Origin of the sequence: Mucilaginibacter sp. (genome assembly GCF_036568825.1) — a bacterium.
Taxonomy (GTDB): domain Bacteria; phylum Bacteroidota; class Bacteroidia; order Sphingobacteriales; family Sphingobacteriaceae; genus Mucilaginibacter.
The window spans coordinates 1-42,412 of record NZ_DATCRU010000075.1; the positions used below are offsets into that span (position 1 = coordinate 1).

A 42,412-nucleotide genomic window follows, 5' to 3' on the forward strand; every position below is an offset into this window, starting at 1 on the left:
ACTTCCGACTTCCGACTTCCGACTTCCGACTTCCGACTTCCGACTTCCGACTTCCGACTTCCGACTTCCGACTTCCTCATGCTATCGCTACTTCTTTTATCTCACCTACAATTACCTTCTTCGGTTCATCGATATCACGGCTCACTGATAAAATGATACCGAACGCAATACTGGTAAACAGTATCGACGTTCCACCCATACTGATCAGTGGTAATGGCACACCCGTTACCGGGCCTAGCCCTACGGCTACTGCCATATTTGCAAATGCCTGTATTGTCAAGCTAAAACTCAATCCCGCTGCCAATAAGGCTCCAAAGGCTTTAGGCGCTTTGGTTACGATTTTGATGCATCGATATAAAAGGAACAGGTAAATACCGATAATGGCTAATCCACCTAGCAAACCGCATTCTTCAATAATTACTGCATATATCTCATCCGAAAATGCTTCGGGTAAGTAATTCTTCTCCTGGCTATGGCCTAATCCTTTACCAAAAAGGCCACCTGTAGCAATAGCTATCTTAGCATGGTCAGACTGGAATGATTTATCGGCATTTGCTTTATCCGGATGCATGAACGTATGCATACGTGAGATGTAAGTATGCCTTCTTGGCCCCAGGAAGATCACTCCTGCCAGTAAAACCGCACCTGCCAAGCAAGTTATCGCTATTTGTTTTATACTGATACGACCGATGATGAGCAGCAATATACTTACACCAAAAAGCATCAGCGCGGTAGAAAGGTTTGCTAACGCGATTAATATAAATACCACGCAAACCGCACCCATTATCGGAATGAACGATTGCTTTACATCTTTTATATTTTCCTGTTTGCGCGATAACGTTCGCGCCAGGTAAGTGATTAGTGCCAGTTTAGCCAAATCGGAAGTTTGGAAACTCAAGCCCGTGCCCGGTATAGAGATCCAACGACTCGCGTTATTGATATGCGCACCAAATACCAGCGTATATAACAATAATGGAATCGTGATGATCATTAACAACTTGGATATGCCAGCATAGTAACGATAATCCAGTTTGTGCGAGATGTACATCAATATAATACCGCCTACCACCATCATAAAGTGTTTGAATAAGATTGATTCAACACCCACTCCCTTTTTATAAGCCAGCGTACCTGTAGAACTATAAACCGCGAGCAATGAAATAGCCGAAAGCAATATGACGATCAACCATATCCATCTGTCTCCTTTTGTATTGCTTAATATCCGATTCATTTCTTGTTCTGTTTATGTGCAGATTTGCGGATGTGCAGATGTGCAAATAATTATTTAATGTGTTGATGAAATTATTTTACCTAACACTTTTATTATCGATTGTATATCATCATACATACCTTGATCAAACGGATAGTTCTTGGCGTGTTTGCATAATGACAACCAGTACTCAGTTTCTTCCGCTTCCTTATAAGCTATTTTACATTTGTGCCTAAAATCATCTTTGCTTTCCGCACCCTGCGCTTCCCTTACATTTGCTCCGATTGAAGTCCCACACCTGAACAATTGATTAGCCATATTGTATTTTCTTTTCGGATTCAAGGTCTTCAGTAAAATCGATGATCTTTATCGAAAAATTAAAAGTTAAATCAACTATCAGGTTAGGTTTATTACTCATATCATTTAATAATTAAATCATTTCCTAAAATCATCTGCACATCTACTCATCTGCATATCCGCACATCTATTTTATCATCTGCACATCTACTCATCTGCACATTTGCACATCAAAGTTCCTTCACCGCTTGTTTGAACTGACGACCCCGATCTTCATAATTTTTGAACAAATCAAAACTTGCACAAGCCGGGGACAACAACACCGTATCTCCTTTTTTAGCCAGGTGATAAGCTACCTGGGCAGCTTCCTGAGCTGAGAACGTATTCACGATGATTGGGACTAGGTCATCAAACGCTTCATGGATCCTGCGGTTATCTTTGCCTAAACACACAATGGCTTTAACTTTTGCCTTTACCAGGTCCTTCAGCATATTGTAGTCGTTGCCCTTGTCAACACCACCAAGGATCAACACCACATCAGTGGTCATACTTTCCAAAGCATACCAGGTTGAGTTAACGTTGGTTGCCTTTGAATCGTTGATAAAGCTGATGCCTGATATTTTGGCAACAAATTCTAACCGGTGCTCAATGTTCTTGAAATTACCCATACTCTCCCGTATGGTCTCGTTTCGCAGTTCGAGTACTTTTGCTACAATACCCGACGCCATTGAGTTGTAGATGTTGTGTTTGCCTTGCAGGGCCAGTTCGTTGATCGACATTGTGAAATGTTCTTTAAGTGTGTTTATAATGATATTGTCCTCTTCGAGATATGCTCCCGGTGTAGTTTTTTTTTTAATGCTGAATGGTAGTTGCTGCGACTCGAATTTCCTGGTCTCCATTCCTGTTACTGTTTCCGGATCATCGTCGCAGTAGATGAAATAGTCACCGGCCGTTTGGTTCTGCGTGATGCGGAACTTTGATGCCACGTAGCTTTCCATCTTGTATTCATACCGATCCAGGTGATCCGGTGTGATGTTTAGCAACACGCCGATGTCTACCTTGAACTTGTACATATCATCGAGCATAAAGCTGCTCAGTTCCAGCACGTAGATGTCGAACTTTTCAGTCGCCACCTGGTAGGCAAAGCTTTTACCGATGTTACCTGCCAGACCTACGTTCAACCCTGCATTTTTAAGGATATGATAGGTTAAGCTCGTAGTAGTAGTTTTGCCATTCGAGCCTGTAATGCCTACGATCTTTGCATCCGTATATCTTCCCGCAAATTCTATCTCAGATATCACCGGAATATTCTTTTCTCTCAGCTTCTTTATTATCGGAGCCTTCTCTGGTATACCGGGACTCTTTACAACTTCAACTGCTTTTAAAATCTCTTCTTCAGTATGCTGATTCTCCTCGAAGCGGATATTCCAGTCCTGCAGTTGTTTTTTATATTGATCGGCAATCGGTCTAAAATCAGAAACAAAAACTTCATAGCCTTGCTGCTGAGCAAGGTATGCAGCGCCCGCACCGCTTTCGCCTGCGCCGAGTACTACCAGTCTATGTTGTTTCTTTGATTCCACCGATTTTGTTTTTGATTACACCGATTATTTTAACATTCCAATTTTTCAACCTTACAACTTTCCAACTTCTACCGAAGTTTCAGCGTTATCACCGTCAGTATCGCCAGCATGATGCAGATGATCCAGAAACGGGTCACGATCTTTGCTTCGTGAAAACCTTTCTTTTGATAATGGTGATGCAACGGCGCCATTAAAAATATACGCCTGCCTTCGCCGTACTTTTTCTTGGTGAACTTGAACCAGGATACCTGCATCACTACCGACAAGTTCTCGATCACAAAAATTCCACATAGTAATGGCAGCATCAGTTCCTTACGGATCATGATAGCGAACACCGCGATAATGCCACCGATTGCCAAACTGCCTGTATCGCCCATAAACACCTGCGCCGGGTAAGAGTTGTACCATAAGAAACCAACGCATGCTCCCACAAACGCACCTGCAAAAATTACCAGCTCACCAGAGTCAGGGATGTACATGATGTTCAGGTAATCCGCTATCACAGTATTACCTGATACATAGGCCAGTATTGCCAGTGTGATCCCGATAATAGCCGAAGTACCCGTCGCCAGACCATCAATACCGTCGGTTATATTTGCTCCATTTGAGATAGCCGTGATGATGACAATCACGAAGAACATGAACACTACCAGGTCATATTTCTCATAACCTTTACCTAAAAATTTCAGCACTTTTCCATAATCGAACTCATTATTTTTATAGAAAGGCATGGTTGTTTTGGTCGAATGGATATCCTGCGTGTAAACAGGCTTATTACCTTTCATGTGAAACTCTACCGGGCGATCATACTTGATCGGCGGCTTTACCTCCTGGCGGATCACGATATCCGGGTTGCTGTACATCGTAAACCCGATGATCAGCGCCAAACCTACCTGGCCGGTAATTTTGAATCTGCCTGCTAAACCCTCCTTATTCTTTTTAAATACCTTGATATAGTCGTCCATGAAACCGATAGCGCCCAGCCAAAGCGTGGTACCCAGCATCATCAGCACATATACATTTTCCAGCTTTGCAAACAACAATGTTGGTATCACAATGCCCAGGATGATGATGATACCACCCATTGTAGGCGTACCTGCCTTTTGCATCTGACCTTCCAGTCCAAGGTTTCTTACAGTTTCACCCACTTGCTTATAGCGCAGGTAATCGATCAGCCTGCGACCGTAAACGGTAGTAATGATCAGCGAAGTGATAACCGCCATAGCCATCCTGAACGTGATGTATTGAAACACCCCCGCGCCAGGTATGCTATAGTTTTTTTCCAGGAAACTGAATAAGTAATACAGCATGGTTTTCTTAATGTGCAGATGTGCGAATGTGCACATGTGCGGATGTTTTTATGTTTTGATTAATTCCTTTTGTCAACTATCTAAAAATGTGTGATTGCTTATTTTTCATTTGCACATTTACTCATCTGCACATTTGCATATCAACTCATCTGTTTAAAAATCTCTGTTAATTCTTCTTTGTCATCGAAATGGGTTCTCACTCCCTTTATCTCCTGGTACTTTTCGTGACCTTTTCCGGCTACTACCACTATATCGCCCGGCTGCGCCAGGTTGCAGGCCACCTTGATCGCTTCTCTTCTGTCCACAATACTCATCGTATGCCTTTTAAAGGCCGGATCAACACCTTCTTCCATATCCCTTATGATTTGCGCCGGGTCTTCCGAGCGTGGATTATCTGAAGTGAATATTACCTTGTCGCTCCACTCACAAGCTACACGGGCCATAATCGGGCGCTTGGTTTTATCCCGGTCGCCACCGCAACCTAATACAGTGATCACTTTCTCATTACCCTTACGCACATCATGTACAGTGCTTAATATATTCTGGACTGCATCAGGTGAATGCGCATAGTCCACAATGCCAACAACACCATTTGGCGCGATCACATAGTCAAATCTTCCACGGGCACCTGTAAGCTTGCTCAGACTGGTTAATACTTTGGCTTTGTCCTGTTCCAGCAGCATAGCGGCAGCATAAACCGCCATCAGATTATAAGCGTTGAATGTTCCCACCAGTTTAAACCACACTTCTTCATTATCGATATTGAGCAGTAAGCCGCTGAACTGGTTCTCTACTATTTTGGCTTTATAATCAGCCATGTTTTTTAAACCGTAGGTCTTTTTATGCGCTGCTGTATTTTGCAGCATCACCATACCATTTTTGTCATCGACATTGGTCAATGCAAATGCATTTTTGGGCAGACCATCAAAGAATGCCTTTTTGGCCTTCAGGTAGCTGTCAAATGTTTTATGATAATCCAGGTGATCATGAGTCAGATTAGAGAATATGCCGCCCTGGAATTTCAGATCAGCAATACGGTGCTGTACAATAGCATGCGAGCTTACTTCCATAAAGCAGTAATCGCAGCCTTTGTCTACCATGTCATTCAGCAGCATATTCAAATCAACCGGATCAGGTGTTGTATGCGTTGCTGCTACCACTTCGCCATTGATCTGATTTTCTACAGTTGAGAGTAATCCGCATTTATAACCCATGTCGCGGAACAGCTTATAAAGCAGTGTTGCGATGGTTGTCTTACCATTGGTTCCGGTTACGCCAACCAGTTTCAGTTTGTGTGATGGATTATCGTAAAAGTTTGCAGCAACGGTACCCAAAGCAATCGAACTGTCGGCCACCATAAAGAAATCTACCTCACCGGTAACGTGGGCAGGTAATTCTTCACATATCACAGCAACAGCACCTTTTTCAATTGCCTGGTCGATATACTCGTGACCGTCAACCTGTGTCCCTTTTACTGCTACAAACATGCATCCCGGCACCACCTTGCGCGAATCAAAAACGATTGCACTGATCTCCATGTCAGCACTACCATGAAGTTCGGTGAATGCAAGTCCTTCTAAAATGTCGCTCAAATACCTCATTGTAGTTCTATTATTATTTTTGATCCTTTTGGTATAACACTTCCGGCCGTAACCGATTGTTTTACTACTGTTCCGCTGCCATGCGCCGATACTTTGTACCCCGCATTACCCAATACGTATAAAGCATCGCTCAATCCCATGCCAATTACTTCAGGCACAGACCCTTTCTGATATTTAGTTTCGTCATAAGGAACTCCGTTGCTGGTGTCTACTGCATTGTTTGCCGAAGCATACATCGGTTTGATGTTCAGTTTACTGTAAACCTCCTGAGTCGCTTTGCGATTTCCGGTTTTTACCTTTGGCATCGGACTGTTGCTTACGTATTGCAGAGGCGTAGCCTGGTTCATTTGCAAGTCGCTTGAATAAACACGGTCGGCAATTTGCCTGAACACCGGACCGGACACCCAGGCGGCTAAGTGCGAGCCAATAGTCGGATCGTGAATCACTACGATCATCGAATATTTTGGCTTATCAGCAGGGAAATATCCGCAGAAACTTGTCTGGTGCCTGTTCTTTTCTCCATATCCGCTTTTTCCGTTGGCTATCTGGGCTGTACCCGTTTTACCGGCTACAGTATATAATTTATTTTTGATCACAAGCTTACCTGTTCCTTCCTGTACCACACCTTCCAGCATTCCGCGTATTCTTCCTAATGTTCTGTCAGAGCATACTTTTTCATTGATCACCCTGGCCTGGAAACGCTCAATCGTGTTCCCGTAACGGCGTATCTCGCTCACGAAAATCGGCGCAATCATAGTGCCGTTATTAGCCACCGCGTTATAAAAGGTCAGCATCTGCAATGGCGTCAATTTCGACTCATAACCATAGGCCATTTGCGACAATGACTGTAGTTTATTCCAGTCGCGCGATGATGGATTTTTTATCCTCGGCGTACCTTCACCCGGAATTTGCAGACCATTTTTTTCGTTTAAATGATAACTGTACAGCTTATCAGTAAATTCCTGCGGATTGTTATGATAATGCTGCCAAATGAGTTTAGCCGCACACACATTGGATGACTCCTCAAAAGCTCTTTTTGCTGTAATAATCGTTCCCGGATCTTCCGCATCCCTGATTGTCAATACTTTTTTACCGTTACGCGGATTATACAATTCATATTCACCATGCTGTGCATCAACCAAAGTATTTGTGTCGATCTTGCCCTGGTCGATAGCCGCCATGTAGGAAGCCAGCTTAAAGGTAGAGCCTGGTTCAGCAGATTCGCTGATGGCATAGTTCATACGTTCTTCGTAATCGCCGCTTTTGGTACGGGTATAATTGGCAATGGCTTTAACTTCTCCGGTTGCCACTTCCATCAGCACTACGCAGCCATGATCGGCTCCGGTTTTTTCCAATTGCTTTTTCAAAGCAGCCTGCGCTACGTCCTGGAAGTTTACATCGATGGTTGAGATAATATCAGCACCCTCTACCGGGTCAACTTCGTTACCGTCATTATTTACCGGCATCCAAACATTACCAGCCATGCGCTGCATCAGGCGCTTACCATTCTCACCGTTGATATAATCGGCATACGCACCTTCCAAACCAACAGTAACCGGTTTGCCGGCTGCATTTTTTGCATTATCGTTTTTATAGCCAATAGTACGTGAGGCTAGTGAGCGGAACGGCAACACCCGTTTATTTTGCTGTATTACAATCAGGCCGCCCTTATATTTACCCATATTGAAGATCGGGAACTTGCGGATCTCCTTTAGTTCCTGGAAACCAACCTTTCTTCTTATTAATAAATAACGGTCGCCGTCTTTACGTCCATCGCGCAGCATCCGGGCATATTCACTTCTTGATTTATCACCAAAGAATTTGGACATGCACAAAGCCAGCGAATCCACTTTTTCCTGGAACACATTGTCGTCTGCGATACCGCCGGCCAGCATATCCATGTGCAGCTCGTATTCAGGAACCGAGGTTGCCAGTAAGCTGCCATCCGATGCAAAAATATTTCCACGCTCAGCCTCGATATTAATGTACTGGGCCGACATGTTTTTTGCCATCGCTTTCCACTTAGGGCCCTGCAGGTATTGAACCCGGACCAACTGAAAAACGACAGCGCCCGCAAACAGGAGAATCAACCCGAATGCGAGGTACACCCTTAAAAGTATGTTTGTCCTAATTCCCATCTTTGCCCTCCTTATCCTTTAATCGCTGCGGCGGTTCAATGGATTCTTTAATTCCCAATGTATCCACACGCTTGGCTACTTCGCTCAGCGTGCTTTTGAAGGCCAGATCAGCCTTGGTAGTTTTATAATCCCAGGTAAGCTCTTTTACCTCTTTGGTCATCTTGTCGATGTCGCGCATGTTCCTTTCAGCAAGGTGCATGTTACCAAGGTAGATCATCCCCAAAAGCACGAGAAACAATAGGAACGGCAAAGCGCTTGTAGCTTTCTCCGCATTCACATTTTTCTTAAAAAGCTGCCATAGCGCACCCTCGGAAATTTCCTTTGCAGGTTGCTTTTCCTCAACAATCAGCTCTTTTTCAGCTTCTTCTTCCTGAATTTCTGTACGCAAACGATTTGTCATTTCTTTACAGCTATTCTTAGTTTAGCGCTCCGTGCCCTGTTATTACTTTTTATTTCTTCTTCTGATGCCGTTATCGCACCGCGGCTTACTGCATCAAAAGGCTTTTGATCATTTCCATAAAAATCCTTCTCCACCTCGCCGCTGAATTTTCCTTTGGCGATGAAGTTTTTTACCAGCCTGTCTTCCAGTGAGTGATAAGACATTACCACCAATCTGCCACCTGAAACCAGCACCTCTGCTGATTGTATCAAGAAATCCTTTAAAGCTTCCAACTCCTGGTTCACCTCGATGCGTAATGCCTGGAACACTTGTGCCAGGTATTTATTTTCCTTTCCTTTCGGAATCAGACTATTAATGGCATTTTTCAGATCGGCAACTGTATTTAGCGAACCATTCAGCCTTGCAGTGACGATAGTTTTTGCAAGCGATTTGGCATTCTTGATCTCGCCATAAATTCCAAAGATCCTATGCAGGTCAGCCTCGCTGTAAGTATTTACAACTTCCTTAGCCGTCAGGGTCGATGCCTGGTTCATACGCATATCCAACTCCGCATCAAAGCGGATGGAGAACCCACGCTCAGCCTGGTCAAACTGGTAAGATGAAACGCCCAAATCAGCAAGAATACCATCTACCGGAATTGCATTATGCAGGCGGGTGAAATTTTTCAGGTAGCGGAAATTCTGATCGATAAATTCAAAGCGATCATCGGCAATGATATTTTGCTGTGCATCCGCATCCTGGTCAAACGCCAGCAGGCGGCCTTCTTTACTCAAATGCTTCATGATCTCGCGCGAGTGCCCACCACCGCCAAAAGTCACATCCACATAAGTGCCATCGGGACGTATGTTCAGCGCCTCGATGCATTCCTGCAACATCACCGGAACATGGTAATTACTCATCTGTCTTCCTCCTTCCATTGCCCATTACCTCTTCAGCCAGGTTTGAGAAATTCTCAGGCTCGTTATCCATCTGCGCATCGTAAGCACTTTGCGCCCACACCTCTATTCGATTCAACTGGCAAGCCAGCACCACATCAGATTCGATACCCGCATATTCCAATAAGGCTTTTGGCAAAAGCACGCGCCCGGCAGCATCCAGCGTCAATTCGGACGCACCGCGGGTGAAGTAGCGGATAAATTCGCGTGTTTTTTTCTCGTATGAATTGAGTTTGCTCAGATCCTCTACAATCTTATCCCATTCGCGGCGGGTGTAAATAACCAGATGCTTCTCAAAGCCACGATTGATCACAAGGCCCTCTTTGTCAGCTTCGGGAAGCTGCTTTTTGAGGCCAACAGGGACCATCATCCTGCCTTTGGCATCCAGTTTACATTCAAATTCACCTAAAAAATGGGACATGAGTACACTATGGTATTATTCCAAAGTAAAAGTAAATTACTTTTTTCATTTTTTACCACAAATTCCCATTTTTTTCCACCAAAAAGTTTTCAACAACTTCAAGGGCTATTTTTCTACCACTTTATCTCATATAAGATTTCTAAACAGGGTCATACTCTTTAAGTTATCAAAAGACAATTTGAACCTGCAAATGAACAGATTTCGGCTCCATTCTACTAATAATTAAGTTTTTATCTTTCCACAATGGGTAAATCAATCTAAAACAAAAGCGCCGTATACCATTGGTATACAGCGCCATGATTGAAGGGGGTAGTAAAGACGTATTAAATATAACGCCGGCTCAGCTTAAGATGCTGACCTGGTGCGAGCCGGTTTATTCATTACCAAATAGGTAAAACCAAATACCGATATCAGGTTGCTGATCATAGAAGCCATGCGGTTCATATCCTGCGACTTAGCAGCGTCAGCCGATTTGGAACCATAAGATGTTGCCACAACAACAGGCACTCCCTGCAGTATTTGTCCTTCATGGATATCACTACAGATCAGGAGGTAACTGCCGCTTACCATTTTACAGTCCTGCAGAATGAGTTTCGGCGTGGCAGAAGCTGTGATGGCAGCTTCATTTGCTTTAAGATTAGCAACGTCATCACAAAACAGGATCTCATCTATCACAGAAGACATTCCGCTATTGCTATGAATGACCATGAGTCTTTTATCTTCGGTATAAGATGGCATACTTGATGATTTTTGGTAGTATAAAATTGCAGCGAATGATTGTGTAAACGAAGCATGTATCGGTTAACTCTCAATTTGTGTCGACGAATCAAAGTTTAGCTCAAAACCCCTATAAAATTTCACCTGCAATTACCTATAATTGTGAATTTAATATCAATATGGTTATCGTAATACAGTGTACCGACCAGGTGGGGCTGGTGGCCAAAATTTCCGGACTGCTTGCCAATGAGAGCTACAATATTTTGTCGATGCATGAGCATGTAGACAAAACGGAGAACTTGTTTTTCATGCGGCTGGAAGTCAACAAGCAATCAGAAGGCTCAGCATTGGAAGAAAAGTTACGCGAATTATTACCCCATGGGGCGCTTATCAAAGTAAACCCCGATCCGGTGAAAAAGGTAATCGTAATGGTGACCAAGGAGTACCATTGCCTGGCTGATATATTGATCCGGAACTACTTTAAAACACTGGGTGCCAGCGTTCAATGCGTGATCGGAAACTATACTAATCTGGAGGATATTTGCCATCGATTTGATGTCCCGTTTCATCATGTTCCTTATGAAGGTCCACACCCTGAATCGGAGCAGCGTGTAATAAATATTATCGATCAGTACGACTACGATTACATCGTTCTGGCCAAGTTTATGCGCATTCTGTCACCTGATTTTGTAAAGCATTTCCCAAAAAAGATCATCAATATTCATCACTCCTTTTTGCCTGCATTCGTGGGAGCCAATCCTTATAAACAAGCCTATGAGCGCGGCGTAAAATTGGTAGGCGCTACAGCACATTTTGTAACCGACGAGTTGGACGAAGGACCGATCATTGCCCAACAGATCATATCAGCAGATCATTCCTTAACAGCTGCTGATATGATGAAGGCGGGCAAAGAAATAGAAACCGCCGTATTAGCCAAAGCCTTAAAAGTAGTATTTGACGACCGGGTGTTTATCTACAAAAACAAGACCGTGGTATTGGAATAAGGCAGTGTTCATGGGCGTTCACAGCGTTGTGAACGAACACCCTAATTGAATTTAAGTGTATCGGGCCCGGACAGTAAGGCTACATGACAATTACAGCCACCTGAAATTTTGAGGTCAATTGCTTTGGTCTGATTAGTTGCAGGATCGGTAGCCGATACTTTAATATCATCGCCATCGGTCGAATAATCCATTTTATTATTGTCGGTTGCTACGATATAATACCCTAATGCGAGGAGTGCGTTGGGATAGCCGGGGTGGAGCAGCTTATTTGAACTTACATCGAATACGGTGAAATTGTTAACCGCAATAGGCTTGCCGGTATTATCAGTGCAAAGTATACCGATGCTGGCAAAATTTAAGGTACAGGGTTGCGTCTGCGTTCCGCAGGGTGTTTTTGGCTTTGGTTTGACTTTATCACAAGATGCGAGAGATAAGGCTGCAGCGAAAAGGATAATAAGATTCTTGTACATGGGGTTGTGTTTATTCTATATTACGCTCAACCCAAACGGTTTGCTACAACCCAGGTCAAATTAATTATAGAACGATAAAGCCGTCTTGAGAACAACATTAATCGTATCCATTGGCAAGTCATTATTGGGGTCGATCAACAGTATTTTCATTCTTGCGCGGTCTTCTAAAATCAGATCAGGATGATCGATTCTTTTACCTTCCACTATACCTATATAAGGTAGGCCATTCTTTTTATGTACCCACAGGTAGTAAAACATTTTGCCCTTATAGCAGAAGAAAGGCATGCGATATTTCCAGGCTTCGGTTATGCCTTTATCAAAATCCAATATATGCTGACGGAGAAACAGCAGGCAGCCTTTAACGAGTTCTTCTTTCTCTAAATAATACAGGTCGATGTCTCTCATTACTGATTCTCGTAATTAATAATGATCACCAGGTCATCCTTACCTGTCTGCTTTAATCCATGCGAGCTGCCGGGCCTGGTCAGAATAGCGTCTCCCTCCTTTACAGGAAAACTCTTGCCGTTCATCTGCATTTCACCGGTACCGCTGATGATATAATAAATCTCGTCCTCTTTTTGCAAATGATACCCTATAGCTGAGCCCGGGTGTAATACGCGCTTACGGAATATCATTTTTAAGCCATCAGCCTTAGAAAAGAAGCTATACCCAACGGTACTGCCGCCGCCGTTATGTGTGCCGGGTTCAACTTTGGCGATATCCTTTTCGTGTTCGAGAATGTAGGGTTGGGTGGTTTGGGAGAAGGCGAATAACGGCATCATTGTAATCATCATGAACAATAGCCTATTGAAAAAAATTATGCTTCTTATAATCCTCATTTTATACACCTCATTCGTCCGGCATTGCGACAGGTTGCTTATTCTGTTTACTCATTGATATCAAAGATATTTTTTAAGTGTCATTGACAGAAATAAAATAATTTGAGGTCGCAAATTGCGACCTCAAATTATTTTAATAAAGTTTATTACCGCACACTTCATGTATCGAAAGCGAACATCCTCAGGGATTAAACCCAGTTCAACTATCTAATATACAACCAGATACAATTTTGGCATCTTAATAGATCAGCAACACTAGTGTGGTTGTCAACACACATCGCTGTTATGATCCAAAGCTACCTCAAAACCGCTATCCGCTTTTTGCTTAAGAACAAAGCCTTCAGTTTCATTAATATCGTAGGTCTTGCTATTGGTACTATGTGCTGCCTGTACATCCTCCTATTTGTGCAGGACCAGTACAGCTATGATAAGCACCACAAAGACGGACAGGATATTTACCGTGTAACTACTTCAACTGGACTCACGGGTGACGCACGTGCCCTGGCCACCGCCTCGCCGCCGATCGCACCTGCTATAAAACGCGATTTCCCTGAGGTAGAGCAGTATGCCCGCTTGTTCTCGTCCGAGCTGATCGGGAACAACAACAGCATGCTGAAATATAAGGACAAGACATTTTATGAATCCGGTTTGGCATTTGTTGATTCAACTTTTTTTGATGTGCTGAGCTATCATTTTGCTTATGGCAAAAACACGCATGATCTGCTAGCCGAACCGTATTCGATTGTAATATCAAAATCGACATCGGTAAAACTGTTCGGCAATGACGACCCTATAGGTAAAGTGATCACCATTGATAACGCCTATGGGAAACACGATTTTAAAGTGAACGGCGTGGTGGATGAGGGTCTGGGCAAATCATATATTAAAGCCAACATTTATGTGACTCTGCGCAGCGGAGGCTTTGGTCAATACCTATACAACAATCATCAATGGGCCGGGAATAATATTGCATGCTCTTTTATCAAACTTCGACCTGGGGCCGACCCAAAAGCGTTGGAAAGTAAGCTTCCTATCCTTCTGAATAAATATGGCGCACAGGACCTCAAAGCGCTGGGCATGACTAAAATTCTTCACTTGCAGCCCATCGCTGCAATGCATACCACGACCGGGTTTGACTTTGAGGTAGGCAACACCATTAGTCCTACCCTATTATATATATTGGCCGGTATTGCTATCATGATCCAACTGATCGCCTGCATCAATTTCATGAACCTGTCTACTGCACGTGCCTCAAAACGGGCCAAAGAAGTTGGCGTGCGCAAAGTGGTTGGCGCTGAGCGTGGCGACCTGGTAAAACAGTTCCTGGGTGAGTCATTTTTGCTAACCTTGATCGGCGTGGCATTATCCATCCCGCTCTTATCCATGGCTTTACCTTACCTGAACCAGGTTACGCAAACCAATATTCAGTTGACATTCCTCAGCCATTTTAGTATTTGGATTCTTTTGGGCATGATTATACTTGTGACTGGCGCTGTTGCAGGTAGTTATCCGGCATTTTACTTGTCGGCCTTTGAAGCCATTAAGGTGATGAAGGGCAATTTCACCAATCAGATATCGGCATCGGGCATACGTCGTTCGCTGGTGGTGTTTCAATTCTTTTTATCTATCGTGCTCATCACATCGATCATCGTTATATACAGTCAGCTTAACTACATAAAGACCAAAGATCTTGGCTTCGACAAAAACCAGAAGCTAATATTCAGCTTTTATACAGGCGATGCGCGGAACAAGATGTCAGCTTTGGCAACAGATCTTCAGCAACTATCCGAAGTAAAAAATGTAAGCCTGAGCGATAATTACTTAAGCCATAATAACGCTAGTGACTTCCCTGTAATCCTTGAAGGCGGCAATCCAGCCTTATCAGTTGATGCGATAAATATGGCAGCTGACGATAAGTTTGTAAAGACCAATGGTATAAAGATCATAGCAGGGCGGGATTTCGGGGTGAAGGATACCTCTAAGACACTGATCAATGAGACTTTATGCAAGCGCCTCGGGCTTAAAGCTGAAAAAGCACCGGGTTTAAGGTTATACAGTAAATACTTTGATGGTTCAATTCATTACTTCGAGATTGTTGGTGTGATGAAGGATTTTAATTATGATTCCCTGCATGGCGCGGTTGGTCCGTACATGATATTTCATAATAATAATCCAGGCAACTATTTCTCATTTATGACGGTTTCGGTAACAAGTCCGGATTATAAATCACTTTTGAGCAAAATGGAAACTGTCTGGAAAAAGAACCTGCCAGGCATACCTTTCTCCTACGCCTTCCTCGACCAGGAAGTACAGAAACAATACCTGGCAGAGATCAGCCTGTCAAATATCATTAACTCATTCACAATAATGGCCATTTTAATCTCGTGCCTCGGGTTGTTTGGCCTGGCAGCCTTCAGCGCCGAGCAGCGTCAAAAAGAGATCGGTATCCGCAAGGTACTGGGCGCAAGCGTTGCAGGCGTTGTCGGTTTGCTTTCACGCGAGTTTGTTTGGCTGGTGGGTATAGCCTTTGTGCTGGCCACACCGTTGTCATGGTGGGCCATGCATAAATGGTTACAGGGCTTTGCTTATAAAGTACCGGTTAGCTGGTGGATGTTTGCTATTGCTGGGGTATTATCTATCGTAATTGCTTTACTGACAGTAAGCTTCCAGGCGATAAAGGCGGCTTTGGCAAATCCGGTGAAAAGTTTGAGAAGTGAGTGATCAGTTAATCGGTGATTAGTTAATCAGGCATTTAAAACAAATAGCGATGGGGTTTGAAACCCATCGCTATTTTAATTATTCGTCAGGTTTTCGTTTGCTCTCGAGGTATTGAATGGAGAACCCGCCAGTTCTATGTCCGGTTGCCTGGTCATCAATTACCCAATCTTCAATTTTTTTTTTTTATACTGACCTTGTCCCCCATTTTAATGTTTTTTACGGTAAAGGCTGAATCAATAAACACTCCGGTAAAAACACCATTTTTATACTCAAATATTCTTGACCACATATGCTCATGACTGCCATTCTGTACAAAATCAGATTTTACGATAAACCTAATTTTATGGTAGTCTTTCCCGTGCCTTGCCAATTCATTAATAAATGTGCTCAAATGCTTCTGTGCGGTATCTTTTAATCTCAAAAAAGTTTGGTCTTCCTTTTCCAAGTTAACAGATGTATACTCCATACTATCGTTATGAACTGTCTGTGCGGTGACTTTCGATGCCATGAAAAGACAAATTATGATGAGGAGAATGTTTCTCATATTACATCGCCCTCACCTTCAAATAGCTCGGATGCTCCTTCGAGGTATATACTTTGTGCGTTTCTTTTTTAAAGTCAGTATCCTTCGCTTTCATAATGTCCTGGAACTGCTGCGTATTACGGTCGATAAGCGGGAACCAGGTGCTTTGTACCTGCACCATAATGCGGTGACCTTTTTTAAAGGTATGCAGCACGTCCTGCAGTTCAAAGTTTACCGGGGTTACTGTGCCGGGAGTGAAAGCATCCGGCTTATCAAACCCGTTACGAAATTTGCCGCGCATGGCTTCGCTACGTACCATTTGCTCATAGTTTGACATGTAGGTACCTTTTGCTGTGTACTGGTTATTTTTGGCTGAATCTGGATATACGTCCACTACCTTCACTACCCAGTCGGCGTCCGTTCCGGTGATGGCTACTTTCAAGTCGGCCCAGATGTTTCCGGCAAAGGTTACGTCATGATCTAATACATCGGTCTGGTAAGTCAGCACGTCGGGTCTGCGCGAGGCAAAGCGCTGGTCTCCGGTCATGTATTCACGCTGCATGTCCATGGTGATACCGTTATAAAATGGTACAGGTTTAGCCGGGTCGGATGTAAACTCATCAAAACTATCTGTTGAGGTTGGCGCATCAAATGATAATTTTCCGCCCGGTAACAGGTACAGGTTCTTTTCTTCAGCTTCTTTTGGCGGCCATACATTGTATTTCTTCCATTTGTTTACACCAGTCTCGAAAGCAGATATTTTGGGGATATCCATGTCAGTTCCTTTCAGGTAATGACTGAAGAATGCAAACTCTATCTTTTCGCGATAGAATAGCCCGGTTGGCCCTCCAAAATATACATCTCCTAAATGATCACCATCTCCACGGGCCCACCCGCCGTGCACCCATGGGCCCATTGTAAAGTAAACCGGTGTATTCGGATTCTCTTTTACCAAAGTTTTATAGGTATTGATGGCACCGTACAAGTCCTCCGCATCATACCAGCCACCAGTAACCAGCGTCGGTGTTTTGATATCGTGCAGGTGATACAACACATTGCGGTCTTTCCAATGCTGATCGTAATTTGGGTGATCCAGCATTTCGTTCCACAAACGGATAGTGTCTTTATAATATTTATCGTTAGTGTTTTTTACGGACCCCATTTTCAGGTAAAACTCATAACCGTCTTCGGTGCCGTAAACAAACCTGCTGCCACGACGCTGGGTTGGTTTATCATCCTGGCGATTAGTAAAGCCCGGATAAAACCCAAAGTTGGCCACCAGCATAAAAGCGCCGTTATGAAACGCATCATCGCGATACAGATCAGCCATAGGCGCTTGCGGTGAAGCGGCAGCTAATGCCGGGTGGCGGCTCAGCAATGAAGCAGTAGTGAAAAAGCCCGGATAGGATATTCCCCATACGCCAACTTTGCCATTGTTATTCTTGATATTTTTAATCAGCCAGTCGATAGTATCATAAGTATCAGTGCCTTCGTCCACATCATTCTTGGTTTTGTGGACTTCCTTTTCAGGCGTCATTTCTTCAAATATGCCTTCGCTCATCCAGCGGCCGCGTACGTCCTGGTAAACGAAGATGAACCCGTCATGTAAAAACAAAGGTGACGGGCCAAGCGAACCTTTGTAAGCATCGACACCATAAGGCGCAACGCTGTAAGGCGTCCTGTCCATCATGATGGGATATTTTTTGGATTGATCTTTTGGCACATACACCGATGTGAATAGCTTTTTGCCGTCGCGCATCGGTATCTGGTATTCGTATTTCTGGTAGTTGGCCTTCACATAGTCAGCATCAGAAGTATTTTGCTGAGCACGCGAGCAACAGGCAAAAAGCAGCAAGCTTAAAGCCAGGAGTAAATGTCTTTTCATTAATTATTGAGAGTTAGAGGCCCAAATGTAATATAAAAACAAAAGCCCCGAAATTCGGGGCTGTCACAAAAAAGTTACGCTGACGTTTATTGATTTAGCTTATAAAGATTTAAATCATTAATAAACTTATAATCTTTTACATTATATGTAAAAAGTTTAAAGCCAGCATATTTAGCAGTTGCCGCAATTAGAGCATCAGGAATGTCAAGTTTGTGGCTCAATCTATAATTCTCCATCAAAGTTAAAGCAACTGAGCATAGAGCGGGGTTAATTAATAAAACATTAAAACGGCCAATGTTCTTATTCAATAAACGCAATTCAATTTTATTTGCAGCTCCAGCAATTAACTCCATTTTGGTAATCGCTGATATAATGACATTATCAAGCCCTATTTCATTATTAACTATCTGAACGGTTGAATAGTGTCTCGGTTTACTAGTATCAAAATAATCGATCAATACGTCGGTGTCACATATTATTTTTTCCACATCTCTTTTCTTAAATCAGATGCATCTATGTTTTTACCTGTGAAAATTTCATTCAGAGATGAAATATCCAACGTTTTATCTCCGGGTATCAAAATATCCTCTAATGGTTGATTCGGTTTATTTTTGGGAGAGGATATCTTAAAATCAAAATATTTGGCCAACCCCTTTAAAATCTTTAAAGTTTCCGGCTTTTTATATTTTATAGTTACTTCTGGCATTTTTTAATATTTTATATAAAGTTAGCATATAAAACAAAGAAAGGCAAGCTTCTGCTTGCCTTCTGTAAAGTCAAAAGCAACGTCGCTTATTCATTTATAGCTTTTACGCCAGGCAATTCTTTTCCTTCCATATACTCAAGCAAAGCGCCACCACCGGTTGATACATAGCTTACTTCGTTGGTAAGGTTGAATTTTGCAACTGCCGCAGCCGAGTCGCCACCGCCGATCAGCGAGAAAGCGCCATTTTCAGTTGCATTAACTACTGCATCAGCGACTGCTTTAGTGCCTTGCTCAAATTTTTCCATTTCGAAAACACCCATAGGACCGTTCCACAAAATAGTTTTTGAATTTTCAACCACCTTACTGAAAGCTTTTATGGAAGCCGGACCGATATCTAAACCCATCCAACCGTCTTTTATATTGTCGTTGCTGGCAGTATCCGTATTAGCGTCGTTTGAGAAGTTGTCTGCAATAATTGAATCAGTTGGCAATAACAGGTTTACGCCTTTTGTCTTCGCTTTCTCAATCAGACTGTTAGCCAGATCAAGCTTATCTTCTTCAACCAGTGATTTACCGATATGTCCGCCCTGTGCTTTTGCAAAAGTATAAGCCATACCACCGCCGATGATCAGGTTATCTACCTTGTCCATCAGGCGCTCTATCAATTCTATCTTGTCCGAAACCTTAGCGCCACCCATGATAGCGGTGAAAGGTTTTTCAGCGCCATTCAATACTTTTTCGGCATTAGCCAATTCAGCAGCCATCAGGTAACCAAAGCATTTTGCTTCAGGGAAGAACTGTGCTATAATTGAGGTAGACGCATGCGCACGGTGGGCTGTACCGAAGGCATCGTTTACATATACATCACCTAAAGCAGCCAATTTTTTAGCAAACTCAACGTCACCTTTTTCTTCTTCTTTATAAAAACGAAGATTCTCCAGTAGCAATACCTGGCCTTTTGCCAAATCTTTCGATTTTTGAACAGCCTCCGCGCCAATGCAATCATCAGCAAACTCTACCTGCTGACCCAGCAGATCAGACAAATGCGGAACCAAATGCTTTAATGAATATTTTTCAGTCGGACCATCCTTTGGTCTTCCCAGGTGCGACATCAGGATCACCTCGCCTCCATCCTTCAAAATCTTCTTGATGGTTGGCAGAGCGGCCGTCATCCGGTTATCGTCGGTAATATTATAGTCCTTATCCAGCGGGACGTTAAAATCAACCCTGATCAGGGCTCTTTTCCCCAAAAAGTTTATTTGATCTACTGTTTTCATATTGTTTTAGAGGCGTTGTTTACGGAGCGCCAAATTCAGCATTTAATTCTAAATTCTGAACGCAAAAATGAAAAAGGTGTTTGATGTCACTGAATTTTTAGATAGAGCACGTAATGCGGCCCTATTACGGGCACTTCAAACTCGTCGGAGATGATCTCGAAACCAAGATTTGTGTAGAAAGGAACCGCTTTTTTGCGGGCATTGCACCAAACATAGTTCACCTTTTGCCCGCGCATATATACGACGGCAAAGTTGACCAATTGGTTACCAAAGCCTTTACCGCGATGACTCTCCAAAGTAGCCATACCACGCAATTGATAAGCCTTGCCTGTGTATTCTTTATAATTCTGTGGATGAAATGATGCAATGCAAACTAACTGGCCGTTATCATAATACCCCAGGTGAAAGGTACCTTCGGCATCATCATTCGGGAAACGGCATTCATCAAGTGTCAACCGGCCTTCGCGCAATACCTCGTTGCGGATGGCCAGCACATCATCAGTTTGTATAAATCTGATCATGCTTAGCTATGCTTATTTTGGCTACCAAATCGGCCAGGCGGCTCGAGTAACCCATTTCATTATCATACCAGCCTACCACTTTCACTAATCCGCCAACGATAGAAGTTAGTTTTGAATCAAAAATGCAGCTGTGCGGATTGTCTAATATGTCGGTAGAGACTATCGGGTCTTCAGTATATTCCAGCACGTTTTTCATTGGCCCTTCAGCGGCCGCTTTAAATGCTTTGTTGATTTCCTCAACAGTGGTTTGCTTTTTCAGGCTGCAGGTAAAATCAGTCAAAGAGCCATTCAATACCGGCACGCGGATACCGGCGCCACCAAGTTTACCATCCAGGTGCGGGAATATATTGGTGATAGCCTTTGCTGCACCCGTTGTAGTTGGAATGATGGAAGCTGATGCTGCCCTTGCACGGCGCAGATCTTTGTGAGGAGCATCATGCAAACTTTGATCACCGGTCATCGAATGCACGGTAGTGATGTAGCCGTCAACAATCCCCCAGTTATCTTCCAGTATCTTCACCATAGCCGCAACATTGTTGGTGGTACAAGAGGCATTGGATATAATCGGGGCAGACAGGTCAAAATCAGTATCATTTACACCGATAACTACAGTAGGGACACTCCTATCAGAAGACGGAGCGGAAATAATTACCTGCTTAGCTCCTGCCAGCAAATGCTGACTTGCACCATGCTTAGAGGTAAACTTGCCAGTTGATTCAATTACCAGGTCGATATTCAATTCCTTCCATGGAAGATTTGCGGGATCTTTTTCTGACAGGATCTTTATCTGCTTACGATCAATATAGAGATTGCCTGAATCGCATTTAACGGTTCCATTGAATGTACGATGAACAGAATCGTATTTGAACAGGTGTGCCAATGTTTCGGTATCGGTCAGGTCGTTAATAGCAACCACTTCGATACCAGGCTTAGCAAGTACACTGCGAAGAAATATTCTCCCGATACGTCCAAATCCATTAATAGCTACCCTCATGACAATTGATATTTAGGACAAATTTACACAAATATCAAAAGCCCTTTTTAGGAAGAATGTCATATTATGCTAAGGTACTGGAGATGAGAAGCTACGCGATTGCCTTTTTATCTTTTTTAGAAAGGTTCCTTGCCTTAGCTTCTTTTATGATCTTTTGATAGAGATTCAGCACTTCTTTCAAGCGATCTTTTATTTTACCCGATACTGCGATGTTGAGGGCATATTTATGCTCAGGCAGGTATAGTTCGATATTGGTATTAGCTATTTTGTAGTCCACATCAAACATGCGGCTGTAATAATCGATACCGCATTGCATAATGGCACGTGCCAGGCGGTCGGCAATGGCAGCATATTCAGGATTAGTTTCTCCTAAGTTATTTCTTAGATACAGAATATCTTCGCGGGTGGTTTTAACGAGCTTTTTGCCTGTATCGGCTGCCTCTGCGGCAGTGCTTTTTTTAATGACCTTAGCTGTGTCAATTTCCCTGTCAATTTTTTGAATTCGGTTAGCGAAAAAGATGCTCTTAAGCAATTGCCTTGTCTCAGCCGGAAAATCAGCGAACAGGTTTAAAAGATCACCTGTAGAAATGCCTTGCGGTTTATCAATGTATTTCTTCACCGAATCAACAACCTCGGTCAAATAAAACTGAATAGTTTTTTCAGGATGATAAAAATACTGCTCACCACCAATTGATTTGGTGTAGCCCTCTTTTTGGCTTGATGTATAGAACAGTTTGGCCAGCTCGACCCCTTTCTTAAACTCTTCGGCATGGAAACCACCATTTTTGGTAGCCAGGCCAAGATTAAGCATCGAAAGGTTTTTAATGCAGCTATAGTTTTCCTGGGTAACTTCAAACTTCACCTCTTGTTCAACAAAATTGCAGAACCTGAATTTGCTGAATGCGACTTTCTGATTACCCCAAACCTTAAAACCAAATCCTTTACCGAAAAAGGGTTCACTCTTAACCGAACCTACATAGTTATTGTTAATATACAACTCTATCTGGTCATTGGTCTTTTTCAGCAGCAAGTGGTTGGAAGCGCATTGATTAATTGCAAAAGCTTTCTTCCATGGGATGATCTCTTTATAATCGCCTTGGCTTTGTTTTACCAGACTAAAATGCCCGTTGCCGGTAATCACGAAGCTATAATAGTTATTCTGCTCTCTGCCAAAAACAATCCCATAGCTATATTTATCTATCCCTTCAAACCACTGGGTATCCACTTCTATCGTCCAGTTTTCCTCATCATTTAAATTGGCAAATACACACGGAATGGACGAGCCTGTTTGCTTTTCTCTTGCGATGATATACTCATCGTTATTTTTGGTCAACGAATGAAATTCATCCTGTTCCTGCAGCCAATCCGTCGAGCGACTGATCAGGTCATCAACCATTACAGCCTGAACGAGTTTCTTTTTGTCTTTTGAGAAGGCGGCCTTTTCCCAAATAGCCTGTGCCTTTTCTATATCACCCTGCCGGATGAATTCCAGAGCGAGTTCGTCCGCTAAATTGTTACTCCAAAACCAAAATGGTGAGTAAAGTGGTTTATTTATTGAAGTTTCAAAAGAGGTTTGAATATCTTCAGAAAGGTAATCGTTCTTTTCAGCAGGAATGTCAACCTGAGTATCATTATCAAAAGCACGCATTCCGGCAGGCCCTGGTTGCGCTTCGCTTTGTCTTGAAACCCTACGTTCAACGGTCGTTCCCGGCGAACTGCCCAGCGTATTAAAGTTATTGAAAAACCTGTTAAAATAATGCGTATTAGCCGCCATACTTTCCCAATTATCCTTATCCGAAATAAGTCTGAGGCTCAGCCTGTGAGCCCCATAAAAAATTTAAATACCTTCCTGTAAATCTGCTCAAAAATCCCGGTCACTTAAATCTTGCAAAGGACGTTACGGATGGTTAAAGATACGGCCGGATAAGGCTGTTCAGTACACCAATACGCAAAAAGTTTGCCACATTTTTCAACAAAAAAATGTGGATATTAAAAATTAAAATATTGACAAAAAAGATTAAAGGATTCTAAACGAATAAGTTGCGCAAAGCGAGGTTTTCGCGCTCTTTTGACCGGATAAAAAAGGATACTCCCCAATTAAACAGCAGGCAAACACCCAAGATCAAACCAAGCAGCACCTGGTTACCATATGATCTGAAAACCAAAGCTAAAATTACACAAAGCAGGTTAAGGGAAACCAATATCATGGCTGCCTGCAGGTGTGTAAAACCAAGTCTCAGCATGCGATGATGGATATGTTTACGATCAGCTTTAAATGGTGAAACGCCACTATATATACGCAGCACAAACACCCTCAGGGTGTCAAAAATAGGACCTATTAAGATAGCGACAGACAATGCCGGCGCTGAGTAAACATCAGGAGATTTAATTGAAGTAAATTTATTCAGTTCGATAAACTTGATAGCCATTACTGCAGATATCAAACCGATCAGCAACGAACCGGTATCGCCCATAAATATTTTGGCCGGGGTGATATTAAACTTCAAAAAACCTACTAAAGCACCTGCCATGGCCAGCGATACTGCCGCCAATTCATACTGGTGCATATAGATAAATAAACCCGCAAAACATCCATTGGCTACTACGCCCGTGGCTCCGGCCAGGCTATCGATACCATCTATCAGGTTAAACGCATTCACGATCAGGATAATGGTAAGTACCGTTAAGGCAACACTTGGCCAGTACGGAAGGTTACCAATACCAAAGACACCATACATGCTGGTAAGGCGTATATTGCCCATTACCACCAGTATTAACGCTGCTAAAAATTGTATAAAGAATTTAGTGCGTGAGTTAACACCCGAAAGATCGTCCTTTAAGCCCATTGCAAATAACATGATACATGCGGTAAGCAGGTAATTTATTGGCAATGATCTGTCTGTCATACTGAACAATAAAGATGTTATAGTAAAGCTGACGAATATTGCGACTCCGCCTAAGCGGGGAATGCCGTGATCATGTTGTTTTCTGAAATGCCCGAGATCATCATACAGGTGTCTTGCGCGTGCTACGTGAAGTATTGAAGGGATGGCAATAACTGTGACGAGTATAGAGAAAACGACTATCGTAATATAATACACTAAGTGATATGAATGTAAATATTCCGTCATTGAGATTAAGAAGTTATAGGTCGGTCAGCTGCATTTAAAACTGGTGTCCAAGTTAATAATTTTTCTGTTTGTACTAAAAAAATTGTGCTATTTTACGTAGTGGTTTAAATAATATGGTCAGCCCCGGCAAAAAAATATTATTATTTCTCATGGCTTTAAGATCGAACCGCATTGCTTGTACGCGGTTACCCAAACTTTTGTTACTTACGCCACCAACTACCATTTTTATAAGCACTTTATTTAAATAATATGCATTAATATTATTAAAATGAATAAACCTAAGCATCAACTCATAATCACCAGCACTTCCATAATCCAATTTGTAAACGCCAAGTTTGTCAAATAAATCTTTCTTGCAGTAAAAGGTAGGATGCGGAGGCATCCACCCCCAATTGAACATTCCTCTGCTATACTTTCCCGAACGCCACTTGCGGATGACCTTGTCATTTGGGTCAATATAATCGAGATTGCCATATAATATCGAGGTATCTTGTTCGGAAAACACCCTTGCTATATCATACAACACCTCATCATCCGCAAAGAAATCATCTGCATTAATTGTGCCAATAACATCGCCTGTCGCCAGCGCAATGCCCTTATTCATTGCGTCGTAAATGCCGTGATCAGGCTCTGATATAAAAGCATCAATATTTGTTCTGTATTTATCAATTATCCGGCAGGTGTTATCTGTTGATCTGCCATCAATAATGATATACTCGATATTTTTGAATTTTTGCCCCAATACGGAATTTATGCAACGTTCTATGGTGTTTTGGGCATTATATGCCACAGTTATAATTGAAATTTTTGGGCCCTGCATTTCTGGAAAAAATACACTTTTAAAATAACCAAATTATGGTACTTTTGGAATTGCTGCTAAAAATATAAACAAATAAGCAGTTTAAGTGTATATGCGCTTTTTTACAACCCTAAGTATTATCGCTATTATTTTCCTGGCATTCACCTTCAGCTCTTGTGCCTTGAGGCAGCAGCAGTTGTTATTTAAAGAGCGCGGCCCCAATCCCGACAGCCTGAACGCCGTTTTAAAGAATAGCGGCAATGGCACAAGCGACTACCGCATCCGCTCGCAGGATATCCTTCAGATCAGGAACCTGCAAAACATCAAATACATAGTTGAGGAAACGCCAACTTCACAAAGCAATAGTGCCAATACTACCATTTCGCAACAGGGACAAACCTACCAGGTAGAGGATGACGGGGATGTTGCATTACCTGTGATCGGCCGCATACATGTTGCCGGCCTTACCCGGGCAGAAGCGATGAAACTTATTGAAGATACATACCGTAAGGATGTACTTAAGGACCCTATTATCGATCTGAAGATTGTTAACCTTAAGGTTACACTGCTTGGTGAAATAAGGGCGCAAGGAAACTATCCATTGATAAAAGATAAAACGAGCTTAATTGAGATGATTGGAGAAGCAGGGGGACTTACAGAGCGGGCTAACGAAAAGAATATAAAAATCATACGGGGTGATCCTAAAAATCCGCAGATCACCGAAGTGGACCTGAGCAAAACCGGCACTTTAGCCGATCCGAGATTGATATTGCAAAACAACGACATTATCTATATTGCCGAAAACAAACGCGCTGTTAAGAATGACCAGTTGCAGAATTTTAACACTACTGTACAACCAGTGCTTCTGCTCCTAAATACCGCCCTGATTATTTATACGCTTATTCATCGTTAAATGGAAGAGACTGAGAAGATAGCAAGAAAACTACCCCATCAGGAAATTGATTATTTTAAGATCGGCAAAATATTATTAAGCCGGTGGTATTGGATTGCAGGATCGGTTATCATATGTATGATCATATCATACACCTATCTGTGGTATTCGGCAAAAACATACGCCACCGGCGGCACACTTAAAATAGAGGAAAAGAAGTCTGAATTCTCTGACCTGGTAAGCATCATCAACAATAATGACCGCGGACCATCAAAAATACAGAGTGAAATTTTCGTTCTTCAAAGCCGTACGCTGATCCTGAATGCAATAAAAGATCTGGATTACCGCATTAGCTTTTTTATATCAGGGCGTGCGCGTACGACGGATGTATATCCGCAAAAACTGCTGGACATTCAGCTTGTAAAGTTTGACAGTCTTAATTTTTATCGCGGTCAGATTACCTACCAGCCTGTCAACAGGACCACATTTGAGCTTGAATATAAAGAAGGAAGGAAGGATGTTCAGAAAGTTTACAGGTATGATCAGCCTGTTACTATCGACAACATGGCCTTTAGTGTCAAATACCCTGGAGACATACCTAAAAGCTCAACCTTCATCTTTAAAGTAAATATCCCTGAGGATTTTGTAGGAAGAGTAAAGGGTGGCCTGCATGCCAACGAGATCATCAAAAACTCCAACATTATCTCGCTCCAAGAAACCGACTCAAACCCGCAGTTTGCTGCTGATGCGCTAAACGCCCTGATGCGGGAGTACCTTAATTACGACAGGAACCAAAAAACGCAATCGGCAACACAGATCATCCGTTTTATTGATGACCAGTTGGAATCCCTCTCAAACCAGGTAAAAGGATCTGAAAAGCAAATAGAAAAATTTAAACAGGGCGCAGGTATCCTGGATGTCACTTCTGCATCAGAATCAGAACTGGCCAAAATAAAGGACCTGGAATCGCAACAATCATTGCTAAAAATACAATTGCTCGCTATTGACCAGTTGAAAGAGCAGATCACTAAAGAAAAAGATAATATCAACCTTAATCTTAACCTTGAAGGAAATATCGATCCCCTGTTAGGCGGCTTAATTTCCAGCCTGAACAATTTATTAGTAGAAAAAAACACACTGCTAAAAACCTATAATACCAATTCGCAAACCATCAAAGACATTAATCAGCAAATACTGGTAATTAAAAGTGCTGCAATTGACAACATTAATGCAACCATTGCACGGGTTAATAAAAGTGTGTCTTACCTGGATGGACAAATTGCACAGGTTAATCAGAAACTATCGACTTTGCCTGCAGCAGAAAGGGACCTGATCAGTTTGAAACGTGACTTTGAGATCAATGATAAGGTATACTCTTTCTTGTCAGAAAAACGGCTTGATGCACAGATCAGCCGCTCGGCAATATTGCCCGGAGCTACAATAATTGAGTCGGCGCAAGCCAGTTTTTCACCTATTTCGCCAGATACACATACTGTTCACCGTACTGCACTCATCATAGGGCTTGCTATCGGTTTAGGTATGATCATCCTGATCAGGGTACTTAACCCGTATATCTACGATAAAGAAACCGTTGAAAGCCTCACCACAATACCTATCATAGGCATCATACGGAAATTCCCTGAAGCGATCGATGAAAACAATACGCAGATTTTGGCCATTAGCCGTCCAAAATCAATTTTTGCCGAATCTGTACGATCGGTACGTACGAATTTAAGCTTTATAGCTTCTGAGAAGAAGAGCAAAGTGATTTGTATCACCTCCGAAGTAGCGGGCGAAGGAAAATCATTTATTGCGGTTAACTTATCGAGTACCTTATCACTGATCGATAAAAAAATTGTACTGGTTGCGGCCGACTTACGCCGTTCGCGCCTGCATAAAACTTTTCATGTTTCAAATGATAAAGGCTTAAGTAATTACCTGGCTAATCAATGCGAACTGGAGGACATTGTTATTGAAAACATCCAACCAAACCTGGATATCATTGTTTCCGGGCCGGTTCCTCCTAACCCGTCTGAGTTGCTGCATAGTTCGCGCATGAAGACACTGATGAACGATCTGAAAAAGAAATACGATATCATCATGGTGGATACCGCCCCTATCGGTTTGGTTTCTGATGCAATACCGCTGATCAGGATGAGCGATATCAATATTTTTGTTATCCGCTCCGGCAAGTCAAAATTCTATGCGGCTACAGTTCCGCAGCGTATTGCAAACGAGTATCACCTGGACAATACGGTGATCATATTAAATGCATTTTCAGAAGACCTGCTGCATTCAAGGTATTACACAACCAAGTTTACAAGCGAATATCATGGCACCCACTATTATTACTATTCCGATTATAGTGGTTATGAGGGATCAGACTACTATATCGATAAAAAAGAGTATAAGTGGTGGGACATCAGGCGTTGGATAAAATAGTACTCAGGGTTAACACATGGATATAAGGTCGAAAACCGATATGTATAAATGGTATCCGGTTTATACACACCCAAAAGCCGAAAAAAAAGCGCATCAGGCCCTTTCAGACAAGGGGATTGAGACCTACCTGCCTTTGAGACGACAGCTTAAGCAATGGAGCGACAGAAAAAAATGGATCGATGAACCCTTCATCAAATCTTACCTTTTTGTACACATCACTCAGCAGGAACAAACCGAGGTGCTGATGACCAAAGGGATAACCCGGTTCATTTATTTCGGTGGGAAGGTAACATCGATGCCCGACAAACAGATAGAAGATCTGAAGCTATTGATGACAAGTGCGGTTGAATTGGAAATAACCGAAGAAAACCTGTTGCCCGGAGAAAAAATAGTGTTGAAGGCCGGTCCGCTGAAAGGCATGGTGGGCGAAATCATATCCTATCGTTCGCAGAAGCAATTGGCCCTGCGCCTGGAGAACCTGGGTTGCTCGGTAATTATACATGTTGCAGCGTCGTTGATTGACCGGTTTTAGGAAGATATTTATAAAGATATCATATAGTAAAATGGCATTTTTTTGATTTAATTTATGCCATCTTTTTTTTATAAAAAGCGATAATAATTAATTTTCAAATCGCTTAAAATGAATTAGTTACATATCATCCATGTGACTTACGAGGCGAAGCTATGAACATACCCCTATTATCAGCATCATGTGCCGCATTGCAGGAATAATTTCAAGGTCTTTAGAAACATCTGACAGGAAAGAAAAAGTAAAACGAATGTGCCAGGTATTAAAGCATGGCGGTCCTGACGATGAAGGCATTTTTGATGACAATGAAGCGGGACTTACTTTTGGGCACAGACGGTTATCGATAATTGATCTTAGCCATAACGGGCACCAGCCTATGGCAGATTCACAGCAAAGGGTTTGGATAACATTTAACGGCGAGATCTACAATTACCTTGAGCTAAAGGAGCAGCTTATACACTTAGGCGCCCGGTTCACCTCCAATACAGACACAGAGGTGATTATATTGGCCTATATCCATTGGGGCATAGCTTCGTTTGCTAAACTAAGGGGGATATTTGCGTTCGCGTTATATGATAAAGAGAAAGCTTTAACTTACCTGGTTCGTGATAGCTCGGGCATAAAGCCATTGTATTATTGTGCAGAAAAAGGGCAACTTAGCTTTGCATCGGAAGTAAAGGCTTTGAAAGCTGCGGGCCTGGCGGGGGAAGCAGATCCCGACTGGCAGATCAGGTTCCTGGCTTATGGCCATATTCCGGAACCTTATACTACCCTAAAGAATGTACACAGTTTGCCCAAAGGCGAATTCTTATGCTGGGATCACAAAAAGGCTTCTTATGATATACATTCTTATCATGTAATTTCATATAAAGCCAATATCAAAGATTCTGCAAGTGCAAAAGAGTCAATAAAAGAAACGCTTGCATTTGCTGTTCGCCGTCAGTTAATAGCCGATGCCCCTATTGGTGTGTTCCTGAGTGGCGGTATTGATTCGAGCTTATTAACCTTGCTGGCAGAACAAGAAAAGAAAACACAGCTTAAAACCATATCGATCTATTTTAATGAGAAAGCATACGATGAAAGTATGTACCAAAACCTGGTATTTAAGCAGATTGAAGGCGAAAAGTTCAGTCACCTGGTAAAGCAAAGTGATTTTGAAAATTTTTTGCCGCAGATCATCAAGGATATGGACCTGCCGACAACGGACGGCATTAATACCTGGTGCATCAGCAAATTTGCGCATGATGACGGACTGAAAGCAGTGTTATCAGGCTTAGGCGCCGATGAATTGTTTGGGGGATATCCATCATTTAACCGTATCCAGTATATAAAAACCGCCAGGAAATATCCGGCATTATTCTTTAAGCTTGCCAGTCATTCTGTTTTTGACGCATACCGGAAAATTGCCTTCTTAACCTACAAGCATCCAATCGCCGATTATTTATTTTTAAGGGGGCTTTATTCTCCGGCTGATATCTCAGCCATATTAGACACTGACGTTACCCAGGTTGAGGATGTATTATTTGCAAACAGGAAACTGCCCTATGTGCGTAACTATGACGAACAGGACGCCGCCTGGTTTGAGGTAAATCTTTACATGCAAAACCAGCTGCTGCGCGACACAGATGTGATGGGCATGAGTCATGGTCTTGAAGTAAGGGTGCCATTTTTAGATGAAGACTTTATACGGACGGCTGAGAGTATTAACCCGACGATTAGGTTTGATAAAACAAGGCCTAAAAAATTATTGATCGATAGTTTTTTGGATGTTTTACCCGAGCCAATATGGAACCGAACGAAAATGGGCTTCACATTTCCGCTACAGGATTGGATGAAGGAAAGCAAGGAGATCACTGATGAAAACCTGTATAAAAGAAGCAAATCAAAAAGCATTATAAAGTCTTTCAAAAACAATTCGGTGCATTGGTCTAAAGCATTTGCGTTGTTCCAAATCCAGGCGCATGCCTAAGAATATTTATTTATTCAGTCTGCAAACTTTTAGTACCACCGGTGGCATCCAAAAAATGACGCGCACACTTGCACATGCTTTATTTCATATTTCAAAAACGGAGAACTGGGATTTCAAACTTTTTTCGTTGTATGATACAAGGTATGACCTGATGAGCCAGTATTTGCCGTCAGCAAATTATACCGGTTTTAATAATAGTCGAATAGGATTAGGATTAACCTCTATCAAAGAAGCATCACGTGCGGATATTGTAATATTAAATCACATCAATTTTTCCCTTATCGGGATTGTGATCAAGCTGTTCAACCCTAAGTGCCGGGTTTGGCTGATAGCTCATGGCATAGAAGTATGGCGTCCGCTCGGTACTATAAAAAGAACCTTTTTAAAAAGGGGCTGTGATAAAATTATTTGTGTAAGTAATTTCACTAAACAACAAATGATAGCCCGTCATCAATGCGATCCGGCCGAATGTGTGGTATTGAACAACGCAGTCGATCCCTTTATAAAACTGCCTGATACTTTTGATAAGCCGGAATATCTACTGAACCGGTATGACCTGAGCTCTTCAAACCAGGTGATTTTTACATTAACCAGGCTGGCATCATCTGAACAATATAAGGGGCACGAACAGGTGATAAAAGCTGTCAGCAGCTTAAAGCAGGAATTCCCTGAGATAAAATATGTTCTTTCGGGAAAATACGATTCGGTTGAGGAGATCAGGATCAGAAGCCTGATAGACAAATACGGTGTAAATGAACAGGTTATATTAACAGGCTTCCTGAACGAAAATGAGCTGACAGATCATTTTTTACTGGCTGATCTTTTTGTTTTGCCAAGTAAAAAGGAGGGCTTTGGAATTGTGTTTGTTGAAGCGCTTGTTTGCGGTTTACCTGTAATTTGCGGAAATGCCGATGGTAGTACAGATGCTATTAAAGATGGGAAATTAGGCACAGCCATAAATGTTGACGATTTAGCTGAGTTACAAAACACTATTACCAGGTATTTAAACACCCCTTTAACCCTCGATAAAAGAAAAAACTTACAGAAAGAATGCCTGCAATATTTTGATGAAAAATACTACAGGAAAAATTTACAAAAAATGCTAACTGATGAGTACGCTGCCTGAAGAAAACTGGGATATTGAAATAAGCCCCAAGCATAGCTTATTTGATCTGCGGCTTAAAGATACCTGGCACTACCGCGATCTGTTATTGCTGCTGGTGCGCCGTGATTTTGTGGCTTTTTATAAGCAAACTATACTTGGGCCGCTATGGTTCTTTATCCAACCGGCTATAACGATATTAATTTATACGCTGGTATTTAGTAAGCTGGCCAATATCTCAACAAATGATATCCCGCCGCCTCTTTTTTACCTGGCGGGAACCATTGTGTGGAATTATTTTTCAGACTGCCTTATAAAAACGTCTACAGTCTTTAAAGATAACGCTGCAGTATTAGGCAAAGTTTACTTTCCAAGACTGATCATGCCGTTAAGCATTGTACTATCAAACCTGGTAAGGTTTGCGGTACAGTTTATTCTTTTCATTATCCTTATGCTTTATTACTGGGGACAGGGTTTTGCCATCGCTTCTAATACGGTACTACTTCTTTTCCCGGTGATCATACTGCTCATTGCAGCGCTCGGTTTAGGTTTAGGTATGATCATATCTGCCGTAACAACCAAATACCGCGACCTGGCATTTGTTGTCACCTTTGGTGTACCTCTGCTGATGTATGCAACTACCGTTATTTATCCCTTGTCTGTAGCGATTGCCAAATATCCCCAATATGCCTGGATCATAAAGTACAATCCCATGACGGCATTGATTGAAACTTTCAGATACGGTTTTTTAGGGAAAGGCTCTTGCAGTTGGGGATTGTTAAGCTATAGCGCCGGCGTTACAGCCATCATACTTTTGATAGGAATTGTGATATTCAATAAAGTAGAAAAAACATTTGTAGATACCGTATAAGCTCAGGTTTTGACAGGCACATTTTCTTTAAATAGCAATTTAACCGTACCGGAAATTTTCCGGCAGAAACATATCCAGTCATTAGACGGGCTGCGTGCTATAGCTATAACCCTGGTGATTCTCTGGCACATCACTTTTGCGTTAAATTGTCCATCGTTTATTTACATTGCCAGCAAGTATCTGGAATTGGGAAATTCAGGATTACAACTTTTCTTTGTAGTCAGCGGGTTTCTGATCACAGGATTGCTGCTTAAAGAGAAAACTGAAACCGGGAGCATTCATGTTAAAAAGTTTTATCAGAGGCGATTGCTAAAAATATACCCTATATACTTTGTTTATATTTTAGTTATAGTAGTTCTTAAAGTTATTGGTATTGCTAAAATGGACAGCAAGGATTTTGTGGCACCGGTTTTATTTATAACAGATTTTATTGGCAAAGGCTGGCTTATTGCCCACACATGGACACTGTCGGTTGAGGTTCAGTTTTATTTAATCCTGCCCCTTATTTTTATCTTTTTACCACGTAAGTATATCTTCCTGATTGCGGTAATATTGCTTTACGACTTGTTTTACTTTTTTATTCGCATTTACCCTGCACTGTTTGTCTTTCGGGGGTTATTCCTTGCTTTGCCTCCTGTCATTTTCGGCAGCATGCTTAGCCTGGCTCTGTATAAAAACTGGCTTAAAAAGATACATTCCGTCTTGATGCACCCGGTATTTGCTTTTAGCTTGATATTGTCCCTTGTTATCTTCTTTCCGAGGTTATATCAACCGGCAAGGTTTTTAAGAGTGCCTTATGATTATATCATCAGTAGCCTGCTGATGACTATATTTTTATATTACTCAGTGCATTGCAGTACCCGTAATTGGGTTTACCGGATATTGAACAATCGCTTAATTGTATACATTGGGCTTATGTCCTATAGTATTTATATATGGCAGCAATTGTTTTTTGGACCAGTGCCCGTTTTTAACGTTTATCCTGCATGGACGGTGTTTCCGTTAAATGTTATCTTAGCACTTGCCGCGGCATTTCTGTCCTATAATTTTATCGAGAAACCATTTTTACGTTTAAAGGCTAATTTGAAATAACCTAAAATGCCTACCGCAATTAAAGTAGACCATCTTTCTAAAGCATATCAACTGGGTGATTTTGGCACCGGCACCATATCGCGCGACCTGGAACGTTTTTGGGCCCGGATACGTGGCAAAGAAGACCCCTTCCTGAGAATAGGTGAAGTGAACGACCGTACAACCAAAGGCGAAAGCGATATTGTATGGAGCCTGAACGACCTGAGCTTTGAAATAGAACAAGGCGACGCAGTTGGCGTAATAGGCCGCAACGGCGCAGGAAAAAGTACCCTGCTGAAAGTTTTAAGCCGGGTAACCTCTCCTACTACCGGTTCTGTAAAAATCAAAGGACGAATAGCCAGTTTGCTTGAGGTGGGCACGGGTTTCCATCCGGAGCTTACCGGTAAAGAGAATATCTTCCTGAACGGGGCTATCCTTGGCATGCGCAAAGCAGAGATCAAGCGTAAATTTGATGAGATCGTGGATTTTGCAGGTGTGGAGCGATATGTAGATACGCCGGTTAAACGTTATTCATCAGGCATGTATGTTCGCTTGGCGTTTGCGGTAGCGGCACACCTGGAATCTGAAATATTGATTGTAGACGAAGTATTAGCCGTAGGCGATGCCGAATTTCAGAAAAAATGTCTCGGTAAAATGGGCGATGTGAGCCGCAGTGAAGGTAGAACGATTTTGTTTGTGAGCCATAATATGGAATCGGTACGGACGCTTTGTCCTAAAGGAATTGTGATGAACAATGGTACCATCCTATTCAACGGTGAAGTAGAGGATGCCATAAAAACTTATGCCAACAACAATAAACAGATAGTAAGAACGGCTATTGAAAATGTTCAGCTGAACGGCAATGCGATGATCAAATCGTTCAGCATTGATAACCTGCCGGCGGTAACTCATAAAGACCTGGAATATACACTGGCTATAAAAAGCACAGATGTCAGCAACACCACCTCATTGCTTATCCTTATTTATGATGAATATGGGCAGAGGGCAGCCATTGCCGATTTACGGTGTTCAGATCTTTTCAGGATATCGGGCGAGAATGATACCTATGAAATAAAAGGCACACTAAAAAACATACCATTTTTACCCGGTGTCTACCAGTTTGGTATCTATATTCAATCCAATGCTGTTTCAGGAGATTTTTATAACCTGCTGCATTTCGAAGTCAGGGAGAAAGAGTATCTGGACGATATCATACCCTACGGCATGGTACATCGCGGCAAGATCAATATTGATCATTCTTTTACGGTTAAATGATTCCATCAAAGACTCTTCCTGAATACAATCTCTCATTCATCATAAGTACGAGGAACAGGCTTCCGTTTTTAAAGATATTGCTGGCTCATTTATTGCCGCAGGTTCTGCCCGATGAAGAGATCGTAATAGTTGATGGTGCAAGTACCGATGGTTCACGTGAATACCTGCAGCAGTTGTTTGAAAAAGGCGCAATACATCAATATATTTCAGAACCCGACCAAAACCAGGCGCATGCGTGGAACAAAGCCATGCTGATGGCGCGCGGAACATTGATAAAAAAAATAATTGACGATGATGTCTTTTGCTACAGCGCTATCCGCAAATGCAAAGAATATATGCTGCAAAATCGGCAGGTTGATGTGGTGATTTCAAATGATCTGAGCAGTACGGTGCTTGATCATAAAAAAATAAGCAAAGTATCAAGATTATCCCAGTTTGAACAATGGAGGCAAGGCCTCGTTCCATCTTTTACCTTTGGCGATGTACATATGCTCATCAGGCGAAGCTCGCTGGCATTGATTGGGTTATATAATACATCTTACGTGATGATGGATTGGGAATATTCTCTCCGTATCAGTTACCTGAAGGCAAACATCACTTATTACACAGGTTATAATGCACTCAGCGTGGGCCATTCACAAACGGTTTCTGCTTCGCGGAATGTTGCTTTTATTGATAAACAGGCAAAAAGGGCCGAGACTTTTTATGAATATAAAGGAGATAAAGCCGAGATAAAAAATTGGTCGAAGCTAAAAATATTTGTGGGTAAAACACTGAATTATGACAAGAGTCGATCAAATGCGAACACCAACAATGACGATAACCAGGTTGAGCTAAATGTAATGTATGATCACTTTTATGATTACCTGTCTAAGATAAATAAATCTGAAAATTTTACTTTTTTACCAACCTCTTCCAATTGAATAAAATTCCTGTTAAAATAAAATTTCAAAATGGGCTCACGTTTAATCCCAGTGCAGAAGAAATTTTATCCTATGTTTCAGATCAATATGAATTCATTGAAACCGATGACCCCGATTTTATCATTTTCGGGCCCTATGGTAATGACATTCCTAAAAAAAGTGACCGTTATGTACGAATAGGGTATTTCTGCGAGAATATTTATCCGGATATGAACATCTGCGAGTGGGCATTTGGAAGGCCCCCGGAGGAAATGATCAATCATCCACGATATAAACGAATACAGTGGCACGATCTGGATCCGCAAAAACTTGTTAAATCGGCTGACTATAATGCCGAGGAAATAATGGCAGGTAAAACGCTATTCTGCAATTTCCTATATTCTCACCATGTCCCTTACCGCGAAGAATTTTTCAGGCAGCTGTCAAAATATAAGAAAGTAGATGCGCCGGGTAAATCAATGAACAATATGAGGAGCATAGACGAACTTTACAAAGGCAATGTGTGGGAGCGAAAAAGGCAATTTTTGAGCCAATATAAATTTACCATTGCTTTTGAAAACTATTCATTCCCCGGTTATCAAACCGAAAAACTGTTTGATGCAATGCTGACCAATAGCATGCCTGTGTATTGCGGCGATCCATTTGTAAATAAGGTTTTTAATACAGCAAGTTTCATAAATGCTACAGATTACATAAAATCTAATAGCAACATGGTCAACTGGCTGGAAAAATACAGCCTGCCTGATTTTGTTGATATACTTCCGCAATTTTATAAAGGCCCCCTCCACCGTATCAAAAGAAAATTAAAATCTATTGGCAGGGAAACCAAAATGAACATTCAACTCAAAAAGTTTGACTTTAGCCCAGTAATTGAACGTATCATAGAATTGGACACACAGCCTGATCTGTATTTAAAATACCTGAAAGAGCCGTGGTTAAATAATAATACCGGCGAAGATTCCTCTGCAAAAGTAAGATGGGCAGAAATATTCAACTCGGTTAAATGAACCTGTATAAAACGATTACGGCTATTTACCCCTTAGTATTAAAACAAAAGATCTGAATGAAAAAAATATTGTCCATTTTCATTAAGCTGACATCTAAAATTATTGGCAGAAAAAACCTGGAAAAGTTCTTGATCCACAGCGCTAAATCGCTCGACATAAATTTACACGTACATGGCCTTATACAAAATGGGGGATTAAGCAGCTACAAAGTGCAGAGCAATGGCGAAAGGGTTTTTGTTGAAAAAGTCCTGTTAGGCTTAAATAAAACAGCCATCAAGCCGGTGTTTTTTGATGTGGGTGCGAATGTGGGTGAATACTCATTAGTATTGAGAGAATATTTTCCAAATGCTGAAATTTATTCTTTTGAGCCCGTAAAGAACACATTTGAGAAATTGGCTGAAAATACTGTTAATAGTCATATAAACTTACACAATATAGGCTTTAGCGATAAGGTTGGTACAGGAGAAATATTTAATACAGTAAATAGTGACAATACCGAAGTTGCTTCGGTATATAAAGATGTATTTTCCGGAGTATTCCATGATCATAATGAGTTGGTACCGATGGAATTTCAAATGGATACGATTGATAATTTTTGCCGCCTAAATAACATTACCAACATTGATTTTTTGAAAATAGACGTAGAGGGCCATGAACTATCTGTTTTAAAAGGCGCCGAAAATATGTTGCTAAACGGGCAAATTAAAATTATTCAATTTGAAATCAATACACACAATGTGTATTCACGAGTGTTTTTAAACGATTTCTACCAAATCTTATCCGATTTTGAGTTCTACCGAATATTACCGGATGAGCTGATTAAGATTGGTCCTTACAACCCTCAAAATGAAATATTTACTTTACAGAACATAGTTGCATTCCGTAAAGACGCAGGATATTTTATAAAAGCAAAATCCTTAAACGGTCTTTAAAAAATGCCGCTTTCACTAGTTTCCATTGTTATTCCAGCTTATAATTCCGCCAATTACCTGGCTGCAACTGTACAATCGGCATTAGATCAGACATGGCCCAATAAGGAGATCATTATAGTTGATGATGGTTCAAACGACAACTCACTGGCCATTGCAAAAAGTTTTGAGTCGGAATTTGTAAAAGTGTTGAGCCAGGAAAATAAAGGCGCAAGCGCTGCGCGTAACAAAGGGCTATCAATTGCCAAAGGAGAGTACATCCAGTTTTTAGACGCGGATGATCTGCTCAGCCCAAATAAAATTGCGGCACAATTGGAAAAGCTGAATGGCAGCACCGTTCATGTAGGCCTATGCGACACTGTTTATTTCCCTGACGGAAGTAATCCTGCGGATTTCAGCAAAACAACGGAATGGTACAGCAATGATTTTGATGACCCGGTTGATTTCCTCATCAAATTATATGGCGGACGTTATGTTGGTCCGCAATATGGCGGCATGATACAACCAAATGCCTGGCTTACCCCGCGAAACGTGATCAACAAATCTGGCCCCTGGAACGAGATGCGTAACCCGGACGATGACGGCGAGTTTTTTTGCAGGGTATTACTGGCATCATTGGGTATAAGGTATTCCGCTGAGGCTATTAATTACTATCGGAAGTTCGACAATTCAGGCAATAGCTTAAGTGGCCGCAAGGATCATGAATCTTTATCAAACATCTTAAAATCAACCGATTCAAAGGCAGAAAACGTATTAAAGCGAAAAAACACCCCACAAGTGCGCATGATATTCAGCCGGTTTTATCATGAAAATGCCTTTGCGTTTTTCCCGATGTATCCCGACCTGGTACGGGAAGCTGAAAGGAAAGCCAAAGAACTCGCGCCTGATTTCCGTTATAATCCGTTCGAAGACAGGGGCGGGATCGTCCATATTTTATCAAAGCTGATCGGATGGAAGGGTACAAAATACCTGCTTTACCGGAAACGATTAATCAATGAACCTTCTAAATAACACCTCTCACAATTAATTAATGGACCAGGAAATAAGGATAATAAACACCAAAGGGAAACACTGGAAACACCGGGTATTGAGCGGGATAGCCAGCTCCAGAGAATTTCCAACCCGTTTACGCTTATTTAACCTCACGAAAAAGCTTTTCGGACTGGATCTTCTGCTATCCAAAACGCCATCCGGATTAACCTTGCTGCTCGATATAAGCGACTGGGTGCAATACCAGATCTATTTTTATGGAAACTACGAAGGGAAAAGCATTACACTTTTTAAAGACCTATCTAAAAACGCGTCGGTAGTTTTTGACATTGGTGCACACGTAGGGCAATATGCCTTAGAGTGCGCCCAGGATGATAAAGAGCAAACCAAACAAATATTTGCGTTGGAAGTCAACCCAAAAACCTTTGCTTATTTATTAAATAATATCCAGATCAATAAGTTTAAGAATGTGACAGCAGTGCTGGGAGCGGTGGGTACAACACCTGACATTTACAACATCAATATCCCCGCCTATTGGAATATGGGAAATACCCAAATAGACGAGCATAGCAACCATACAGGTTTGGATAACTACCTGGTGGCTTCATTCAGTATTCCTGCTTTGTTAAAAAAATGCAGTCTGCCGCATGTCGATCTTATAAAAATAGACATTGAAGGGCATGAACTAGGGGTTTTTCAAAACTTGTTTTCTGAAAATATTTATCCTGAAAACATCATTTTTGAATTCATCCCTGACGTGTTTGAACAAGCTAACGAACTGGTACAGCTACTGCGCCAACATAACTATACTTTAAAAGATATGGATGGCAATTTATACGCTGGACAGACATCCGTACCCGAACAAAACCTATGGGCCCAACGAGCATGACAGATAAGGTTTCGTCTCCCGTAACCCTGGTGATATTTACCTGCGAGGGCCGGGAGCACCTGCTTTATAACACCTTTAACTCTTTTAAATCTAGTTGTAATTACCCGTTTTTTAGAACTGTACTGGCCATCGACGGTAAGATCAATCCTGAAGTTATTGATCATATTCAGCCAGATGTAGTTATACAATCGCCTGTGCGAAAAGGATATGTAAACAATATCGTCCAGGCATTACCGGCAATTGACAGCGAATACTTTTTCTGGTTGGAGGACGACTGGAAATTTCATGAAAATATCGACGTCGCGCACTATCTAAATATTATAAATGAGCATCCAAATTGGGCCGAAATCTTTTTCAGCAAGTTTGGCCCTCTCGAGCCTGATTTTAAGGTTAATCCTTTAGGCGATCATCTGTATAAAACCACATTCGGGTTTTCTGCTAATCCCGGTATTTGCAACACCAGGCATATCCGCTCTGCATTCGAACTATTGATAAAGTCTCCTAAAGGCGATAAACTGGGAGAAGATGGTTTTGAAAACTTCCTAAGTAAACAATTTGAAAAAGAAGGGATTGTATGTGCCATCATAGACCCGGTTGACCACGAAACCATTTCGCACGAGGGGTATCTGGAAAGCAGTTCAAGGAAATGGCATATGACCAATTCTCTCGAACAGAAGGATTTGAAACACCAGATGGCAATTACCCAACCTCAGTTATGGAGAAGGATAATGATGATATTTAAATTATTCACGACCTTCTTCAGGCTGGCATTCAAACAGTTGGTTAATGACGAGGTGTATGAGTTTTGTTTCAGAATAATTTCCAGCTTAAAAACCTTTAAAAAGCGTGCCTGAGCAAAGAAACATTTTAACAATAGCCACAGGCAAAGCCTATTTTATAAGCATGGCAGTTAATCTTGCCAGGTCGTTCTTTTATTGGCACCCTAATACGGATATTAATTTTCAGATAGTAACAGATAATGTGGATCTGTTTCCTGATGATATAAAATCAAAGGCAAAGTTTATAAGCATACGCCCTGGTGAATTGGGCGAGGGATTTTCAACCAAATTAAATCTCGATAAGGTTTCACCGGATGGACAAACACTATTTATCGATAGCGACTGCCTGATCTTTGGCGACCTGAGCTTTTTGTTCGACCGTTTTAAAGGGCATAATGTATCCGTGGTTGGCCTCCGGTATGTAGCAGACGGAGATTGGTTTGGCAATGTGCAACAGGTATGCGCTAAGTTTAATGTTCCGCATTTACCACAGTTTAACGGTGGCATTTATTATCTTGAAAAAGGGCCAAAGGCTACAGCCGTTTATGAGAAAGCCCGCGAGCTGGAAAAATCATATGATGAGATTGGCTTCTTAAGATTGCGCGGAAGACCGAATGATGAAGTATTGATGGCCCTGTCCATGCAGTTAAACAATGAGCAGCCAATTAAGGACGACGGAACAATAATGAGTGATCCGCAAGCTTGTCCCGGAGGTTATTCTATCGATGTGATCGGCGGTAAACGCAGCTTATATAACCCTCCGGATCCGCACCCCTTACATCGGACATGGTATCCGTTTGAAAGAGTATCTCCTGTGATCTTCCATTTTTTGGGCAGTTATACCGAAAACTATCCTTACAAAAGAGAGGTGACCCGGCTTGCCAGGAAAATAGATGGTAAACTGAACTGGTTTACCAACCTCATTATAATTTTAAAGATTGAATATCCGGAACGTTCTAAAAATGCATTTAAAAACACATTCCGTTCCATATATCATTTGATCTTTGGCACAAGAAAAGTAAAAAAATCCAGCAGATTATGAGTTTATACCAGGAAGACTACTTTGTTGAAGGCATTTTTGAAACAGACTATGCTTCAATAGCTAACCTGATCTCCAAAACCTATCAACCTAAAACAATTGTCGAATTTGGTTGCGGCCCGGGGCATTTGACACGTGAGCTGGACAAAATAAATATTAATGTTACAGCAATCGATGGCTTTTCGAGCCCCGAATTCAAAAACACACAAAAAATAACTTTTACTAAAGT

At 41.8% G+C, this 42,412-nt stretch carries 41 protein-coding genes; 18 read left to right on the forward strand and 23 right to left on the reverse strand.

Annotated features, from left to right (window positions below; translation table 11 throughout):
- Positions 1–76: 76 nt before the first annotated feature.
- The 10 genes from VIM89_RS17210 to VIM89_RS17255 form a co-directional block, all read right to left on the reverse strand.
- A complete protein-coding gene (locus VIM89_RS17210; RefSeq protein WP_488157417.1) occupies positions 77–1,231 on the reverse strand; it encodes an FtsW/RodA/SpoVE family cell cycle protein in 1,155 nt (384 codons plus the stop codon).
- A 54-nt stretch (positions 1,232–1,285) separates the two neighbouring features.
- The gene (locus VIM89_RS17215) at positions 1,286–1,528 is read right to left on the reverse strand and encodes a four helix bundle protein (RefSeq protein WP_488157418.1); all 243 of its coding nucleotides are present in this window, start codon (positions 1,526–1,528) and stop codon (positions 1,286–1,288) included.
- Between the two features lie 209 nt (positions 1,529–1,737).
- Positions 1,738–3,087 carry a UDP-N-acetylmuramoyl-L-alanine--D-glutamate ligase gene (murD, locus tag VIM89_RS17220; RefSeq protein ID WP_488157419.1) on the reverse strand — a complete coding sequence of 450 codons (1,350 nt, stop codon included), beginning with the start codon at positions 3,085–3,087 and terminating at the stop codon, positions 1,738–1,740.
- Between the two features lie 68 nt (positions 3,088–3,155).
- On the reverse strand, positions 3,156–4,397 hold the full coding sequence (gene mraY / locus VIM89_RS17225; protein ID WP_488157456.1) for a phospho-N-acetylmuramoyl-pentapeptide-transferase: 1,242 nt from the start codon (positions 4,395–4,397) through the stop codon (positions 3,156–3,158).
- 140 nt (positions 4,398–4,537) lie between these two features.
- A complete protein-coding gene (locus VIM89_RS17230) occupies positions 4,538–5,998 on the reverse strand; it encodes a UDP-N-acetylmuramoyl-L-alanyl-D-glutamate--2,6-diaminopimelate ligase (RefSeq protein WP_488157420.1) in 1,461 nt (486 codons plus the stop codon).
- Positions 5,995–8,136 carry a penicillin-binding protein gene (locus tag VIM89_RS17235; protein ID WP_488157421.1) on the reverse strand — a complete coding sequence of 714 codons (2,142 nt, stop codon included), beginning with the start codon at positions 8,134–8,136 and terminating at the stop codon, positions 5,995–5,997. The genes VIM89_RS17230 and VIM89_RS17235 overlap by 4 nt, the downstream gene beginning before the upstream one ends.
- On the reverse strand, positions 8,126–8,536 hold the full coding sequence (locus VIM89_RS17240; RefSeq protein ID WP_488157422.1) for an FtsL-like putative cell division protein: 411 nt from the start codon (positions 8,534–8,536) through the stop codon (positions 8,126–8,128). Before VIM89_RS17240 ends, VIM89_RS17235 begins: the two co-directional genes overlap by 11 nt.
- On the reverse strand, positions 8,533–9,435 hold the full coding sequence (gene rsmH / locus VIM89_RS17245; RefSeq protein ID WP_488157457.1) for a 16S rRNA (cytosine(1402)-N(4))-methyltransferase RsmH: 903 nt from the start codon (positions 9,433–9,435) through the stop codon (positions 8,533–8,535). Before rsmH ends, VIM89_RS17240 begins: the two co-directional genes overlap by 4 nt.
- A complete protein-coding gene (gene mraZ / locus VIM89_RS17250) occupies positions 9,428–9,892 on the reverse strand; it encodes a division/cell wall cluster transcriptional repressor MraZ (RefSeq protein ID WP_488157423.1) in 465 nt (154 codons plus the stop codon). The genes rsmH and mraZ overlap by 8 nt, the downstream gene beginning before the upstream one ends.
- 345 nt (positions 9,893–10,237) lie before the next feature.
- Positions 10,238–10,630, reverse strand: a complete 393-nt coding sequence (locus tag VIM89_RS17255) for a hypothetical protein (protein WP_488157424.1) — start codon at positions 10,628–10,630, stop codon at positions 10,238–10,240.
- A 158-nt stretch (positions 10,631–10,788) separates the two neighbouring features.
- Between VIM89_RS17255 and purU the strand changes: the two genes are divergently transcribed.
- Positions 10,789–11,613 carry a formyltetrahydrofolate deformylase gene (purU, locus tag VIM89_RS17260; protein WP_488157425.1) on the forward strand — a complete coding sequence of 275 codons (825 nt, stop codon included), beginning with the start codon at positions 10,789–10,791 and terminating at the stop codon, positions 11,611–11,613.
- A gap of 41 nt (positions 11,614–11,654) precedes the next feature.
- Here purU and VIM89_RS17265 read toward each other — a convergent pair whose 3' ends face one another.
- From VIM89_RS17265 to VIM89_RS17275, 3 genes are read right to left on the reverse strand one after another with little or no spacing between them, the layout of a single operon-like run.
- A complete protein-coding gene (locus VIM89_RS17265) occupies positions 11,655–12,083 on the reverse strand; it encodes a hypothetical protein (RefSeq protein WP_488157426.1) in 429 nt (142 codons plus the stop codon).
- A 60-nt stretch (positions 12,084–12,143) separates the two neighbouring features.
- Entirely contained in the window at positions 12,144–12,488 is a 345-nt protein-coding gene (locus VIM89_RS17270) for a DUF1801 domain-containing protein (protein WP_488157427.1), read from the reverse strand.
- Positions 12,488–12,865, reverse strand: a complete 378-nt coding sequence (locus tag VIM89_RS17275; protein WP_488157428.1) for a cupin domain-containing protein — start codon at positions 12,863–12,865, stop codon at positions 12,488–12,490. The genes VIM89_RS17270 and VIM89_RS17275 overlap by 1 nt, the downstream gene beginning before the upstream one ends.
- Before the next feature lie 342 nt (positions 12,866–13,207).
- Here VIM89_RS17275 and VIM89_RS17280 point away from each other — a divergent pair, with 342 nt between their 5' ends.
- On the forward strand, positions 13,208–15,643 hold the full coding sequence (locus VIM89_RS17280) for an ABC transporter permease (RefSeq protein WP_488157429.1): 2,436 nt from the start codon (positions 13,208–13,210) through the stop codon (positions 15,641–15,643).
- A 166-nt stretch (positions 15,644–15,809) separates the two neighbouring features.
- Here the strand turns inward: VIM89_RS17280 and VIM89_RS17285 are convergent, their stop codons facing one another.
- The 10 genes from VIM89_RS17285 to VIM89_RS17330 form a co-directional block, all read right to left on the reverse strand.
- Positions 15,810–16,085 carry a DUF2314 domain-containing protein gene (locus VIM89_RS17285; protein WP_488157430.1) on the reverse strand — a complete coding sequence of 92 codons (276 nt, stop codon included), beginning with the start codon at positions 16,083–16,085 and terminating at the stop codon, positions 15,810–15,812.
- Positions 16,086–16,185: 100 nt separating this feature from the next.
- On the reverse strand, positions 16,186–18,048 hold the full coding sequence (locus tag VIM89_RS17290; protein ID WP_488157431.1) for a CocE/NonD family hydrolase: 1,863 nt from the start codon (positions 18,046–18,048) through the stop codon (positions 16,186–16,188).
- 86 nt (positions 18,049–18,134) lie between these two features.
- Positions 18,135–18,536 (reverse strand): PIN domain-containing protein, encoded by a 402-nt coding sequence (locus VIM89_RS17295; RefSeq protein WP_488157432.1) that lies wholly within the window; start codon positions 18,534–18,536, stop codon positions 18,135–18,137.
- Positions 18,524–18,754, reverse strand: a complete 231-nt coding sequence (locus VIM89_RS17300) for a hypothetical protein (protein ID WP_488157433.1) — start codon at positions 18,752–18,754, stop codon at positions 18,524–18,526. Before VIM89_RS17300 ends, VIM89_RS17295 begins: the two co-directional genes overlap by 13 nt.
- 86 nt (positions 18,755–18,840) lie before the next feature.
- The gene (locus VIM89_RS17305) at positions 18,841–20,031 is read right to left on the reverse strand and encodes a phosphoglycerate kinase (RefSeq protein WP_488157434.1); all 1,191 of its coding nucleotides are present in this window, start codon (positions 20,029–20,031) and stop codon (positions 18,841–18,843) included.
- 86 nt (positions 20,032–20,117) lie between these two features.
- Positions 20,118–20,552, reverse strand: a complete 435-nt coding sequence (locus VIM89_RS17310) for a GNAT family N-acetyltransferase (protein ID WP_488157435.1) — start codon at positions 20,550–20,552, stop codon at positions 20,118–20,120.
- Positions 20,530–21,546 carry a type I glyceraldehyde-3-phosphate dehydrogenase gene (gene gap, locus VIM89_RS17315; protein WP_488157436.1) on the reverse strand — a complete coding sequence of 339 codons (1,017 nt, stop codon included), beginning with the start codon at positions 21,544–21,546 and terminating at the stop codon, positions 20,530–20,532. The genes VIM89_RS17310 and gap overlap by 23 nt, the downstream gene beginning before the upstream one ends.
- Positions 21,547–21,637: 91 nt before the next feature.
- Positions 21,638–23,320 carry a hypothetical protein gene (locus tag VIM89_RS17320; RefSeq protein WP_488157437.1) on the reverse strand — a complete coding sequence of 561 codons (1,683 nt, stop codon included), beginning with the start codon at positions 23,318–23,320 and terminating at the stop codon, positions 21,638–21,640.
- Between the two features lie 253 nt (positions 23,321–23,573).
- Entirely contained in the window at positions 23,574–24,677 is a 1,104-nt protein-coding gene (locus VIM89_RS17325) for an MraY family glycosyltransferase (RefSeq protein ID WP_488157438.1), read from the reverse strand.
- A 73-nt stretch (positions 24,678–24,750) separates the two neighbouring features.
- Positions 24,751–25,467: a glycosyltransferase family 2 protein gene (locus VIM89_RS17330; protein WP_488157439.1), complete on the reverse strand. Its 717-nt coding sequence runs from the start codon at positions 25,465–25,467 to the stop codon at positions 24,751–24,753.
- 121 nt (positions 25,468–25,588) lie between these two features.
- Here VIM89_RS17330 and VIM89_RS17335 point away from each other — a divergent pair, with 121 nt between their 5' ends.
- The 16 genes from VIM89_RS17335 to VIM89_RS17410 all read left to right on the forward strand — a co-directional run.
- A complete protein-coding gene (locus VIM89_RS17335; RefSeq protein ID WP_488157440.1) occupies positions 25,589–26,389 on the forward strand; it encodes a polysaccharide biosynthesis/export family protein in 801 nt (266 codons plus the stop codon).
- Positions 26,390–28,810, forward strand: coding sequence for a GumC family protein (locus VIM89_RS17340; RefSeq protein ID WP_488157441.1), 2,421 nt, complete (start codon positions 26,390–26,392; stop codon positions 28,808–28,810).
- A 16-nt stretch (positions 28,811–28,826) separates the two neighbouring features.
- Positions 28,827–29,342 (forward strand): UpxY family transcription antiterminator, encoded by a 516-nt coding sequence (locus VIM89_RS17345; protein ID WP_488157442.1) that lies wholly within the window; start codon positions 28,827–28,829, stop codon positions 29,340–29,342.
- A gap of 178 nt (positions 29,343–29,520) precedes the next feature.
- Positions 29,521–31,308 carry an asparagine synthase (glutamine-hydrolyzing) gene (gene asnB / locus VIM89_RS17350; RefSeq protein ID WP_488157443.1) on the forward strand — a complete coding sequence of 596 codons (1,788 nt, stop codon included), beginning with the start codon at positions 29,521–29,523 and terminating at the stop codon, positions 31,306–31,308.
- Complete coding sequence (locus VIM89_RS17355; protein WP_488157444.1) at positions 31,301–32,434, forward strand: glycosyltransferase family 4 protein; 1,134 nt, start codon at positions 31,301–31,303, stop codon at positions 32,432–32,434. The genes asnB and VIM89_RS17355 overlap by 8 nt, the downstream gene beginning before the upstream one ends.
- On the forward strand, positions 32,418–33,281 hold the full coding sequence (locus VIM89_RS17360) for an ABC transporter permease (protein WP_488157445.1): 864 nt from the start codon (positions 32,418–32,420) through the stop codon (positions 33,279–33,281). The genes VIM89_RS17355 and VIM89_RS17360 overlap by 17 nt, the downstream gene beginning before the upstream one ends.
- A gap of 9 nt (positions 33,282–33,290) precedes the next feature.
- Positions 33,291–34,373, forward strand: coding sequence for an acyltransferase family protein (locus tag VIM89_RS17365; protein WP_488157446.1), 1,083 nt, complete (start codon positions 33,291–33,293; stop codon positions 34,371–34,373).
- Positions 34,374–34,379: 6 nt separating this feature from the next.
- Entirely contained in the window at positions 34,380–35,627 is a 1,248-nt protein-coding gene (locus tag VIM89_RS17370) for an ABC transporter ATP-binding protein (protein WP_488157447.1), read from the forward strand.
- Positions 35,624–36,550 carry a glycosyltransferase gene (locus VIM89_RS17375; protein ID WP_488157448.1) on the forward strand — a complete coding sequence of 309 codons (927 nt, stop codon included), beginning with the start codon at positions 35,624–35,626 and terminating at the stop codon, positions 36,548–36,550. Before VIM89_RS17370 ends, VIM89_RS17375 begins: the two co-directional genes overlap by 4 nt.
- Positions 36,547–37,557, forward strand: coding sequence for a glycosyltransferase family 10 domain-containing protein (locus VIM89_RS17380; protein ID WP_488157449.1), 1,011 nt, complete (start codon positions 36,547–36,549; stop codon positions 37,555–37,557). The genes VIM89_RS17375 and VIM89_RS17380 overlap by 4 nt, the downstream gene beginning before the upstream one ends.
- A gap of 56 nt (positions 37,558–37,613) precedes the next feature.
- Positions 37,614–38,489: an FkbM family methyltransferase gene (locus VIM89_RS17385; protein ID WP_488157450.1), complete on the forward strand. Its 876-nt coding sequence runs from the start codon at positions 37,614–37,616 to the stop codon at positions 38,487–38,489.
- 3 nt (positions 38,490–38,492) lie between these two features.
- Positions 38,493–39,497 carry a glycosyltransferase family 2 protein gene (locus VIM89_RS17390; protein WP_488157451.1) on the forward strand — a complete coding sequence of 335 codons (1,005 nt, stop codon included), beginning with the start codon at positions 38,493–38,495 and terminating at the stop codon, positions 39,495–39,497.
- Between the two features lie 19 nt (positions 39,498–39,516).
- Positions 39,517–40,365 (forward strand): FkbM family methyltransferase, encoded by an 849-nt coding sequence (locus VIM89_RS17395; RefSeq protein ID WP_488157452.1) that lies wholly within the window; start codon positions 39,517–39,519, stop codon positions 40,363–40,365.
- Positions 40,347–41,219: a hypothetical protein gene (locus tag VIM89_RS17400; protein ID WP_488157453.1), complete on the forward strand. Its 873-nt coding sequence runs from the start codon at positions 40,347–40,349 to the stop codon at positions 41,217–41,219. The genes VIM89_RS17395 and VIM89_RS17400 overlap by 19 nt, the downstream gene beginning before the upstream one ends.
- Positions 41,220–41,268: 49 nt before the next feature.
- Positions 41,269–42,186, forward strand: a complete 918-nt coding sequence (locus VIM89_RS17405; protein ID WP_488157454.1) for a hypothetical protein — start codon at positions 41,269–41,271, stop codon at positions 42,184–42,186.
- Positions 42,183–42,412, forward strand: a 230-nt coding sequence (locus tag VIM89_RS17410) for a hypothetical protein (RefSeq protein ID WP_488157455.1), incomplete at its 3' end; no start/stop codon positions are given. The genes VIM89_RS17405 and VIM89_RS17410, both read left to right, overlap by 4 nt.

Coding starts and splice junctions, on each gene's coding strand:
- mraZ (WP_488157423.1), bottom strand. CDS start 9,892: ATGTCCCATTTTTTAGGTGAATTTGAATGTAAACTGGATGCCAAAGGC.
- VIM89_RS17370 (WP_488157447.1), top strand. CDS start 34,380: ATGCCTACCGCAATTAAAGTAGACCATCTTTCTAAAGCATATCAACTG.
- VIM89_RS17360 (WP_488157445.1), top strand. CDS start 32,418: ATGAGTACGCTGCCTGAAGAAAACTGGGATATTGAAATAAGCCCCAAG.
- VIM89_RS17280 (WP_488157429.1), top strand. CDS start 13,208: ATGATCCAAAGCTACCTCAAAACCGCTATCCGCTTTTTGCTTAAGAAC.
- rsmH (WP_488157457.1), bottom strand. CDS start 9,435: ATGAGTAATTACCATGTTCCGGTGATGTTGCAGGAATGCATCGAGGCG.
- VIM89_RS17395 (WP_488157452.1), top strand. CDS start 39,517: ATGGACCAGGAAATAAGGATAATAAACACCAAAGGGAAACACTGGAAA.
- VIM89_RS17210 (WP_488157417.1), bottom strand. CDS start 1,231: ATGAATCGGATATTAAGCAATACAAAAGGAGACAGATGGATATGGTTG.
- VIM89_RS17230 (WP_488157420.1), bottom strand. CDS start 5,998: ATGAGGTATTTGAGCGACATTTTAGAAGGACTTGCATTCACCGAACTT.
- VIM89_RS17275 (WP_488157428.1), bottom strand. CDS start 12,865: ATGATGCCGTTATTCGCCTTCTCCCAAACCACCCAACCCTACATTCTC.
- VIM89_RS17345 (WP_488157442.1), top strand. CDS start 28,827: ATGGATATAAGGTCGAAAACCGATATGTATAAATGGTATCCGGTTTAT.
- VIM89_RS17235 (WP_488157421.1), bottom strand. CDS start 8,136: ATGGGAATTAGGACAAACATACTTTTAAGGGTGTACCTCGCATTCGGG.
- VIM89_RS17355 (WP_488157444.1), top strand. CDS start 31,301: ATGCCTAAGAATATTTATTTATTCAGTCTGCAAACTTTTAGTACCACC.
- VIM89_RS17310 (WP_488157435.1), bottom strand. CDS start 20,552: ATGATCAGATTTATACAAACTGATGATGTGCTGGCCATCCGCAACGAG.
- VIM89_RS17400 (WP_488157453.1), top strand. CDS start 40,347: ATGGGCCCAACGAGCATGACAGATAAGGTTTCGTCTCCCGTAACCCTG.
- VIM89_RS17270 (WP_488157427.1), bottom strand. CDS start 12,488: ATGAGAGACATCGACCTGTATTATTTAGAGAAAGAAGAACTCGTTAAA.
- VIM89_RS17290 (WP_488157431.1), bottom strand. CDS start 18,048: ATGAAAAGACATTTACTCCTGGCTTTAAGCTTGCTGCTTTTTGCCTGT.
- VIM89_RS17255 (WP_488157424.1), bottom strand. CDS start 10,630: ATGCCATCTTATACCGAAGATAAAAGACTCATGGTCATTCATAGCAAT.
- VIM89_RS17320 (WP_488157437.1), bottom strand. CDS start 23,320: ATGGCGGCTAATACGCATTATTTTAACAGGTTTTTCAATAACTTTAAT.
- asnB (WP_488157443.1), top strand. CDS start 29,521: ATGTGCCGCATTGCAGGAATAATTTCAAGGTCTTTAGAAACATCTGAC.
- VIM89_RS17300 (WP_488157433.1), bottom strand. CDS start 18,754: ATGCCAGAAGTAACTATAAAATATAAAAAGCCGGAAACTTTAAAGATT.
- VIM89_RS17215 (WP_488157418.1), bottom strand. CDS start 1,528: ATGGCTAATCAATTGTTCAGGTGTGGGACTTCAATCGGAGCAAATGTA.
- VIM89_RS17405 (WP_488157454.1), top strand. CDS start 41,269: ATGGCAGTTAATCTTGCCAGGTCGTTCTTTTATTGGCACCCTAATACG.
- VIM89_RS17325 (WP_488157438.1), bottom strand. CDS start 24,677: ATGACGGAATATTTACATTCATATCACTTAGTGTATTATATTACGATA.
- VIM89_RS17340 (WP_488157441.1), top strand. CDS start 26,390: ATGGAAGAGACTGAGAAGATAGCAAGAAAACTACCCCATCAGGAAATT.
- VIM89_RS17240 (WP_488157422.1), bottom strand. CDS start 8,536: ATGACAAATCGTTTGCGTACAGAAATTCAGGAAGAAGAAGCTGAAAAA.
- mraY (WP_488157456.1), bottom strand. CDS start 4,397: ATGCTGTATTACTTATTCAGTTTCCTGGAAAAAAACTATAGCATACCT.
- VIM89_RS17265 (WP_488157426.1), bottom strand. CDS start 12,083: ATGTACAAGAATCTTATTATCCTTTTCGCTGCAGCCTTATCTCTCGCA.
- gap (WP_488157436.1), bottom strand. CDS start 21,546: ATGAGGGTAGCTATTAATGGATTTGGACGTATCGGGAGAATATTTCTT.
- VIM89_RS17375 (WP_488157448.1), top strand. CDS start 35,624: ATGATTCCATCAAAGACTCTTCCTGAATACAATCTCTCATTCATCATA.
- purU (WP_488157425.1), top strand. CDS start 10,789: ATGGTTATCGTAATACAGTGTACCGACCAGGTGGGGCTGGTGGCCAAA.
- VIM89_RS17335 (WP_488157440.1), top strand. CDS start 25,589: ATGCGCTTTTTTACAACCCTAAGTATTATCGCTATTATTTTCCTGGCA.
- VIM89_RS17390 (WP_488157451.1), top strand. CDS start 38,493: ATGCCGCTTTCACTAGTTTCCATTGTTATTCCAGCTTATAATTCCGCC.
- VIM89_RS17305 (WP_488157434.1), bottom strand. CDS start 20,031: ATGAAAACAGTAGATCAAATAAACTTTTTGGGGAAAAGAGCCCTGATC.
- VIM89_RS17385 (WP_488157450.1), top strand. CDS start 37,614: ATGAAAAAAATATTGTCCATTTTCATTAAGCTGACATCTAAAATTATT.